Source organism: Streptomyces sp. NPDC046349 (assembly GCF_055587885.1).
In genome coordinates this window covers 226130-282819 of record NZ_JBVJFK010000004.1, presented here as the reverse complement: position 1 = coordinate 282819, position 56690 = coordinate 226130, and the positions used below count along the sequence as shown (strand labels likewise).

Genomic DNA, 56690 nt, shown 5'->3' with positions numbered 1-56690 from the left:
CGTGCGTCTTCACCGTGCCGATCCCGATGCCGAGCCGCCCGGCGATGTCCTGGTTCGACAACCCCTCGCCCAGCATCGAGAGGACTTCCCGCTCGCGTACGGTCAGCCGCGCGATCCGCTCGTCCGCGGGCGCGGGGCCGCAGCCGTCCCGTTCGCCGCCGCGCAGCATCCGGGCGATCACCGACCCGGTCACGCCCGGGGAGAGCACGCAGTCGCCGGCGGCGGCCGCCCGCACCGCGGCGATGAGCTCCTGCGGGCCCTCGTCCTTCAGGAGGAAGCCCGCGGCGCCCTCGCGCAGTGCCCGCAGGACGTTGTCGTCGTCGCCGAAGGTCGTCAGCACCACCACGCGCGGCGCCGGATCGAGGGCGAGCAGCGGTGCGATCGCCGCCAGGCCGTCGCACACCGGCATCCGGATGTCCACCAGCGCCACGTCGGGCCGGTGGGCGGCGGCCAGTTCGACGGCCTGCCGTCCGTCGGCGGCCTCGGCGACGACGTCGATGTCGCCCGCGTGCCTCAGGATCAGGCGGACGCCGTGCCGGATCATCGTCTCGTCGTCGGCGAGCAGCACACGGATGGGCCGGTCGGGCAGGGCGGGCCGGGCGGGCAGGACGGGCTCGGTCACGGGATCTCCCAGGGAGTGGCGTCCCGGACCGACGGGACGTCGAACCGGTCGATGGCGATCAGCCGCTGGGCGGCGTCGAAGCAGTAGCGGGCGATGAGCAGCCCGCCGGGGCGCCGCTCGGTGGCGCCGTTGAAGGGGTAGACGCAGCCGGCCGTACCGTCCGGGCGCGGCGGCTCATGGCCGGTGGCGGCGGCCCGTACCGCGCCGTTGTCCAGTACGCCGAGCGCCGCCACCTCCCCGTACGTCATGCCGACCCGGGGCAGCGGGGCCGGCCCGGAGCGGCCGGACGGCTGGGCCGCGTGCACGAAGGCGATCCCGACGACCATGAGCGCCGACAGCGCCGCCAGCCCGAAGGCGAGGGTCAGGGCTTCGGCGGTCCGGCGCCCGTCGTGCCCCGCGGCGGCCGGATCTGCGGCGGCCGGGGCCGGGCCGGACGGGTCCGCGCCGGCCGGCGGCCGCGCAGTGTCCGCCCCCGGGTCGGCGCGTCCGGTGGCGCGGTCGCCGTCGGGCTCGGCCGGCACGGCCGCGTCCACCCGGAACCCGCCGGACGGCAGCGTGGCCGCCTCGAACGACCCGCCGAGAAGTTCCACCCGCTCGCGCAGGCCGGTCAGGCCGCGCCCCGTCCCCGCTTCCTCCAGGGGGGCCGGCGGCCCGGGCCGCGCCCCGTTGCGTACGGTGACCCGCACCTGGGTGCCGTCGTGCACGACGCTCACGCCGACGTGCGCGTCCGGCGCGTACCGGTGCACGTTGGTCAGGGCCTCCCGTACGACGCGGTGCACCGCCCGGCGGACCGGTGCGGGGCGGGCGCCGAGGTCCGGTCCCGTCCAGTCGAGGCGTACCGCGATCCCGCCGTCGCGCGAGTGCGCGACCAGCGCCTCGATGTCGGCGCGGGTGCCGGTCGCGTCGGTGAGCGCGTCGGGCCCGGTGTCGCGGTCCAGCGGCCCGAGCACGCCGAGGGCCTGGCGCAGCTCGCGCATGGCGTCGCGGGTGGTGCGCCTGACCAGGACGGCCTCCTCGCGCAGTTCCGGCGCGGCGTGTGCCAGGGCCAGCTCCAGGCCTCCGGCGTGCAGCGAAACCAGGCTGAGCCGGTGGCCCACCAGATCGTGCATCTCGGCGGCGATGCGGGACCGCTCGTGGATCCGGGCTTCGCTGTCGGCCAGCCGACGGGCCCGCTCCGCCGCGTCACCGCGCTCACGCAGCGCCCGCATCAGGCGGCCCTGCTGCCCCTGCGCGGTGCCGATGAGGCCGGGGACGATCACGGCGGTCGGCGCGAGGGCCAGGCCGAGGGCCAGCCCGTAAGCCGCCGACCCGGGACCGAGCCGCGGTCCGGCCGCGGTCGCGCAGACCGCGAGGAGGAGCCCGGCGCCGGCCAGCAGCCGGGCCCGCAGGCGCGGCCGGGCCATCCGGCGGGCCACGGAGCAGGCGGCCGCCGCCGTGACGGGTCCGACGGCCGGTACGAGCCCGGTCAGCGCGGCGAGCACCAGGAGCACGGCCGCGGGAAGGCGGCGGCGCAGCGCGAGGAGCCCGGTGCCGGCGGCGAGGACGGCGAGCTGGAGGGCCGGGTACGGCAGGAAGCCGAGGTGGCCGACGGCCCCGTACACGCCCAGCCCGGCGAGGCCGGCGCCGACCGTCGCCGCGACCGGGCGGACGCGGGCGGGGCGGGGCGAAGGGCTGCTGGGGACCACGCTGACCAGTATCGATGCCGGGATCCGCGCCAGCATGGACCCTGCGGCCGATCCGTACCTCTGCCGAAAGACAGAGGGGGGATCGGGAAGTCAGAAGGGGAGGGAGTCGGCGGGCCCGACGATGCCGAACAGCGCGCCCTCGGGGTCCCGCAGGGTGACCTCGTGGGGTCCGGGCCCGGAGTCCGCCACGGAGACGGTGCTGCCGCCCAGACCCGTGGCGGCCTTCACCGCGGTCTCCAGGTCGGGTACCCGGAAGTGGACCTGCCAGCGCGGCCGCAGGTGCGGGTCGGGTGCCTGCGCGAGCGTCCCGCCGTGCAGGCGGGCCACCGTACGGCCCGCGTGGCGGAGCAGGATGCGGTTGTCCTCCTCCATGTACGCGACCTCGCAGCACCCGGCGTGCGCGCAGGCCCATTCCAGGACCTCGCCGTAGAAGATGGCGGCGTCGAAGGCGTTCCTGGTGCGTAGTTCGAGCCAGGCCGGCGCGGCCTCACCGCCCATGCCCCAGTCGGGGATCGCGTCGCCCTGCCAGATCCCGAAGACCGCGCCGTCGAGGTCGGAGGCGAGCGCCGCCCGTCCCGTACCGAAGGCGAGGGGGCCGACGGCGACGGTCCCGCTGCGTTCGAGGATGCGCGACGCGGTGACGTCGGCGTCGTCGACGGCGAAGTACGGGGTCCAGGCGACGGGGACCGTGACACCGGCGGGCATGGAACCGAGGCCGGCCACCGGGATGCCGTCGCTGAAGCCGACGGCGAAGCCCTCGCCGAGCCGGTCGCTGCCGAACCGCCAGCCGAGGACCGCGCTGTAGAAGGTCCGGGCGGCGCCGACGTCGCGGGCCATGAGGCTGACCCAGCAGGGTGCGCCGAATGTTTCGTGACTCGATGTCGACACGCCTGTCATCCCCATCGCCGGTGCGGCCCCGGATGCCCCTCCCACGGTACTCGCGGGAGCTCCCGGGAAGCGTCGGCCAACATCCTCCTGGGGCCACCGCCCGCCCCGACGCCGACACGGCGACCGGCACCCCGCCCGGCGGAACACATCCCGCCCGCCCCGGCGGGCCGTCCCTCGGCGAGACGCCCTGATCACAGGCTGGAGACCGCCGTGGCGGGGTGGGGCGGAGTGACACCAACGTGCCAGACCCCATGCTGCCAGCCGCATCCCTTGGGTCCGTCGCGGCTCCTCATGCAGGATCGACGCAAGGGGAAATCGGGCCGGAACACAAAATGATCCGGCCGGTTATCGGTACTGAAACACGGGGGAGCTCCACATGAAGTGTGTCAGGAATACGGTCGCCGCATTTGCCGCGCTCATCGCCGTCGCATACGGGGCGGCCGAATTCGGAGCCGGTGACCCGGCGGCCCGGGCGGTCGTCTCGGCGGCGGACGAGACCGCGCCCGAGGTGGCCGCCGCTCCGGCCGCCACCCGCAGCAGCCTCAACTGGGACTGATCCGGCACATCGCGAGAAGGACGTAGGGAGAAACAGATGAATGTCTTGGTGTGCCGATGGGACCGGGTCACGCTGGAGGCCGTGCTCGACCGGGGCGCGTCCGTGACCCTGGTCTTCGACGAGTGGGAAGCCGCCAACCGGGGCATCGACCAGGAGCTGCTGGACCGGGTCGACCGCCACTACGTGATCCGCAGTTTCGACGCCCTCGACGAGCTGGCGCAGCTGGCCGTGGACATCCGCTCCGACGGTGTGAAGATCGACCGGCTGCTCAGCCTCTCCGAGTTCAGCCAGTTCGGCGCCGCCTACCTGGCGCAGCTGCTCGGGCTGGCGCTGCCCGCAGTCGAGACCTCCGTGCTCATGCGGGACAAGCGCGCGATGAAGGACCGCGCCCAGCAGGCCGGGATCCGCTGCGCCCGATACGTCTCCCTGTCCACCCGCGACGTCGAGGGATCGGTCCGCCGGGTCGAGGAGGAGCTCGGATTCCCGGTCATCGTCAAGCCGGCAGCGGGCCTCGGCTCGGTGGACACCTTCAAGGCCGGGGACGCGGCGCAGCTCACGGCGGCGCTGCGCGGGGCGGCCGGTGACTCGACGGTCAAGTTCCTGATGGCCGAGCAGGTCCTGGACGGCGACGAGTACCACGTGGACGCGGTCTGGGCGGACGGGAAGGCGCGCGTCTTCGGCGTCAGCCGCTACCTGCGCCCGCGGATGACGGTCACGACCCCGGGCCACGACAACGGCTCGATCCTCCTGCCCCGCGACCGCGAGGCCGCGCTGTACGAGGAGATCGAGCAGCTGCACGAGCGCATCAACACCGCCTTCGGCATCACCGACGAGATCACCCACCTGGAGATCTTCCGGCGAGCCGACGGCGAGCTGTGGTTCTCCGAGATGGCCACCCGCTTCGCGGGCGGTGCCATCCCGGAGAGCTTCGGCCCGCAGGGCGCCGACCTGCGCGAGCTGTGGATCGCCGCGGCCCTGGGCGAGCCCGGCGAGGAGCTGCCGGCGAAGACGGCTCCGTACCCCTACATCGGGTGGATCAACCTCGCGCCGGCCGTGACCGGACGGATCCTGGAGGACCCGTCCGACGAGCTCGTCTCCCGCTTCCCGTACGTGCTCAAGACGGTCCGCAGCCGCCCGGTCGGCTCCGAGATCGGCGAGCTGCACCCCTCGGTCTGGTGCACGCTGCTGGTCCTCGGCGCGGACAGCGAGGCCGAGTTCCGCGAGCGGGCCGCGGAGCTGGAGGCAGCGCTGCTGCCGGCCTACGTGATGGGGGAGTGAGCCGGATGGGCGCGACGGGGCTCGGCTTCGGCCGGCACTTCACGCGGCACATGGCGCTCGCGCGGTGGACCCACGGGTCGGGCTGGTCCGGAGTGGAGCTGACCGGGCACGGTCCGCTGGCCCTGTCCCCCGCCGCCATGGCGCTGCACTACGGCCAGGCGATCTTCGAGGGGCTCAAGGCCTATCCGCAGCAGGACGGCTCGCTCGCCCTGTTCCGGCCCGGGGTCAACGCGGAGCGCTTCAACCGCAGTGCCGTCCGCCTGGCCATGCCCGAATTGCCCGAGGAGCTGTTCGTCGAGGCGTGCGGCGCGGTGGTCCGGGCGGACGCCGACGAGGTGCCGCGCGGGCCCGGGCAGAGCCTCTACCTGCGCCCGTTCATGATCGCGGTGGAGCCCTCGCTGGGAGTGCGGCCGGCGCTCGAGTACCTGTTCGCCGTCATCGCCTCCCCGGTCGACCACTTCTTCGCCGACGGCTACCAGGCCATCGACGTGTGGTGCGCGAGCGACCAGATCCGGGCCGCCCGCGGGGGCACGGGGGCCGCCAAGTGCGCCGGCAACTACGCGGGCAGCCTGGCCGCCAAGGCGCAGGCCCTGGCCCAGGGCTGCCACGAGGTGCTGTGGCTCGACGCCGAGGAGCGCCGCTGGGTGGAGGAACTCGGCGCGATGAACTTCTTCTGCGTGACCCAGGACGACGACGGGGCTCCGCTCCTGGTCACCCCCGAGCTCTCGGGAACGATCCTGGCCGGCAACACCCGGGACAGCCTGCTGCGCATCGCGCCGGACCTGGGTGTGCGGGTCGCAGAACGGCCGATCGCGCTGGAGGAGTTGACGGCCCCCGGCGGCAGGGTCACGGAGGCGTTCGCATGCGGCACCGCCGCCTCGGTGGTGCCCATCGGCGCGGTGACCACGGCGGACGGGCGGGTCCGGATCGGCGACGGCCGCCCGGGGAAGATCACCACGATGCTCCGCGACGAGCTGGCCGCCGTCCAGTACGGGACGCAGCCGGACTCCTACGGCTGGATGCACCCGGTCCGGGTACCCGTGGCCGCCGCGGCCCCGGCGCGCTGAAACCGGGGCGGGTCCGGTCGGCCCGGCTCCCCGGTACCGGGGAGCCGGCGCCGCCGTCGCCCAGAGCCGGCCGTTCACAGTCGGACGCTCGGACCCGGACGCTCAGAGGCGGCCGTTCACAGCCAGCCGCACTCCGCGGCGCGCACCCCGGCCTCGAAGCGGCTGCGCGCCTCCAGCCGGGTCATGAGGTCCGCCATGATCCGGCGGACGCTGCGCAGGGAGAGCCCCAGCCGCTTGCCCGCCGCCTCGTCGGTCATCCCGGAGGCCAGGATGCGCAGCAGCTCGCGCTCCTGGGCGGTGAGGCCCTTGTCGTCGCGCTGCCCCGAGGTGCCGAGCGGCAGGGCCGACTCCCACAGCCGCTCGAAGAGGGCGACCAGGGCGGCGATCACGCTGGCGTCGCGCATCAGCACGGCTCCGGCGCGGCTGTCCTTGAGGTCGATGGGCAGGATGGCCGTCTTACGGTCGATCACGATGATGCGCATCGGCAGGGTGGGCACCGTGCGGATCTCGCCGCCGAGACCGGTGAGCCAGACCGCGTACTGCTGGGTCGCGGGATGGTTGCGGACGCTGTCCAGGTACAGGGTGCGCAGGGACACCCCGCGGGCCAGCACCTCGCTGTCCAGTTTCTGGCTGGCCTCCAGGCTCTCGGGCGACAGGCCGGCCTTGGGGATGAGCGCGAGGATCTCCGACTGCACGTCCTTGGAGAGCTCGGCGATGCGGTGCCTGGTCGAGTCGAGGCTGCGCAGGTACTCGATCTCGCCGGTCTCCCGGGGACCCTGGGCGGCTTCCTGCTCCCGCATCAGGCTCAGCATCGCCGTGCGGGCCTGCTGCAGTTCGTGCTGCTCCTTCAGGAGCGCGGCCTCCCGCTCCGCGATGAGCGTGCCCAGCCCCAGGCTCGGCCGGATGGCGACCCACCGGCGCGGGTCCTCGTGGGACGGCCAGATCAGGCCGAGGTCCATCAGCTCGGCGAGGCTCGCCGCCACCGATTCCTCGGTGGTGCCGAGTGCCGCGGCCAGTTCGGGCGCGTCCCACTCCGGATTGCGGAGCATCAGTTGGTAGGTCGACTCCGCCGGCCGGGTCAGGCCGAGACAGTCGAGCACGGGTTCCGTCGAATCCGTCGAATCCGCCGTATCGCCCCCGAGGCGCTCCAAGATCATTTCGCATTCTCTTTCTTCAGCCCCGCATGTTCGCTTCGGGGCATCGCACCGCGAGGGACTGTAGCCCGCAGGTGCGCGCGCTGTCCAAGATCGTCACATAGCGTGATCGCCCCAGATCGGAGGGCGGGGGCCGGGGCGGGGTGACACCAAGGTGCCAGTCCGCAAGCTGCCCCGCGGATCGATTGAGTCGGCGATTGTCCCGGAACGACAATTTGTCCACGGAATTCATATCTGTGGGGGCGGGATATCGGAAGAGAAATCCGCATAATGCATCTCCCTGTCCGGGGCGGCATCGGCGGCTCCCGCCCACGGACGATTGCACGAGGTGTTTCATGCGTTTTCTGGTCTGCCGTTGGGAAGTGGGAGCCATCGAGGCCCTGCTGTCCCGCGGTGTGGACGTCGTCCTGCTCATCGACGCGTGGGAGGCCGAGCACCGCCATCTCGACCCCGTGATCACCGGCCGCCTGGAACGGTTGGTCCGGATCGACAGTTTCGAGGCGATGGACGAGCTGGCCCTGCTCGTCACCGGCCTCCAGGAGGAGGGCCTGGCCTTCGACCGGGTGGTGAGCGTCTGCGAGCGGGGACAGTTCGCCGCGGCCTATCTGGCCGCTCTGCTCGGCCTGGGCCGGCCCACCATCGTCCAGAGCGTCCGGGTCCGGGACAAGCGCGCCATGAAGAAGGCGGTCCGGCGGCTGGGCGTGCCCACCGCACGCTTCACCACGGTCCCGTCCGGCGACCCGGCCGCCGCCGCCCGGCACGTCGAGCGGGAGATCGGATTCCCGGCCGTGGTCAAGCCCGTCGCCGGTGCCGGCGTCGTCAGCACCGCCCGGGTCGGGACGGCTGCGGAGCTCGAGGCCTGGCTCGCCGGGAACGCCGCGGACGGCCGCTTCATGGCGGAGCAGATGATCGAAGGCGAGGAGTTCCACGTCGACGCGGTCTGGGTGGACGGCAGGGCCTGGGAGTTCGCCGTCAGCAAGTACCTGCGACCCCGGATCGAACTCGACGACCCCGGCCACCTCAACGGCGCGGTCCAATTGCCCGCCGAGAGGGAGCCCGAGCTGTACGCGGCCGTCGAGGACCTGCACGCCCGGGTCAACGAGGCGCTGGAGATCACCGACGGCATCACGCACACCGAGCTGTTCCGCTCCCCGGACGGCAGCCTCTGGTTCTCCGAGATCGCCACCCGTCCGGGCGGCGGCGGCACCACCCAGGCGTTCCGGGCCCGGGGGGCCGACCTGCGCGAGGTGTGGGCCGAGTCCCTGGTCGCCCCGGACCGGCAGCCGGACCCGCTGCCCGCGCCGCCCCACCCGTACGTCGGCTGGGTCATGCTGACCCCCCGTACGCCCGGCCGCATCACCGGCGAACCCTCGGACGCGGCGATCGCCGCGTTCCCGTACGTCCTCGACGTCGACCGGACCGCACGTGTCGGCGACGTCGTCTGGACGAACAGCCTGGCGCCCGGCCTGAGCCTCGTCATCGGCGCCGACAGCGAGGAGCAGTTCACCGAGCGGGCCCTCGCCCTCGAATCGGCCCTCGTCTTCGAGACGCGGCCCGCGGTGGAGGCCGCCGCATGAGCGTCGTCCAGGACTTCAGGGACCTGCCCGCGCCGGCGAAGCAGCTGCTGCTGGCCAGGGGGGTCACCTCCTTCGGATCCGGTCTGGTCCTCCCGCTGCTCGTCATCTACCTCGTCCAGGGGCGCGGTTTCGGGATCTCCGTCGCCACCGGTGCGATGGCCCTCACCTCCGTGACCGCCTTCGTCGGAGGCCTGGTGGCCGGCTGGGCGGCCGACCGCTTCGGCGGTGTGCGCGCGGCGTTCACCGCGCTGCTGCTCGCCGCGGTCGGCACCGGGATGTACGCCTGGGTGACGGCTCCCTGGCAGGCCCTGGCCGCCGCCGCGGTCTTCGGGCTCGGCGTGGGCGGCACCAGCGTCTGGTACGGGCTGCTCGCCGAGGCGGTGGAAGCAGAGCGGCACCCGGTCGTGTTCGGTTTCCACTTCGGTGTCGCCAACGCCGCGCTCGGCGTCGGCGGCATCCTCGCCGGCATCGCCGTCAGCGTCGAGCACCTGTGGACGTTCCAGGCCGTCTACCTGGCCGACGCCGTCACCTTCGTCCTCGCCGCGCTGATCACCGTCGTCGCGGGCCGCAGCCTGCCGGCTCCGGAGGACCAGCCGGAGGGGGGCGGCCGGAAGTCCTCCTACCTGCGGGTGCTGGCCAACGGGCCGCTGCTCGCGGTGCTCCTCATCGGGTTCCTGATGTTCTCCATCGGCTACTCGCAGCTGGAGTCGGGCATCCCCGCCGTCCTGGTCGCCGTCTCGGACGTGCGGACCTCGGACATCGCGCTGATGTGCCTGGCGGACACCGCGTTCGCCGTGATCGCGCAGATCGCCCTGATGCCGGTGGTCAAGCGCACCCCGCACCGGGTGTCGCTGGCGATCGCCGCCCTGACCTGGATGGTGTTCTGGGTCGTCCTGATCGGCGCGCTCCAGTCCGGTTCCCGGGTCGTGCTGCTCACCTCGATCTGTGCGGGTGTGGCGGTGGCCTCCGTGGGCGCCGCCTTCTACTCCATGGCGATGCCGACGCTCGTCAACGCCGCCGCGACCAGCGCCGACCGCGGTCGGGCGAACGCCCTCCTCGGGATCTCCACCTCGCTGGGGTTCACCGTCGGGCCGTTCGCCGCGGGTCTGTTCGCGGACCACGGCATGGCCCGCGTCTGGGTGTTCGTCGCGGCGGCGACCGCCGCGACCACCGCACTGCTGGCCCGGGTGCTCCGGCTGCCCGGCACGGCGCGGTCCGCGGAGCCCGAGCAGTCCGAGCAGTCCGACCGGTCCGACCGGTCCGAGGGGCCGGGGCAGTCCGGGCAGCCCGCGGACTCCGAGCGGTCCATGCAGCCCGCGCAGCCCGCGGAGCCGAGGCTGCAGTCCGAAGCGGTCTGAACCGGCGGCACGCACAGACACGGACGGGGCGCCCGCTGCACAGCGGGCGCCCCGTCCGTCCTGTTCCCCCTCTTCTCACCCCTGGACCTCACCCTTCGTTTCACCCCTCGGCCGCAGCCTCCACGGCCAGCTCCGCGAGCGCGGTGCGCACCGCACCGGCGAGTCGCCGCAGGCCCGTCACCCCGATCCGCGAGGAGTCCGAGGTGAACAGCAACTGCCTTGTCCCGCAGGGACGTTCGGATCGCAGGAGCTCCGCGGAGAGGTCGGTCGAGGGGGCGATGCCGGGCAGCCGCGCCGGCGCCAGCAGGGAAGCCCCCAGACGCAGGGCCCGGGCCGGGCCGCCCGGTTCCACCCGCAGGGTCGCCTGGAGCAGGGGCTCGGGCCTTCCCTCGTACCACCAGTGGTCGGCCGAGAACAGCAACTCCCGGTCGCAGCGCCGGACCAGTGAGACGAGCGGCTCACCCGGTACGGCGCGCACGCGTACGAGGAGGGTGAGCACCCGGCGGCCGAGTGCGGGCTCGGGCCACGGCTCCACCCGGCCCGACACCACCAGGCCGACCCGGAACTCCGGCTGCCCGGTGAACGCCGCCAGCCCTCGTGCGTAGGCGGTGAGCACCAGAGAGGTCAGGGACACGCCCAGGGTGCGGGTCGCCGCACGGAGCCGCCCCAGGAGTGCGCCGTCGACCGGTACGGCCCACTCGGCCACCTCGCCGCCGGCCGCACCGCTGCCCTCGGCTGCGTCATCGCCGCCGGCCGGAGCCCCGGCCGGCCAGACGATCGGGGGCAGCGCGGCCAGCCGCCGGTGCCACTCGGCCACAGCGGGCAGGGGCTCGGCGCCGGGCGCGGTCCGCGGGACGGCAGAGGCCGCCCGCCCGGACCCTTCGGGGTCCGATGGACGGGCGGCCGAGTACGCGCTCTCCAGCTCGCGTTCGAAGACGTCCAGCGACCAGGTGTCGAGCGCGCTGCGGTGCACGTGGACCGCCAGCATGCGCCCGCCGTTCCAGGTGTAGAGGGCGCAGCGCAGCAGAGGACCGCGGACGGTGTCGACCCCCTCCAGGGACCCGGCCGCGGCGAGGTCGCGGGCCTGCTGCAGGGCCTCCCAGCCGGCGTCCGGCACGGGTACGACATCGACGCCCAGCCGGTCCCAGTCCGGCAGGACCGCGGATCGGCGGGCGTCGTCCCCCGCCCCGGCGGGCAGGGTCCGCAGGGCGGGCTGCCGGGCGGCCACCGTCCTCAGCGCCGTGGTCAGGCGGCCCGGGTCGATCCCGACGTCCCCGGTGCCCGTATAGGTCAGGGACACGACGTCGGAGGGCCGCCCGGCCTCCGCTCCCCCGCGCGGGAGGTGCGGGCCGGGGACCCCGCCGGCCGCCCCCGGCCGACGGAGCCCGGCCGCTATACGGCCGGGCGTGCGTCCGGCGTAGATGTCCGCGACGGGAATGCGGACACCGAACTCCGCCTGCACGCAGGCGGCCAGGCGGATCGCCGCACTCGGTTCGAGCCCGGCCTCCGCCAGGTCGGTGTCGCACCCGATCGGGACCTCCAGCACCTCGAAGGACAATTCCGCGATCCTGGCGGCGAGTTCGGCCGCGCTCCAGGAAGGCGGTCGGGTCACGGCGTGAGCGCCACGCCGTTGAGGCGGGGAGCGAGCTGGAGCTCGCGGATGTCCTTGTGGTTGAGCACCCACATGAGCCAGCGCTCGACGCCGAGCCCGAAGCCCGAGGTGTGCATCGGCGTGCCCTGCTTCATCCGCACGTACCAGTCGTAGGACTCCTCCGGAACGTTGTGGTGGGCCAGGGCGGCGCGGGTCTGGGCACCGTCCACGTGGCGCTCGCCGCAGCCGACCGTCTCGCCGATGCCGAACAGCAGGTCGCCGTTGAGCGCGGTCCGCTGCTCCGTGTCGCCGTATGCCTGGTAGAAGGGCACCGACAGGTGGTCGAAGTGGGTGACCCACAGCACCGGGCTGATCTCCTGCATCAGGCGCCGCTCGCCGTGCCGGGTCAGGGTCCGCCAGCCGTCGTGCTGCTCCACCGCGTACGGGTCGTCGCCCAAGTGGGCCACGGCCTCGTCGAAGGTCAGGCGGGGGAAGGCGTCCAGGGCGAGCATCTGCTCGATGTGCGCGGTGGATCCGGCCAGTTCGCGGACCTCCTCGGACAGGTTCTCCATCACGCCGGCGGCCAGCGAGCGCACGTACGCGTCCACGACGTCCATGCAGTTCTCCAGGCCGCCCGGCAGCTCGGCCTCGCTGTGGAAGAACTGGTTCAGGTGGGACTCGTCCGCGTCCTCGCCCCGGAAGCTCGGCATCAGGTACCAGGCGCCGTTGCGGCTCAGGCGGCAGCCGTACTCCAGCATGAACTGCATCGAGTCGGCGAGGAAGGTGCGCTCGCCGAACAGGTCGATCTCCACCGGGAGGGAGTCGCTGCCCAGGCCCATCGGGCTGGAGATGCTGTTCGTGGTGATCGGCAGGTGCACGGACTTGACGCCGCGCTCGCTCCAGAAGGAAGTCGTCCGGGTGGTCACGAGGTCCTGGAGGTCGACCAGGGTCCGGTACAGCGGCTGGTCCACGATCTCGAGGAACCGGTCCGCCGAGGGACGCCATCCGCCGTGGGAGAACTCGTTCTTGAGGCTCATGTTTTCTTCCTGTTCGGTGGCAGACCGGCCGCCGGAGGATCTCGTGGGTTCTCCGGAGCCGTCTTGGCATACGTACTGATCGGGAGGAAGAGCCGCGCGCAGATGTCACGGACGGTCCCGTTGATCGAGACAGGATGATTCCCCCGCCGACCAATATGTCGGCACGGGTGGCGGCGGGCCAAGTGATGTGGTTGGCAGCTATGTTCGTGGCAGCTTGGTGCCTGCCCGGAGAACAATCCGTCGTTGATTGCCGCGCATCTCCGGGGATACATTCACGTCATCATCCTTCGGCATGGCCCCTTCGGCGGCCGATTCGCCGATTTTCCGTGCGTACTTCGATCCCGTGCCGCCGGGCCGTTCTTTTTCCGTGCCGCCTCGGGAATTCCACCCTCCGTGTCACGCGGTGGGCAGCGCCGGAGCCACGCATCGCAACGCATCGCGCAACAGATCACGCGACGCACCACGTTCAGAGGAGATCCCTTTCATGACCGAGAACCTGCTCGCAGACGTCCAGGACTACTTCTCCGTGAAGGCCGAGGCCTACGACGACGTCGACCTTCAGCCGTACTGGATGCTGTCCGACCGGCTGCTGGCCGCCGCGCTGAAGGACGAGGTGCTCTCCAAGCTCCCCGAGGGCTTCCGCTTCCTGGACGCCGGCTGCGGCACCGGCCGCTGGACCACCTTCTTCGCCGAGCAGGCGCCGACCAGCCGCGGCACGTCCTTCGACCTGACCGCCGAGATGCTGGCCGTCGCCGAGGAGAAGGCCCGGCGCCGCGGCTTCGCCGACCGCGTCTCCTTCGTCCGCGGCGACCTGGCCGACGTCTCCGAGACCCTGGCCGGCCAGACCTTCGACCTCGCCTTCAACTTCCACAACGTGCTCGGCTTCGTCGCCGACCCGGAGAAGGTCATCGCCGACATCGCCGGTCTGCTCAACCCGGGCGGCCTGCTGGTGTCGTTCCTGCCGAGCGTCTGGCACACCGCCTTCTTCAACATCGGCGTGGGCAACCTCGACGAGGCCGAGAAGGCCCTCGGCCGGCGCGGCCGCTTCACCACCCAGATGCCCGACATGCACCTGTTCGACCTCGAGCGCATCGAGAAGATGCACGCGGACGCCGGCCTGGAGCTGGCCGTGGTCTCCGGCTTCCCGAACCTGATCTACCCCGGCTACCAGGAGACCCAGCTGCACGGCTCCACGGAGAAGCTGGTGGACATCCTGGCCGGCGACAACGTCGAGCGCATCTTCGCGATGGAGAACGCGCTGCGCACCACCCCGGGCATCGCCGCGCGCGGCAACAACCTCTTCGTCGTCAGCCGCCGCCCGGCGTGACGGCCCGACACCGAGACGAGCTGAACTGATCATGCACGCAACACTGTCAGCGGGATCGCTGTCGCTGTTGTCGGAGGAGTTCGCCCGTTCCCCCCACCCCCACTACCGGCGCCTGCGCGAGCAGGCGCCGGTGTGGTGGGACGCCGAGACCGAATGCTGGTACGTCACCAGCTACCGCGAGGTCAACGCCCTGCTCCGGGACACCAGGCTGTCGGCGCGGATCGGGTCGGGCTTCTTCGGCGACCTCGACGCGGCCGCCCGTACCGGCATCCAGGACGTGGTGGACTTCTTCGACTCCTGGCCCATGTTCACCGATCCCCCCGCGCACACGCGGGTACGCTCCGCGGCCGGTCCGGGATACCGGCCCGCCGGTGTCGGCCCCCTGCGCGAGTGGATCGCGCGGGAGGCGCGGGAACTGCTGGCCGACTGCGATCCCCGGGAGACCGACCTGCTGGGACGGTTTGTCCACCCCCTCGCCGTGTCGGTGACCTGCCGACTGCTCGGCATCGACGACGAGCACCGCGAGTCGGTCCTCTCCTGGTCCTCCGACATCATCGACTTCATCGGCGTACCCCAGTGCGACCCGGACCGGGCGCCCGCCTCCCGCGCGGCGATCCTCGAACTCCAGGACTACCTGCGAACGGTGATCCTGCCCATGGCCCGGGCCGGGCAGGGGCCCCCGCAGATCCGGGCCTTCCTCGACCTGGACCCGCACCAGGGCGCCGCCCTGTACGCCCAGCTGCTGACCGGCGGCATCGAGCCGGTCGCCGCGAGCCTCGGCTCCGCGCTGGTCAGCCTGCTGGACGAGGCCGGGGACGTACTCGACCGGCTGCACCGGGGCGGTCTCGACGCGGGTCAGGTGGCCGAGGAGGCGCTCCGGTACGACGCCCCGTTCCACTTCGTGCCGCGCACCGCCACCGAGCCGATCGAGGTGGCCGGGGCGACCATCCGGCCCGGTGAGCGGGTGGCTCTCGTGGTGGCCGCGGCCAACCGGGACCCCGCCGTGTTCGCGGACCCGGAGCGCTTCCGGATCCCGGCGGAGGGGGACTGGGACCGTCCGCACCTGTCCTTCGGGGCCGGCCACCACTTCTGCCTGGGCGCGGGCATCGCCCGGGCGACCCTCACCGAGGCCATCGCGGCATTCGCCGAATGGACCGCGGGGCGGCCGGTCGGCCCGATCGCGGCCGACCGGTCCGCCGCGTTCTGCCGGACGGTCTGGGAACGGGTCGCCGTGGGGCTCTGACCTGCGTCGTCCGGCTCACCTCGGCCGGTGTGAGCGAGGGTTGCGGGTGGACCGCCGTCGTCATCGGCGGCCCACCCGCAACCCTCGCTCACGCATGTGCGGCCTCCGCGCGGGTGCGTGCGGGTGCGGGTGCGGTCGAGGGTGCCGGATCCGGTTCCGGCCGCGCCGCGAGACGGCAAGGGCCCTCCCACCCGTGGGTACGGGGGGGAGGGCCCCGTGCGCCGTGCGCCGGCCGGTCGCGGGCCGTCCGGCGCCTACGGGCCGTCCGTCATGCGCAAGCGCCCTCCAGCACCGTGTGGACGGCCGCCGCGGCCTCGGCCAGGGGAACGGTGATGTTGCCGCCCTGGGCGAACCGGGCGCTGCCACCGCCCCGGCCGCCGGTCACCGCCAGCACCCGTTCCAGCAGCTCCTTGGCCGTGCCCGGCCCGTCGGCCGGCACCCCCACACCGATGCGCAGGGCCCCCGCGCCGTCCGCCAGCAGGAACAGCACGGCGGCGTTCAGCTCCGCGCCGAGCCGGCCGGCCTCGTCGGCCATCTGCTTGGGGTCCAGGGGCGGATCGACGAGCAGGACGTAGCGCCGACCGGGCACCGGTTCACGGACCTCGGCGGCCAGGGACTGCGCGCTGATCAGGTTCTGCCGGGCGGGCTTGTGCTCCTTGGCGGTGAGCGCCTCGATCCGCGCGGGAAGCTGCTCCACCGACACCCGCAGCCGGCCCGCGACCTGCTTGAGGGTCCGGTCGCGGTCCAGCGTGTGGGCGAGTGCGGCCTCACCGGTGAGCGCCTCGATCCGGCGAACCCCTGCGCCCACACTGCCCTCGGCGATGATCCGGAAGAGCCCGATCTCGGCCGTGCCGTTCACGTGCGTACCGCCGCAGAGCTCGCTGCTGACGTCCCCGAACGAGACCACGCGGACGTCGTCGCCGTACTTGTCGCCGAAGAAGGCGATCGCCCCGTCGCGCACCGCGTCCTGGTACGGCTTCACCTGTACGTCGCGGCCCGCGTTCACCAGCACCCGGGCGTTGACCAGGCGTTCGACCTGATCGGTCTCCTCCTCGGTGAGGGCCTGGGGGTGCTCGAAGTCGAACCGGAGCCGGTCGGGTGCGACGAGCGAGCCTGCCTGCCGCACCTGGTCGCCGAGCACCTCGCGCAGTGCCGCGTGCAGCAGGTGGGTCGCGGAGTGGTTGCGCATCGTCGCCCGGCGGTGGGAGGCGTCCACGGCCAGTTCCAGGGTGTCGCCGGCCCGCAGGACGCCCTTCGTGACCCGGACGAGGTGCACGTGGCGGCCGTCGATCCGGCGGGTGTCCGTCACTTCGGCGGACAGCTCCGGTCCGGTGATCGTGCCGGTGTCGCCGACCTGGCCGCCGCCCTCGGGATAGAAGGGCGTGCGGTCGACGACCACCAGGCCCTGCTCGCCCTCGGCAAGGCTTTCGGCGGGGCCGTCCGGGCCGTCGGGGCCGGCCACGGCGAGGACCCGGGCCGCGGACTCCAGCCGTTCGTAGCCGAGGAACTCCGTGGCGGCCGGGCCGATGGCCGCGGTGAACGCGGGTGCGAGGGTCCGCACGGCGCCCTTGGGGGCACCGGCGTCCGCCTTGCCCTGACCGCCCCGCGACAGCTCGCGGTGGGCCGAGAACAGCTCCGCGAAGCGCGCCTCGTCCACCGAGCCGCCCTGCTCGGCGGCGAAGTCGCGGATGAGGTCCACCGGCATGCCCTGGGTGGCGTACAGGTTGAAGGCCTCCTCGCCGGAGATCCGGAACCCGGGGCCGGCGGCCAGCCCGGACAGCTGGTCCAGGCCGCGTCGTACGACCCGGCCGAAGTCCCGCTGCTCCCTGCCGAGCAGTTCCAGGGTGCGGTCCCGGTTGCGGCCCAGCTGGGGGTAGGCGCCCTTCAGCCGGTCGATGGCGACGTCCGCCAGCTCGGGCACGTCGATGTCCTGGAAGCCGCTGCGGGTCGCCACGGCGATCGCCTTGCGCAGCAGGCGCCGGGGAATGTAGCCGCGGCCGTCGTTGGAGGGCACGACGCCCTCGCTCAGCATGAAGGTCGAGGAGCGGATGTGGTCGGAGATGATCCGCACGTCGCGCTCGGAGGCCGAGGCTCCGCCCAGGCCCTCCCTGACCGCCCGGACGATCGGGGCGAACAGGTCGGTCTCGTAGGCCGAGTCGTGTCCCTGGAGCACCATCGCCATGCGCTCCAGCCCGGACCCGGTGTCCACGCTGGGGAAGCGCAGGCGCTCGAAGCGGCCGTCCGGCCGCTTGTCGAACTCCATGAAGACGCCGGCGTTCCAGATCTCGATGTACCGGCTCGTCGTGTCGAACTCCCCGCCCGGACGGTACTCCTCACCGTGCTCGGCGCCGGTGTCGTAGAAGACCTCGGTGCACGGGCCGCAGGGACCCGTGTCGCCGGTGGACCAGAAGTTGTCCTCGCCGAGGTAGACGATGTGGTCGCGGGCGATGCCGACCCGCTCCCAGGCGGCGGCCGAGACGTCGTCCGGCGGCAGGCCGAGGGCCGGGTCTCCCTGGTACACGGTGACGTACAGCTTGTCCGCGGGAAATCCGAAGCGATCGGTGAGCAGCTCGAAGGCCAGCTCGACGGCGCGTTCCTTGAAGTAGTTGTCGATGGACCAGCTGCCGAGCATTTCGAAGAACGTCAGGTGGTGGCGGTCGCCGACATCGGTGATGTCGTTGGTCCGCACGCACGGCTGGACGTTGCAGAGGTCGGGCGCGGGCGGCAGCACCTCGCCGAGGAAATAGCGTTTGAGCGGCGCCATGCCGGCATTGACGAAGAGCAGGGACGGGTCGTTCACGGGAATGACCGACGCCGAGTCGATCCTGGTGTGGTTCTTCTCGACGAAGAATTCCAGGAACGTGTCCCGTATCTCATCGCTGGTGAATGTTCGGATCATATGGAGTGCCTGATTCCTGGGGAATGATGCGTACGGGTGGGGGGCAGGCATGGCCCGGGACGGCTGTGGAAATCGGTGCTGCGGAAATCGGTACCGTACGGGCCCTGACAAAATTCGGGCAGGTGAATTCGACGAGTTCCGCGCAGGGGCCGCCGGGACGTCCCCGCCGATGCCGAGTCCCCGGACACCGGGCGGCGGACCGCCCTGCCCGCGCGGCTCATGATGGCACAAGCCCGGCGATGAAATGCCCGGATATTTGCGACTAATCCCCCTACTGTGGACGGCCGTTCCCGGGCACCAAGCTGCCAGGCGAGTAGGTGCCACAGCGGAGTGCTGTCAGCCGCGTTCCCGCTGGCGAATGCTGGAACGGCCGGGGGACCATCGATCCCGGCCCGTGCTCCGAGTCCCCGGGCGGCGGGCGCCGGCGGCAAGCGCTCTCTTCAGGGTGGACCACCGACCAAGGAAGACGAAGATGATTGACGTCGCCCCTCATCCGACGCTGACGACACCGTCGCAGACGCAACAGGCCATTCGGCAGCGGATGTTCGCCACGGCGTCCTCCGTGGGCGGGAGTCCGGCGACCCGGGGCGTGGCGACCGCGTTCCTGGACGCCCTCACGGAGCGCGGATACGAGCTGACCCCCGCGGCCCGGCTCACCGACGCGGACTCCTCGGTGACGTTCGTCAACGCGACCATCACCCCGCACAAGCAGGCCCTGGCCCGTGGCGGCCGCATCGGCTCCATCTGCCACTACCAGCCGTGCTTCCGGGCGCACGGCGAGCGCCCCTGGCTGTTCGCCTTCGGCATGGTCGGACTGCTCGCCGACGTAGAGGGCCCCGACGACCTCGACCGGATCGCCGAGGACACCCACCTGGCGACCCTCGCCGCGCTCGGCCACCCCCCGGTGGACCGGCTGCACATCCTCATCGACTCCCGGGACACCGACCTCCAGGACTCCGTCGGCAGGGCGGCCGCCCTCCACGGCGGCGTCCTGCACGTCCTGCCGGACTCCACCGTCGGTACGCGCTGGACGTACGGCAGCGACAGCCCGCTCACCGGACGCGGCATCACCTACTACTACCGGCGCCCGGACGTGGGCTGCGAACCGGAATGCCGGCCCGACTGCCGCTGCCCGCGCTGGCAGCCGCTGTCGAACCTGATCGTCGTCCACAACGGCGAACGCCGATACGCCGAGGTCGGATTCGGCACCGAGGTCACCGCCGCGATCCCCTACGGTCCGAACGCCTTCTCCCTGCCGGAGATCGCCGACCGGGTCTCCATGGCCACCGCTGCGGGTCTGGGGGACGAGGCCGCCGCCGACGCGGTGAACCTCTTCCGCGCCGTCACCATGCTGGTTGAGGACGGCGCCCGGCTCTCGGGCAAGGGCCCCGGGTCGGTGGTGCGCAAGTTCGTCCTGCGCCTTCTGGACCTGCTCGACGGCACACTCGGTGTGGAGGGCGGCGAGCGGCTGCTGGCCCGCTTCGGCGCCACCCGGCAGCTGTTCGACGTACTGACCGCCGAACGGCGGCGCAGGGAGGCCGCGATGGCCGACAACCTGCGCGCAGCGCTCTTCATGCTGGACCGCAACCCCCGCACCACCGACGCGGAACTCCGCTCCACCTACGGCGTGTCCGAGGGGCAGGCGCACCGGCTGAGGCAGACCCGGCTGCGTCCGCACCGGCTGAAGGCCGGGGACAAGGTCACCGTGGTGTCCCCGTCCTGGCGCGGCGGAGAGGTCTTCCCGCAGCGGGCAGCCCGCGGCGCCGCCGACCTCACGGCCCGGACCGGTCTGAGGGTGTCGATCTCGTCCGTGAAGCCCGGGCTCTGCCCGGAGTCCCGTACGGGACGCGCAGAGGAGTTCAACCGCGCCGTACAGGACCCCGACACCCAGGCCATCCTGTGGATGATCGGCGGACTGACCGCCTCCGAACTGCTGCCCCTCATCGACTACGAGGCGTTCGGGGCCCGCCCCAAGGTGCTGTGCGGCTACTCGGACGCGACGGTGCTCCACCACGCCCTGTACGCCAGGACCGGCGCCACCACCTTCTACGGCCCGGCGCTGCTCTCCCAGTTCGCCGAGAACGGCGGCACCCCCCAGCTCACCATGGACTCCTTCAGCGAGCTCGTCATGCGGGGCTGGGCGGGACGTTTCCCGACCGCGTCCGAGGTGATCGAGGAGTTCGTCGACTGGGCCGACGACAGCCGCTCGCGCAACGCCGTCCCCGCGCTCCCGCGCAAGGCGCTGCGTCCGGGTCTGGCCCAGGGGCCCCTGCTCGCCGGATGTGTCCCGAGCGCGCTCCAACTGCTGGGCACGCCCTGGCTGCCGGACTACCGGGGCCACGTTCTCGCCTTCGAGTTCACCGACGACAACGGCTACGGCCCGGGGCAGGCGGCCCGCGATCTGTGGCAGCTGCGCCACGCAGGCCTGCTCGACGGCGTCGAGGGCCTCGTCCTGGGCCGACCGCGCGGGTGGTCCGAGGCCCAGCGGGACCAGCTGGAGCGCGTCGTGCTCGATGTGTGCCACGGGACGACGTTCCCCATCGTCACCGAGTTCGAGTTCGGCCACACCGACCCGGTCCTGACCCTTCCCACCGGCGTCCCGGTCGAGCTCGACCACACGACCCTCACCCTGCTGGAGCCCTCGGTCCGCTGAGCCGGGGCAGCCCCGCGGCCACAGCCCCGGTCCGGCGGCTCGCCGGCGTGGAGCCTTGCGGCCGCGTCAGGTGTGCCGATACGAGGCACCTGAGCGTTCCCGGGCGCGGGCCGGATGGTCGTCGCCGAGACGATCGCCGAACGAGTCGTCCGTTGTCACCTGCACCACGCGTGGAGGGGCCCTGGTGCCGTACGGCACCAGGGCCCCGAAGGAACTGCTACACCATCTGCCGGCCCCAGTACTGCGCCGGCCTTCTGTTGCCGCATGCCCGGCCGAGACGCTGCCGGGGGTGCGGGGATCGCGGTTGCTCGACCGGAGACCACCTCGCTATCGATGTCCTGCGGTACCCGGGCTCCGACTTCCGCCCGGGCGATCCTGATGGCGCTCGGCTCCTCCGTTCTTCCCTCGGTGATCAACTGCTTACCCAACGGGGGACTTCGTACTGCTGATACCGCGTACTGCTGGGTACTGCTCTGGCCTGACACAGCGCCGTTCTTCGGCAGCCAGCCCCGTCGCCCATCCTGCATCTGCTCTGGCTTGGAACCCCACTGCCGAACTTCCCGGTGCGCGCGCCCGCAGCCGGCGCCTTCACCGAGGTGCTGCTCACTGACTTCACTGCCGGGTACTGCGTACTGCACTTACGGGTACTGCCACTGCGTCACTGCTCATGGCGGCCCCTGATCACTGCGAGCCGCCCGGTCCGGTCGTCAGTCCCGTCGCCTTCCTGCAAACCTGGCTTCGGAACTCCACCACCGCACCGTCCTGCGTACTGCAACTACGTGTGCTTCTGCCGGCAGTTCGTCTCTGCCAGGCCCTGCTGTCTTTCTGGGCTACGAGAGAAACCATAACCACGACACCCGTGAATGTCTACTTCGGCCGACGTAGATTTTCGTGTGTTCGACGGTGAGGTAATCGACCGGGATCGGCGAGGTGGCCAGGGCGCGGGGCCGGTGATGCGGCCGTGGCGAACCGCCGCGTGGCGGCCGGTACGCGGAAGGGCCCGACCGGCATGCGCCGGTCGGGCCCCTGCTGTGCGTGTGTCGGCTCGCGCCTGTCGGCCGGTCAGACGGCCACGGGAGTGCCCAGCATCGCGGCCGCCCGCTGGAGCGGGCTGAGGGCGCGCACGGGCGCGGCGGGCGCGGGAAGGCCCCGACAGGTGAAGCCGAGCTTGGCCATGGCGCGCAGGACCTCGTCGGCGCTGAAGTCGCGGCGGTCCTGGCGGGTGATGACCTGGCCGACCTGCTTGACGGGGTAGGTGCGGCGGCCGATGATCACGGACTCACCGGTGACGGGCTCGGGCTTGATGCCCGCCATGGACTCCAGGACGCCGCTCTTGGTCAGGTCGAACGGAAATCGGGCGATGACGCAACGCATGATGCCTCGCAGGGAGAGGAGGAGAACGGACCGGCCGCGGTGGGGACGGTTCAGCGGGCAAGGGCGAGGACGCCCAGAGCGCTGCCCTGTTCGTCGACGACGGGCAGTGCGTCGAGCCGGCGGTAGCGCATCGCGTGTTGGGCTTCGGCCATCGTGGTCGTGGGCGATGTGAACGGCCCGTGGCCGCCCAGGATCTCGCGCAGGCGCACCCGGTCCGTGTACGCGTCGCCGTCACGGACGGCGGCGAGCTGGGCCCGCGTGACCAGCCCGGTGCACACGCCGTCGTTGTCGCAGACGAGGAGATGCCCCTCGTCGGCACTGGTCATGACGGACAGGGCCACTTCGACCGTCATGTCGTCACAGACCTGCGGTCCGGCGGCCTTCATGGCATCGTGCACCGTCCGGTGTACGGGGTGGTCGCCCGCCGGGCGGGGCTGCATCTGGACCAGCGTCAAAAGGTGCCTCCTGCAGAGATGGGTGAGCTTCCTGATCACGTGGTTCTCAGGCCGCCGCATCGAAGGCGGACCGGGGCACGTTCGTGCGCCGGGCAGCAGCTGCGGGACTGCGTCGGCCGCGGGTGGTCGCGCCGCGCTTGGGCCGTTCGGAGGCCGGCGCGGTGATGGTGACGGGGACGCCGGAAGGGGCCTGGGCGCCGGTGATCCGGTTCAGGGCCTCGTCGCCGGAGCGGACCTGGGTGGTCCGGGGGACGATGCCGGCGGCGGCCATGAGGCGGGTCATGTCGCGGCGCTGGTTGGGGGTGACCAGGGTGACGACGCTGCCCGACTCGCCTGCGCGGGCGGTACGGCCGCCGCGGTGGAGGTAGTCCTTGGGGTCGGTCGGCGGGTCCACGTTGACGACGAGGTCGAGGTTGTCGACGTGGATGCCGCGCGCCGCGACGTTCGTGGCCACCAGGACGGTGACGTGCCCGGTCTTGAACCGGGTCAGGGTCCGGGTGCGCTGGGGCTGGGACTTCCCGCCGTGGAGGGCGGCCGCGCGTACCCCGCTGTCGAGGAGGTCCTGGGTGAGGCGGTCCACGGCGTGCTTGGTGTCGAGGAACATGATCACCCGGCCTTCGCGCGCCGCGATCTCCGTCGTCAGCCGGTGCTTGTCGGTGCCGTGGACGTGCAGCACGTGGTGCTCCATCGTCGTGACCGCCCCGGCGGACGGGTCCACGGAGTGCACGACGGGGTCGGTCAGGTAGCGACGCACCAGCCGGTCCACGTTGCGGTCCAGGGTCGCCGAGAACAGCATCCGCTGGCCCTCGGGACGTACCTGGTCGAGCAGGGCGGTGACCTGGGGCATGAAGCCCATGTCGGCCATCTGGTCGGCTTCGTCGAGGACGGTGACGCCGACCTGGTTCAGGCGGCAGTCACCGCGGTCGATGAGGTCCTTGAGGCGGCCCGGCGTGGCGACGACGACTTCGGCGCCCCCGCGCAGCGCACCCGCCTGCCTGCCGATGGGCATGCCGCCGACGACGGTCGCCAGGCGGAGCCTGACCGCTCGGGCGTACGGGGCGAGGGCATCGGTCACCTGCTGGGCCAGCTCGCGGGTGGGTACGAGGACGAGGGCGAGCGGCTGGCGGGGTTCGGCACGCTGTCCGGCGGTCCGGGCCAGGAGGGCCAGGCCGAAGGCCAGGGTCTTCCCGGAGCCGGTGCGGCCGCGGCCCAGGACGTCGCGGCCGGCGAGGGAGTTGGGCAGGGTCGCGCCCTGGATCGGGAACGGCACGCTCACACCCTGCGCGGCGAGGGCGGCCAGGAGCTCGGCGGGCATGTCGAGGTCCGCGAACGCCTCGACGGCGGGCAGCGCGGGAGTGATCGTCTTCGGCAGGGCGAACTCCCCCTGCACCACGGCGGGGCGGCGGCCATGGCCGCCCGAGCGGCTCGGAGCTCCGGAGCCGCTCCGCGCGGACGAGCCGAAGCGGCTGCCCCGACCCGAACCGGCGGAGTCGAAAGCGGGGCCGCCGGTGCGCTTACGGGTGTGAGAGGACCGGTTGTTCGTACGTGTGGGATTCATGGAGAACCTTCCTTGATACGCCGCGTATCAAGGAATGCCCGCAGCGGAAGAACAGTGCGGGGCATCGCGAGAACGGGGCCGAATGGAATGCGAAAGCGAACCTGGCCGACGGAATTCGTGCGGGCGTGGTCGCTGGAATGCGGAATGCCATGGGGGCGCGAAATACCAGTGCAAGTGCATGTGCATGTGCCTGGTTCGGCTCCGGGGGGCTGAATCTCTTCTGAAGGTCGGATCCAGCAGGTGAAACCGTGGCGGAAATGGGTGCAGCTGGGGCCCGCACCCCGAGGGATGCGGGCCCCAGCTACACAATGCGCGTCAGTGTCAGGCGGGGAGGATGTTCTCGGCCGTCGGCCCCTTCTGGCCCTGCGCGATGTCGAAGGTGACCTTCTGGCCTTCGAGCAGCTCGCGGAAGCCCTGGGCGGCGATGTTCGAGAAGTGGGCGAACACGTCGGGGCCGCCACCGTCCTGCTCGATGAAACCGAAACCCTTGGCCGCGTTGAACCACTTCACGGTGCCAGATGCCATGTCGAATCTCCTTTGGGGCAGTACAGCGGCGTCCGCACTGCACGGACGCCGTGTCGCCGCGATGATGCCCCGCCCGGAAAATGACCCGGAAATATAAAGCGCTCCCACGGGGCGCGGAGGCCGCATGCGGGCGCTTGAAGTTTGTGGGTACCAAAACTGCAACCAGGATCGACAGTAGCACGCCGCAGTGGTTTGCGGGCGTGAAATGATTCCACCGTGCGCGTTGCGGCAAAAACCCTCCCACCGGGGTCCGTGAAATCCTCAGACCGCGGGCACAGATATTGATTCGCCTCCGGGGGCGGCGTTTCGGAGGCGACGACATCGTGCTGCGGGGCTTGACGAGGGCCGATCCGAAGGGGCAGGCCCTCGGAGAAGGCGGCTGTGATCGGGCCCGGGCGTACCGCTCTCGGCTGCTGTCCACCGGGCCTCTCCGATGGGTCACTCGGGGCTGCCACCGCGACAGACCTACGGATGCGGAGTCGCCCTTGGCGGCCCTGGGAGGGTTCAATGCCCAGGTGGTGGACTGGACACGGATGCGCGACTGCTGGTTCGAGGTTGACCGCGTTCCCGAGCTCCTGCAGCGGGTGGAGCGCGAGGACGACCGTGAAGCGTGGAAGGAGCTGGGTTGGCGGCTCGTCCTCGAGCACGACCTGCTGTCTCCGGCCAGTTTCGCCGCCTTCCCGCGCCTGGTTCGCCTCGCGCCGCGCAGCGCGGAGGCGCGCGGGCTGGCCGGGAAGATCCTCGAGCGCGCGGCAGGGCGGCACGGCTGCGACGGCCTGCTGGCCGACTGCGCCGACGCGATCATGGAGTTCCGTGAGGTGCTGGACGCGCACCTGCGGTCGCGGCCGGCCGACTACCTCGTGTCCTTCCGTGCCCTGCTCGCGGTCGAAGAGGAGTACCACTGGGCGAACGCCCTGGAGGGCTTCACGGACGACATCATCGGCGTGGACTGTCCCCACTGCGGTCTGAAAGTGACGATCGTCGTCGGAGGCTTCGGATGCTACTCGGGGGTGCGCGAGGGGGATGAGGAGATCCGGCGGGACCTGCGTCCGGCGGCTGCTGGGCAACTCACCGGGACCGGCCGATGGATGCATGACATCACGGTCCGCGACGGGCAGGAGGCGCTCGCCGACGGCATTGCCCACCTGTTCGGTGGAGCGGAATGTCCGCGCTGCGCCAGCGTCTTCACCGTCGCGGACGAGTACACGGCCGCCAACCGTCCGGTCATGCGGTGAACCACGACCACGAGCGGAGCCACCGTCGGATCGAGCCGGTCGGTCGGCCGCCCCTGATCCCGCTGATCCCGCCGGTCCGGCAGTGCCGGGGGCGGTCCCTTCCTTCCCGGCCTCCATGTGCCGGATTCCCGCGTGGGTGAGGGTGGCCATTGCGGGGGTGTTGCCGGGTTCCCGGCCGGCGGTGACCAGTCCTTCGCCGGCCAGGTATGTGCATGCGGCGGCCAGGCCCTTTTCCGGCACGTGCAGGTCGCTCCGCAACTGCGATCCCGTAATGCGTCTCCGGGCCTGTGGCGGCTTCTCAGATCTCGTCGGAGTGTGCGCCGATGCCGGCGGGGCCCGGGCAAGCGCGGCATCAGGCGGCGTGCTGGGGCTGCCGCAGTTCGGCCTGGCCGAAGAGGAGTGCGTAGCCTGCGGGGAGTTGGCGCAGGATGCGGGAGAGGAGGTCGGGGCCGGCGAGGCGGGCGACGACGGCGAGGACGGCTCCGGTGTCCCAGCGGGCGATGGCGGGGGTGGTGGCGGATCGGGCGGCGATGTCCTTGACGAAGCCCCAGCCGGTGAGGGGGTCGGTGGCGGGGGTCTGGGCGGTCAGGGCGAGGGCGGCTTCGACGGGCAGGGCCTGGGCGAGGTCGACGCGTTCGTCTCCGGTGACCTGTCGGCCGAGGGCGGCCAGGACGGTGCGGACGGCTTCCTCGGCGCGTTCGCGCGTGGGGTGGGCGCCTTCGTAGCGCACGCGTTCCAGCATCTGGTCGTACGACATGGCGAGCTGTCCGGGGTTCGGTCGAGGCTGGTCGTACATGGTGCTGCGGTTGCCTTTCTCTTCGATGACGGCGGGCGGTCAGGTGGGCCGGGGGTGGCCGAAGAGGAGGTCGTAGCCGGGCGGGAGCTGGAGCAGGACCTCGCGTGTGAGGACGTCTCCCGCCGCTGCGGCCGCGGTGGACAGGACCGCCCCGATGTCCCACAGGGCGGTCTTCTCGGTGGCGCCTTCGATCCAGGCCGCGGTCGCGCGGACGAAGCGCTCGGGCGAGAGCGGCTCGGCTGCCTGCAGGGGGTTGAGGAGGATCAGGGCGTACGTCTCGGGCAGGCGGGCGGCGAGCTCGGCCCGCACGGTGCCGACCAGGTGCGCGCCCAGCAGGGCCAGCACGACGCGGGCAACGCGTTCGGCTTCTTCCCTGGTCCGGTACTCGCCGCGTTCGCGGACTTGGTCCAGGAAGGCTTCCCGGCGCATCGGCATCTCACGTCACCTCCGGGGAGGGGTGAAGGGGCGAGGGGGCGAAGGGGCGAGTGCGTGAAGGCGAGGGGGCTGGGTGCGGAGGGCGGGGTGCCGGAGGGGGATCGAGCCCCCGTCCTCCGCCGCCGGTGCGGGCTCGGTCAGCCGGAGATCTGCTTGCGGTCGGACTCGCCGCCGATGGCGATCTTGCGGGGCTTGGCGCGCTCGGCGATCGGGATCCGCAGGGTCAGGACACCGGCGTCGTAGTCGGCCTCGATGCGCTCGGTGTCCAGGGTGTCGGCCAGCATGATCTGGCGGGAGAAGACACCGAGGGGCCGCTCGGAGAGTTCCATCTGCACGCTGTCGGACTTGCCCGCGGGCCGGCGCTCGGCCTTGACGGTCAGCATGTTCCGCTCGACGTCGATGTCGATCGCGTCGGTGCTCACGCCGGGCAGGTCGAACGCGATCACGTACACGTCGCCCTCGCGGTAGGCGTCCATCGGCATCACGGACGGCTTCGACCACGTGCCCGAGGTGCCGGAAAGCTGCTGGACGATGCGGTCCATCTCGCGGAACGGGTCGGTGCGCATCAACATCGCGAAACACCTCCAGTTTGGTTCAGGCAGGAACTGCCCATGCGCTTCAACGTGCTTCCGTTGTAACATGTCATCGAAGCGATGACAAGCTGGACGTCATCAGGAGGATGACAGATTTCGGAGACTGCCATGAACGAGCCCGCAGAGCCGACCGGACCCGTTCCCTTCCTTGCCGCGGCTGCGGCACTGGAGACCATCAACCGGGCCGTCAAGGACGCACGGCACCCCTCCGCGGGAACGCCGTCCGCCACGGCGGCGCCCGCGGCGGACGCGGGCCCGCATCCGGCCCTGGCTGCCCTGCTGATGCTGCGCGAGGTCCGTGAGCAGCTCGCCGGCTGGGAGACCGGCCTGATCGAAACCGCCCGAGGGCAGGGAGCCAGCTGGGCCGACCTGGCGGGCCCCCTCGGGGTCGCCAGCCGCCAGGCCGCCGAGCGGCGCTACCTCCGGCTCCGCCCCGGCAAGGCCGGAAGCACCGGGGAAGAGCGCGTCCAGGCCACCCGCGACACCCGCGCCGCCGACCGCAACGTGAACGCCTGGGCCCGCGACAACGCGGCAGACCTGCGCCGCCTCGCAGGGCAGGTCACCGCCCTCACCAGCCTCCCGGCCGACGCCGTGGGCGCCATCGGCGAACTGAATCTGGCCCTCGCCGACAACGACGCCGCCCGCCTCCTGCGCCCCCTGACCGCCACCCGCACCCACCTGCGGCCCGAGGACGCGGAACTCGCCGAACGCATCGACGCCCTCACCCGCCACACCGACCGGCTCCGCCAGGACACCCACGACCAGCGCAATGCGTGACCTCTGGGGGTTCGTCGGCGGCCTCGGGACAGGCCCGGGCAATCAAGGAGGCCCGGGTCGCCGGCCTGACCTTCGCCGATCGCCCTGGCCCCCGCGGTACACATGGTTCCCTCGCTCTACCGGGCGCAGCGGTCGGACCTGCCTCGGGTGATCGGCCGACGATCCACACGGACGGAGTGCCGGAGCGCCGTGCTGTGGGGGTGTGCCTGCCCTCGCTGCTCGGGGACAGTGCCCCACGTTCACGTTGGCCGCCTCCAGGGGAGACGCCACGGTCATGCGTAGGCGCCGACAGGGCACCCTTCGGGCCACGTACCGGGCCGACACCGGCGGACCTCACAGGAGCTTCAGCGGCCGGACAGCCGCCGGACCGTCCGGCGGCGCGGCACTCCACCCGCCACCCGGCGTGCGGCCGTGGCCGACGATGGCGGCCGAGCGGGGAGTTCCCCGCCGAGCAGGGCCCCTGAATGCGCGTGGCCCGCCGAAGCCGCGGCGGGCGCCTCGCCTCAGGCTTTGGGCGGCGGCGGCGCGGCCGACTCGGCGGCCCGGCGGTATTCGGCGTTGATGCGCTGGGCTTCCTCGAGCTGGTCCTCGAGGATGATGATGCGGCAGGCGGCCTCGATGGGGGTGCCCTGGTCGACGAGTTCCCGGGCGCGGGCGGCGATGCGCAGCTGGTAGCGGGAGTAGCGGCGGTGGCCGCCGGCGGAGCGGAGCGGGGTGATCAGGCGGGCTTCTCCGATGGCGCGGAGGAAGCCCTGGGTGGTGCCGAGCATCTCGGCGGCCCGACCCATGGTGTAGGCGGGGTAGTCGTCGTCGTCGAGACGGCCGAACGAGTCGTCTGCTGTCATTGAACCTCTCTCATGGAACGCGTGGAGGGGCCCTGGCGCTGTACAGCACCAGGGCCCCGAAGGAACTACTACACCATCTGTCGGCCCTGATACGGCGCCGACCCTGTGTTTCCGCCGACCCGGCCCAGATGCTGCCGGGAGTGCGGGGATCGCGGATGCTTGACCGGAGACCACCTCACTATCGATGTCCTGCGGTACCCGGGCTCCGACTTCCGCCCGGGCGATCCTGATGGCGCTCGGCTCCTCCGTTCTTCCCTCGGTGATCAACTGCGTACTGCTGGGTACTGCTCTGGCCTGACACAGCGCCGTTCTTCGGCAGCCAGCCCCGTCGCCCATCCTGCATCTGCTCTGGCTTGGAACCCCACTGCCGAACTTCCCGGTGCGCGCGCCCGCAGCCGACGCCTTCACCGAGGTGCTGCTCACTGACTTCACTGCTGGGTACTGCACTTACAGGTACCGCCACCGCGTGGACTGCGGTACCTCCGACAGCGGCCCCTGATCACTGCGGGCCACCCGGTCCGGTCGCCAGTCCCGTCGCCGTCCTGCAACTTCCGTGGCTTCGGAACTCCACCACCGCACCGCCATGCGCACTGCAACTGCGAGTACTGCTGCCCGGCAGTTCGTCTCTGCCGGGCCCTGTTGTCTCTCTGGCTACGAGAAAAACCATAACCTTGGCGACGCCCAATGTCTACTCCGGCCGTCATAGATTTTCGCGTGTCCAGTGGTGAGGTAATCGACTCTGCCCGGCAGCGGGACCAGGAGCGAGGCCAGCAGGGGCCCGGAACGACGGCTGCGGGCTGCGGGATCGGGGGCTCCGGCGGAACCAAGACGTCGTCGCCACCGGCGGGCCACGAGATCGGCACGCTGGAGGCCGTGTACGTGGACACCGGCACCGACAAGCGAGCCGGCCACGGCCGCCGTCCGGGCAGGCTGCGCACACCGCGAGGGGCCTTGCCCCGCTGGACGGCGCGCTCGTCGGGCGGGGCCGCGTTGAGGTCGGTTACGACCGGGCCTGGTGCAAGCGGCGGCTCGCGTGTTTGTGCCCGGAAGAGCCAGGGCTCTGAGAACGTTGGCGTGGCCGGCGCCAGACCGCGACCGTGCGCCGCGTACCGTCCTCACCTTCGTCGAACGGGAGAGAAGGATGACCATCAAGGACATCGGGCCGGAACCGCAGAGCTTCGACCTCGAGAGGGCGACGCTCGAGAACACGAACCATCGCGCGGTCGCCTGGTCTGGGAAGTACCTGCAGCTGACTCTCATGTCGATCCCGGTGGGGGAGGACATCGGCTTGGAGGCGCACCCGGAGACCGACCAGTTCCTACGACTCGACGCGGGCCGGGGCCGCGTTCAGATGGGCCCTGCGAAGGATCGGCTCGACTTCGACCGGGAGGTCGAGGACGGCTGGGCGATCTTCGTACCCGCCGGCACGTGGCACAACGTCACCAACATCGGTGACGAGCCCCTGCAGCTCTACGCCGTGTACGCGCCGGTCCACCACGCGTCGGGCAAGATCCACGCGACAGCCGCCGACGCGGAGCGCGACGAGGACTCCGGAAACGACGAGCCGCCGAGCTGGTCGGTCCAGCCCGCCCAACCGCCGTTGGACGAGCACGCCTGACCGGCGAGGCCCTGTCACGACTGTGGTGCCTGCCGCCGGGGTGCGTGAGCAGCGGGCTGACGGCGCCGCGGCAGCAGACTCCCGACCCGGCTGAACCCGCCACGCGGGGGTGACGCATCGGGCGGCAGGCCCGCCGGGGCTGCCCATCAGCTCCGCGTGGCCGGCTGCCCCGAGTGCGAAGTCCCCGTCGCCCGTCGCCCCGGCACGGGCAAGGGCAAGGGCAAGGGCGCTGACGGTCGACGGCTTCCGCGGCAGCGACGGGATGGCGGTCCAGGCCGAGGGCGTCGACAAAGCTGTCCCCGCTTCCTGCGCATGGCCGCCGGCCGGAAGTCGCTGGACGAAGCGCTCGGCATCCGCCGGCTCGCCCTGGGCCGACTTCCCCGCCGGTGACTCGGCCGAGCGGGGAGTGCGGGCGGCGGCCCCCGGATCCCCATCTCTGCCGGTTGGACGGCGAGTTGCCGCACGAGGTGGCGCACACGATGATCAGGCTCGCCGGAGAGCGGCCGGTCCGAAGACGTCGCCGCCCTGGTGGCGTTCCCGGCGGGCCCCTCCGCGTCGTTCATCACTGGGCAATCCGTCCACGTCGACGGCGGCTGGCTGCTGCACTGAGACGCCGACAAGCAAGGAGACAGACCGACATGAAGGAACGAGTCCGCGCCGTCCTCGTCACCGCCGACGACACGATGCTGGTCATCCGCCGTACCAAGCGCGACGTTCCCGAGTACTGGGTCCTCCCCGGCGGCGGCGTCGAGCCCAGTGACGAGTCCCGGGAGGCCGCCCTCCACCGCGAGATCCACGAGGAGATCGCCGGGAAGGCCGACATCGTCCGGCTCCTCCACACCATGGAGTCCGACGACGAGCGCCAGCTCTTCTACCTCGCCCGTATCGCGACGTGGTCCTTCGAGGATCGCACCGGGCCCGAGTTCAGCGCCGAGGGCCGAGGTGAGTACGCGCTGGAGCAGATCCCGCTGACCGTGGAGGGGCTCGACGGCATCGACCTCAAGCCCGAGGAGATCGTCCACGTCCTGCGGGGCGCCATCAGCGCCGGAACCCTTGCCCCGTTCAGTCAGTGAACGACCTGGACGTGCTTCCGGGGCACGCATGCCCGCTTCGGGAGGGACATGGCCGCCGCTGGGGGTGGCGGCGGGCATCCGCCTGCCGCCCGATTCGACGAGCGCGTGTGGCGGGTCGCGGACTCATCCCCGGCTGCGATCCGCCCTCGGTCGCTGACTGGCGGACCGGTGCCCCTGGCCCCGGTCCGCCCGGCCACCCCAGGGGCGGCACCGGCCGAGACGCGCTTCCCCGACGGGTGGGAGCGTCTTGGTCGACAACTTGCTCCGTCTGGAACGAGGTGAGCGGTTCCGGCTGCCGTCGGTCGTTGACGACGAGGGTGTGCTGATCCACCAGCGCCGGCCCGCCGCATCGTAGGTGCCTGCAGGCCGTGGCCAGTGCGGCCGCGTCGCGGGGGCCGGGGGCAAGGTCATGCCCGCGCTCCCGCCGCAGCTTCCCGGCCGGGCGGCCCGTACGAGGTGACCCGCTTCAATCTGACGCCCCATTAGGGGAGTTGTGGCACGCGAATGGCACACGGCCCCAGATGGGTCTAGACAACAAACAAGCCCCAGGTCGCTGACCTGGGGCTTTGCCGTGGAGCGGATGACGGGAATCGAACCCGCGCTATAAGCTTGGGAAGCTCATGTTCTACCATTAAACTACATCCGCGCAGTGGGCCAGTTGCCTGGATCCCTACCGTTGCACACTCTACCTCATGATCGACCCCCGGTGCATTCACCGCGGGGTCGTCGTTGTCTGTGGTGTGCACCGAGGCGTGTGCGTGCGGGAGTTGGGGCGTACCGTGGGGTGCGGAGCGGCGGCTGGAGCAGGTGCCGATCATCCCCTAATGTGGCGATTCGTCGCAGTACGGCTCGTTGGGGAAAGGGACTCGATGGAGCACACCGTCGTCCGTTGTGCCGAAGGGCACGTTTTCAGTACCGCCTCCTTCCCGCTGCAGCATCTCGGTCCCGGCCGGATCGGGCCCGGGCGGCTGCTGCGGTGTCCGCGGTGCGCGCGCCTGCGGCAGGCCGTCCCCGTCGGTGGTGCGCCCAAGCGCTGAGCGCTCGGCGAGACTCACGGCCGTCGGGACGTACGGCCGGGCGCGCGGGTGGTCCCTCTCGATTGGGGGTGGCCCGCGCGCTCTGCGTATCCTCGGGGCGTGCTTCTCTCTGACAAAGACATCCGGGCCGAGATCGACAGCGGACGGATTCGCATCGACCCGTTCGACGAGGCGATGGTGCAGCCCTCCAGCATCGATGTGCGTCTCGACCGGTTCTTCCGGGTGTTCGAGAATCACCGCTACGCCCACATCGATCCCGCGGTCGAGCAGCCGGACCTGACCCGGATGGTCGAGCCCGAGGGGGACGAGGCGTTCATCCTGCACCCCGGTGAGTTCGTCCTCGCGTCGACCTACGAGGTCATCACACTGCCCGACGACATCGCCTCCCGGCTGGAGGGGAAGTCCAGCCTGGGCCGCCTCGGCCTCGTGACGCACTCGACCGCCGGGTTCATCGACCCCGGATTCTCCGGTCACGTGACTCTCGAGCTGTCGAACCTGGCCACGCTGCCGATCAAGCTCTGGCCGGGCATGAAGATCGGCCAGCTGTGCCTGTTCCGGCTCAGCTCGCCCGCGGAGTTCCCGTACGGCAGCGAACGGTACGGCTCCCGGTACCAGGGGCAGCGCGGGCCGACCGCCTCGCGTTCCTTCCAGAACTTCCACCGTACCCAGGTGAGGCACGAGGCATGAGCAGCGCAGTACGCGAGAACCTGACCTACGAGGGATTCGGCGCCGCCGTGCGCGAGCTGGCGCAGACGATCGCCGACGACGGCTACGAGCCCGACATCATCCTGAGCATCGCCCGCGGCGGCGTGTTCGTCGCCGGCGGTCTGGCGTACGCCCTGGACTGCAAGAACATCCACCTGGTCAACGTGGAGTTCTACACCGGCGTCGGCACCACGCTGGAGATGCCGGTCATGCTGGCGCCCGTGCCCGAGGCGATCGACTTCACCGACAAGAAGGTCCTCATCGCCGACGACGTCGCCGACACCGGCAAGACGCTGAAGCTGGTGCACGACTTCTGTCTGGGGCACGTCGCCGAGGTGCGCTCCGCCGTCATCTACGAGAAGTCCCACTCCCTCGTGAAGTGCGAGTACGTGTGGAAGAAGACCGACGAGTGGATCAACTTCCCGTGGTCGGTCGAGCCGCCGGTCGTCAAGCGCGAGGGCCAGGTCCTCGACGCCTGATCGGTTCTCGTCCCCGTATATGCGCGAGGGGCCCCCGGCCGTAGCCGGGGGCCCCTCGCGCGTCCGCGTACGCGCTAGATGGTGCCCAGCTTGATGATCGACAGCAGGGCGATCAGCTGGATCGCGGAGGCGCCCAGCGCCTTCGGCCACGGCAGGTCGTGCGACTTGCTGATCAGCGAGGTGAAGAGCGCGCCCGCGGCGACCCAGGTGGCCCAGCCCAGCACCTGGACGATCATGTTGTCGCCGCCGAGGAACACGGCGAAGAGCAGGCGCGGAGCGTCCGTGATGGACATGACCAGCATCGACAGGCCCACGGTGGGCTGCCAGCTGCCGTCGCCGCCCATCTGGCGGGCCAGGGTGTGCGTGACGGCGCCCAGGAGCAGCCCGCAGATGACGAAGGCCACGCCGGCGGACAGCACGATCGGGACGGCCTGCGACAGCGTCGCGTTGATCACGTCCTTGCGGGCGTCGTCGAGGCCGAAGACCGCGAGAAGGCCGTAGAGGAAGGTCACGGTCAGCGCCGGACCCCAGACGGGGTAGTCGCGCATCTGCAGGAAGGTCTGGCCGGGCCGCGTCACGATGCCGCGGAGCAGCTCCTTCCACGGCAGTCGCGGACCGGACGGCGCCGCCGCGGCAGCACCCGCCTGGTAGGTCGCGCCCTGGCCGTACGGGTCCTCGCCGACGGCGAAGACCTGCGTGTGTCCGGGGTTGTCGTTCGTGTAGTTGCCGCCGCCTCCGTGCCCGTACGGAGGCTGCTGCCCGTAGGGGGGCTGCTGCGCGTGCGGCTGCTGCTGCCCGTACGGGTCGAAGTACTCCGGTTCGCCGTGGCCCCCGGCGTTCGGCTGCGGCCACTGCTGCTGCGGTGGCGGCCCGCCGACGGGAGGGTAGGGCGGCTGGCCGTACGGCGGCGGTTGCTGCTGACCGTACGACTGCTGCTGCTGCGGGGGGTGTTGCGGACGGCGGTTGTCGTTACGGCCGCGTCCGATCCTGAATCCAGCCACGTGATCGAACGTACCTGGTCCGGCGGGCTCCGGTGGCCGGGCAGCCGGAAACACGCACCCTTTGCGGCTGACCTGTGACATCCCTTAGGGGATCCCCGGGGGGTTCTCCCCACCCTCGGATCGTCGCCACTGCCTGACCGGTTCGAGTGGTTACGTAGCGTTCTGATGGTCTTCGTCACGTTCCCGGCGGGATACCCGCATACCGGACCCGTAGTTTCTTGTCCGCCGCCTCCCGGTCGGGCCCGCCTTCGCGGTCTCCCCGACCGTGTCCGGGCCGGAGGTGCTGCCCCGCATCGAGCGGCCGTCTGTCGAGCCGCCCGGTGGACCCGAAGCACGGGCCGGTGCCTGCTGTCCGTGCCTTCGTCGCCGCCGTGAAGCTGGCGGACGGATCCGTCGCCGCGGTCCACAAGATCGGCAGGAGTCACTTCGAGGCCGGCATCCTCGCGGGCTCCACCAGGCTGGACACCCTGGTCAGCCGGGGCGGGGCCGCGTCGTACGGGCAGAGCAACGGCCTGCACGTCGTGCTCCACCCGAACGGCACCGTGACGTCGTGGCCGGACGGGGCGCCGAGGCCGAGCCCCGGCCGAAGCCTGGTGCGAAGAAGCACGGCGAGGTGGAGAGCTCGGTGCGGGTCGCGGTGGCGGACGGGCGGATGCCAAGCGGGTGGACGGTCCGCGCGGCAGGTACGTCGTGAGGCTGATCGAGAGGTACACGGTCGACGCGACCGCCGCCGAAGAAGGACCACGTCCGGGTCGTTCCGAGCAGTGGCGGCATGGCCGCCGCGACGGGTCCCGCCGGGCTCGGCCTCGCCGAGATGCCGGCCCGGGGCTGACCGGGAACGCCGGAACGGCCGGCCCCGAGCGGGGACCGGCCGTTCCGTGTGTTGCCCGAGTGCTCAGGCGTCTACCTGGCGTCCTCGGCCTTGGGCTCGGCCTTGGGCTGGGCCTTGGGCTCGGCTGCCGTCTCCGGCGCCGCCGCGGCTTCCGCCTCGGCGTCGGCCGCCTCCGCCGCGTCGGCCTGCTCGACCTCCGCTTCGGTCGCGTCGGCCTCAGCCTCGGCCTCTGCCTTGGCCTTCGCTTCGGCCTCTGCCGTCGCCTCAGCCGCAGCTGCCGCCTCGGCCTCTGCCGTCGCCTCGGCCTCTGCCTTGGCCTCAGCCTCGGCCTCTGCCTTCGCCTCGGCCTCTGCCTTGGCCTTCGCCTCCTCGGCTGCCTTCGCCTTGGCTGCGGCCTCCGCCTCCGCCGCAGCGGCTGCCGCAGCGGCCTCCGCCTCGGCCTCGGCCGCCAGGGCGGCCAGTTCCTCCTCGGTCGGCCCCGGAGCCTTGACCGACTCCAGCAGCAACTGGGCCACGTCCACGACCTGGACGGACTCCTTCGCCTGGCCCTCGTTCTTCTTGCCGTTGACCGAGTCGGTCAGCATGACCAGGCAGAACGGGCAGGCGGTGGAGACGATGTCGGGGTTCAGGGACAGGGCCTCGTCGACGCGCTCGTTGTTGATGCGCTTGCCGATCCGCTCCTCCATCCACATCCGCGCGCCACCCGCGCCGCAGCAGAAGCCGCGCTCCTTGTGGCGGTGCATCTCCTGCTGCCGCAGGCCCGGCACGGCCGACATGATCTCGCGCGGCGGCGTGTAGACCTTGTTGTGCCGGCCCAGGTAGCACGGGTCGTGGTACGTGATCAGACCGTCGACCGGCGTCACCGGCGTCAGCCGGCCCTCGTCGATCAGGTGCTGGAGCAGCTGCGTGTGGTGGATGACCTCGTACTCGCCGCCCAGCTGCGGGTACTCGTTCGCGATGGTGTTGAAGCAGTGCGGGCAGGTCGAGACGATCCGCTTCGCCGACTTCGGCTTCTTCGTCGACGGGTCCTCGTCGTCCTCGCCGAACGCCATGTTCAGCATGGCCACGTTCTCCTGGCCCAGCTGCTGGAACAGCGGCTCGTTGCCCAGGCGGCGCGGCGAGTCACCGGTGCACTTCTCGTCCCCGCCCATGATCGCGAACTTGACGCCCGCGATGTTCAGCAGCTCCGCGAAGGCCTTCGTGGTCTTCTTGGCCCGGTCCTCCAGGGCGCCGGCGCAGCCGACCCAGTAGAGGTAGTCGAACTCGGAGAGGTCCTCCGCGTCCTTGCCGATGATCGGGACCTCGAAGTCGACCTCCTTCGTCCACTCGACGCGCTGCTTCTTCGCCAGGCCCCAGGGGTTGCCCTTCTTCTCCAGGTTCTTGAGCATCGTGCCCGCCTCGGACGGGAACGCCGACTCGATCATCACCTGGTAGCGGCGCATGTCGACGATGTGGTCGATGTGCTCGATGTCGACCGGGCACTGCTCCACGCACGCACCGCAGGTCGTGCAGGACCACAGCACGTCCGGGTCGATGACGCCGTTCTCCTCGACCGTGCCGATCAGCGGGCGCTCGGCCTCGGCCAGCGCCGTGGCGGGAACGTCGGCGAGCTGCTCCGCGGTGGCCTTCTCGTTGCCCTCCATGTCCTTGCCGCCGCCGGCCAGCAGGTACGGGGCCTTGGCGTGCGCGTGGTCGCGCAGCGACATGATCAGGAGCTTCGGGGAGAGGGGCTTGCCCGTGTTCCAGGCGGGGCACTGCGACTGGCAGCGGCCGCACTCGGTGCACGTGGAGAAGTCGAGGATGCCCTTCCAGGAGAACTGCTCGACCTGCGAGACGCCGAAGTTGTCGTCCTCGCCCGGGTCCTCGAAGTCGATCTCCTTGCCGCCGCTGGTCATCGGCTGGAGCGCGCCCAGCGCACTCGCCCCGTCGGCGTTCCGCTTGAACCAGATGTTCGGGAATCCGAGGAAGCGGTGCCACGCGACACCCATGTTGGTGTTCAGGGAGACCACGATCATCCAGATCAGCGAGGTGCCGATCTTGATCATCGCGGTGAAGTAGATGGCGTTCTGCAGCGCGCTCGGTGACAGCCCCTCGAAGGCCATCACCAGGGGGTACGAGACGAAGTACGCCGGCTCCCAGCCGTCCACGTGGTGGATGGCGCCCTCGAGGCCGCGCAGGCAGAGGATCGCGAGGCCGATGGTGAGGATGATGTATTCGACGAAGTACGCCTGCCAGGCCTTCGAGCCGGCGAAGCGCGACTTGCGGCCGGCCCGCGAGGGCAGGCTGAGCAGGCGGATCGCGATCAGGACCAGGATCCCGACGACCGTCATCAGGCCGATGAACTCGATGTACATCTCGAACGGCAGGAAGCCGCCCAGGACGGGCAGCGTCCAGTCGGCCTGGAAGAGCTGGCCGTAGGCCTGCGCCAGGGTCGGCGGCAGCGTCAGGAAGCCGATCGCGACGAACCAGTGCGCGAAGCCGACGATGCCCCAGCGGTTCATCCGGCTGTGGCCGAGGAACTCCCGGACGAGGGTCAGCGTTCGGGCCTTCGGGTCGTCCGTGCGGCTGCCGGCCGGTACGGGCTGTCCGATCTTCACGAAGCGGTAGATCTGCGCCACGGCTCGTGCGAGCAGCGCGACGCCGACCACCGTCAGGACCAGCGACACGATGATCGCGGCGAGTTGCATGGGAGGGCTCCTCGGGCGGCACTTACTAAGCGGTAACTTATGAAGTCAAGGCTTGAGGTTACCCATTCCCGACGCCGCAATGTAGCTGAGCGTGCGGTGATCTGTGTCGCTCAGGCGAGCCTTTGTCGATAGGCCGCCCGCGGGGTCTGGGCAAGGATCGCGAGGTCCATCCCGAGCCAGTGGTTCTCCACATAATGCCGGTCGAGCAGTGCCATCTCCTCCCAGGGTAGGTCGGAGCGTGCGCTCACCTGCCACAACCCGGTCATTCCGGGGCGTACGAGCAGTCGGTCGGGGCAGTCCGTGCGGGCCTCCGGGCGCGGGCCGACCAGTGACATCTCCCCGCGGACCACGTTGAGCAGCTGGGGGAGTCCCTCCATCGCGCAGCGTTCCAGGAGGGCGCCCGTCCGCCCCGGCCCGGCCGTGTCGAAGCGCCAGGTCCGGAAGGGCCGCCCGGCCAGGCCGGCCGCGGGCTGCCGTGCGAAGGGCCGCCCGCCCCGGGTCGCGTACAGCAGTGCGGTGACGGCCGCGAGCGGCAGCGCGAGCGCGGCGAGCAGGAGCACCGCCCCGACGAGGTCGAGCACCCGCTTCGCCGGCGGGGCTGCGGGTACGCGCAGCCGGGGGGCGGTGAGTGTGAGGGGCATGCCAGCACGCTGCCGCACGCGTGTCGCGGCCCCGGCGCGCCGCGCGGCGCGGGTCCCTCGTCCGGCCGCCCCGCCCGCCGAAAACCCAAGGTTGCGCGTAAGCGGCAGCTAAAGGTTGAGCCGACCCGACTCAGTTCTGTTGACGCATGCGCGGCGATGCGGCATGGTTGAGTCTGTTCCACTCAAGTCAGCTGGAGGAATCGAAATGGCACGTGCGGTCGGCATCGACCTGGGCACCACTAACTCCGTCGTCAGCGTTCTGGAAGGCGGCGAGCCCACCGTCATCACCAACGCCGAGGGCGCCAGGACCACGCCGTCCGTCGTCGCCTTCGCCAAGAACGGCGAGGTCCTCGTCGGCGAGGTGGCCAAGCGCCAGGCGGTCACCAACGTTGACCGGACCATCCGCTCCGTCAAGCGCCACATGGGCACTGACTGGAAGATCAACCTGGATGGCAAGGACTTCAACCCGCAGCAGATGAGCGCCTTCATCCTGCAGAAGCTGAAGCGCGACGCCGAGGCCTACCTGGGTGAGAAGGTCACGGACGCGGTCATCACCGTCCCGGCCTACTTCAACGACTCCGAGCGCCAGGCGACGAAGGAGGCCGGCGAGATCGCGGGCCTGAACGTCCTGCGCATCGTCAACGAGCCGACGGCCGCCGCCCTGGCCTACGGTCTCGACAAGGACGACCAGACCATCCTCGTCTTCGACCTCGGCGGCGGCACCTTCGACGTGTCGCTCCTGGAGATCGGCGACGGTGTCGTCGAGGTCAAGGCCACCAACGGTGACAACCACCTCGGTGGTGACGACTGGGACCAGCGCGTCGTCGACTACCTGGTGAAGCAGTTCGCCAACGGCCACGGCGTCGACCTGTCCAAGGACAAGATGGCCCTGCAGCGTCTGCGCGAGGCCGCCGAGAAGGCGAAGATCGAGCTGTCCTCCTCCACGGAGACCACGATCAACCTGCCGTACATCACGGCGTCCGCCGAGGGCCCGCTGCACCTGGACGAGAAGCTCACGCGCTCGCAGTTCCAGCAGCTCACCGCGGACCTGCTCGACCGCTGCAAGACCCCGTTCCACAACGTCATCAAGGACGCCGGCATCCAGCTGTCCGAGATCGACCACGTGGTCCTGGTCGGCGGCTCCACCCGCATGCCGGCCGTCGCCGAGCTCGTCAAGGAGCTGACCGGCGGTCAGGACGCCAACAAGGGCGTCAACCCGGACGAGGTCGTCGCCATCGGCGCCACCCTCCAGGCCGGTGTCCTCAAGGGCGAGGTCAAGGACGTCCTGCTCCTCGACGTGACCCCGCTGTCCCTCGGCATCGAGACCAAGGGCGGCATCATGACCAAGCTCATCGAGCGCAACACCACGATCCCGACCAAGCGGTCCGAGATCTTCACGACGGCCGAGGACAACCAGCCGTCCGTGCAGATCCAGGTCTACCAGGGCGAGCGCGAGATCGCGGCGTACAACAAGAAGCTCGGCATGTTCGAGCTGACCGGCCTGCCGCCGGCCCCGCGCGGTGTCCCGCAGATCGAGGTCTCCTTCGACATCGACGCGAACGGCATCATGCACGTGACCGCGAAGGACCTCGGCACGGGCAAGGAGCAGAAGATGACCGTCACCGGCGGCTCTTCGCTCGGCAAGGACGAGGTCGACCGCATGCGCCAGGAGGCCGAGCAGTACGCGGAGGAGGACCTGCGCCGCAAGGAGGCCGCCGAGTCCCGCAACCAGGGCGAGCAGCTCGTCTACCAGACGGAGAAGTTCCTCAAGGACAACGAGGACAAGGTCCCGGCCGAGGTCAAGACCGAGGTCGAGTCCGCCGTCGCCGAGCTGAAGGAGAAGCTCAAGGGCGAGGACACCGGCGAGATCCGCAGCGCGACGGAGAAGCTCGCCGCGGTCAGCCAGAAGCTCGGCCAGGCGATCTACGCCGACGCCCAGGCCGCCCAGGGCGCCGCGGGCGGCGCCGGTGACGCGGGCCAGGCCAAGGCCGACGACGACGTCGTCGACGCCGAGATCGTCGACGACGAGAAGCCGAAGGGTGGCGCTGCCTGATGTCGGAGGAGACCCCGGGCTTCGACGAGAAGCCCGAAGTCCCCGCCGACGCCGCTCAGGACGACGCCGAGCCGAAGGCAGCCGACTCCGCCGAAACGGCGGAGGGGGCGGCCCCGGCCGGGGACAGCGCACAGGACGTGGCCCTGCTGGCGCAGCTGGACCAGGCCCGTACCGCGCTCGGTGAGCGCACCGCGGACCTCCAGCGGCTCCAGGCGGAGTACCAGAACTACCGCCGCCGGGTGGAGCGGGACCGGATCACCGTCAAGGAGATCGCGGTCGCGTCCCTCCTGACGGAGCTCCTGCCGACGCTCGACGACATCGGCCGGGCGCGGGAGCACGGCGAGCTGGTCGGCGGCTTCAAGTCGGTGGCCGAGTCGCTGGAGACGGTCGCCGCCAAGATGGGCCTGCAGCAGTTCGGCAAGGAGGGCGAGCCCTTCGACCCGACGGTCCACGAGGCCCTGATGCACTCGTACGCGCCGGACGTCACCGAGACGACCTGCGTGGCGATCCTGCAGCCGGGGTACCGGATCGGCGAGCGTACGATCCGTCCCGCACGGGTCGCGGTGGCCGAGCCCCAGCCGGGCGCGGCCCCCAAGTCCGAGTCCGCGGAGGGCGACAAGCCGTCCGGCGAGGACGCGGATGCAGCCGACCAGGGCTGACGCAGTACACGTAGCGGCACGGGAGGAGGGACACCGGGGATGAGCACGAAGGACTTCGTCGAGAAGGACTACTACAAGGTCCTCGGTGTCCCGAAGGACGCCACCGAGGCCGAGATCAAGAAGGCGTACCGGAAGCTCGCGCGCGAGTTCCACCCGGACGCCAACAAGGGCGACCTCTCCGCCGAGGCGCGCTTCAAGGAGATCTCCGAGGCGAACGACATCCTCGGGGACGCCAAGAAGCGCAAGGAGTACGACGAGGCGCGCGCCCTGTTCGGCAACGGCGGCTTCCGCCCCGGGCCGGGCGGCGGCTCGTTCAACTTCGACCTGGGCGACCTCTTCGGCGGCACCCAGCAGGGCGGCCAGGCCGGCGGCTTCGGCGGCGGCCTGGGCGACGTCTTCGGCGGCCTCTTCAACCGCGGCGCCGGCCCGGGTGCGGGCACCCGCACCCAGCCGCGCCGCGGCCAGGACATCGAGTCGGAGGTCACCCTCTCCTTCACGGAGGCGGTGGACGGGGCCACGGTCCCGCTCCGGATGTCCTCGCAGGCGCCCTGCAAGGCCTGCTCGGGCACCGGCGACAAGAACGGCACGCCCCGGGTGTGCCCGACCTGCGTCGGCACCGGCCAGGTCTCGCGCGGCAGCGGCGGCGGCTTCTCGCTGACCGACCCCTGCGCGGACTGCAAGGGCCGCGGCCTGATCGCGGAGACCCCCTGCGACGTCTGCAAGGGCAGCGGCCGGGCCCGCAGCTCCCGCACCATGCAGGTCCGGATCCCGGCGGGCGTCTCCGACGGCCAGCGGATCCGGCTGCGCGGGAAGGGCGCCCCGGGCGAGCGCGGCGGCCCCGCCGGCGACCTCTACGTGGTGGTGCACGTCGGGACCCACCCGGTGTTCGGCCGCAAGGACGACAACCTCACGGTGACCGTTCCGGTGACGTTCGCGGAGGCGGCTCTGGGCGCCGACATCAAGGTCCCGACCCTCAACGGACCGTCGGTCACGCTGAAACTGCCCCCGGGCACCCCGAACGGGCGTACGATGCGGGCCCGCGGCAAGGGGGCGGTCCGCAAGGACGGCACCCGCGGGGACCTCCTCGTCACCGTGGAGGTCGCGGTTCCGACCGAGCTGTCCGACAAGGCACGCGAGGCGCTGGAGATGTACCGCGAGGCGACGGAGTCGCAGGACCCGCGCTCCGCGCTGTTCGAGTCCGCGAAGGGAGCATGACATGGACGGCCGCCGACGACAGTCTTCCCGTCTGGGAAGCGGTTACCAACTCACCGACGAGACCCCGGTCTACGTGATCTCGGTCGCCGCCCAGCTCTCGGGCCTGCACCCGCAGACCCTCCGCCAGTACGACCGCCTCGGCCTGGTCTCCCCGGACCGTACGGCCGGCCGCGGCCGGCGCTACTCGGCCCGGGACATCGAACTGCTCCGCACGGTGCAGACGCTGTCCCAGGACGAGGGCATCAACCTGGCGGGCATCAAGCGCATCATCGAACTGGAGAACCAGGTGGCCGCGCTCCAGCAGCGCGTCGCCGAGCTCTCCGCCGCGGTGGACGGCGCGGCCGCCACCCTGCGGGCCCGCGAGGCCCAGGTGCACGCCTCGTACCGCCGCGACCTGGTCCCGTATCAGCCCCCGCAGCCGGGCAGCGCCCTGGTCGTCTGGCGCCCGAGCCCGAAGCGCCCGCTGGACTGAGCTGAGCCCCTCTGGGCCGGAGGACGCCTTCAGGCCCCGCCCCTTCCAGGGCGGGGCCTGAAGGCTTTCCAGAGGCCTTCTAGAGGACTTCCGGCTCCTGGTGCCGGGCCCGGTTCGGATCGGCGTCCTCGCACTCCTGCGGCGCGGAGGGGCGGCCCAGGATGCCCGACTGCGCGATGAGGTAGCCGAGCTGGGCCCGGCTGCCGCTGCCGAGGGTGGTGGCGAGCTTGGCGATGTGGGCGCGGCAGGTGCGTACGTTCATCCCCAGGCGCCGGGCGATGGCCTCGTCCACATGCCCCTCGATGAGGAGCTGGGCGATGGTGCGCTGCACGCCGGTGATGCCGCCGGGGGTGCTGCGGTACGTCACCTCCTCCGTCAGGGGCACGGCGCGGTGCCACAGCTGCTCGAAGACCTTGATGAGGTAGTCGACGAGGCCGGGATGGCGCAGTTCCAGGGCCACCCGGCGGTCGTCGCTCACGGGGATGAAGGCGACCGTGCGGTCGAAGATGATGAGGCGCTCTATCAGCTCTTCGAGCGTGCGGATCTCGACCTTGCCCATGGAGATGCGGTCCACGTAGGCGAGCGTGCCCTGGCTGTGCCGCGCGGTGTGCTGGTAGAGGGTCCGTATGCTGACCCCGCGGTCGATCAGCGGCTGGTCGCGCTCCAGGGCCTGTGTGAGAGCCTCGGAGGGGCGTGCTCCGCCCGGCTGGACCGTCAGCACCTCGGTGTGGCATTCGGCCGTGGCGAGGTTCAGCGCGGCGTTGATCCTTTCGAAACCCTCCAGCACCGTGATGGCGTGGGTGTCGGCCGGACTCTGTGCACTGATGGCGAGGAAAGGCTCGAAAGTGTCGGTGAGATCTACAGCGCTGCGTCGGCGGTCCTGGATCTCGCGTTCAATCGGATGCAGCCGTTGAGCCAAAGCCACGGACGGGGGAACCGGGCGGAGTTGGTTCGCGTCATCCGGGTCGGGCTGCAGTAGGGCGAGTTCCAGCAGGCAGGGGGCGTTCTGGATCTCTTGCCGGGCGATCCGGCCGGTGCTCAGGGCAGCCGCGTAGAGCCGCGTCCCCTCGGCGCACATGGACGTGACGGGGTGGGGATGTGTCGCCATTGTCGGTTTTTGCGTCAAATCTCCACCCCCCAGGGTCCTGAACATGCAAGAACATGATGCATCGTCCCTGTGGCATTGACGTGCCTGAATGAGCCATCGTCTGACACGCGGGGGAGAGGATTCCATCAAGTGAGGACGAAGCCGACCATGTACAAGAGAATGCTTCGCTCGGTGCTTGCCATAGGTTTCTCCGCCGTTGCGGTTTTTGGGGCAGTCAGCGCCGTCGAAAGTGACGCGGGGAGCGCTAGGGACGGTCAGGGCACGAGCCTGACGAGCACGGAGTTCGACACCGGCTGGACCACGGCGCCCGTGGGCAAGTACGCGGACACCGGCTGGACCGCCGCGGAGCTGGGCGGTAAGGACGACACCGGCTGGACCGAGGCTCCTGCGACGGTGTCCGCATGACCCCCGACGACCGCGGCTTCCGCCGCGAGATGGCGTCGGCATACCGCTCGGGCTGGCAGTTCATCGACCTCGCCACGGCCATCCCCCACCCCGGCGACTCGTTGATGGTCACCCTGTTCGGCCAGCCGATCGTCATCGTGCGCGAGGAGGACGAGGACGTACGTGCCTACCGGTGCCTGCGCCGCCCGCGCGGCGCGCCGCAGCCCGTCCGCTGCGAGGTGCGCTACGGAATGGTCTTCGTCAATCTCGATCAGCGGGACCACCAGCTCTTCGAGCCCGACATCACCACCGCCACCCCCCGCAGTGCCTGAAGCGATTCCCCCGTCGTTGCAGATCGCTCAGGCGCTACCCCCACACAACGGCGCCATCGTGGACCTGACCACGATGGCGCCGTTGTGATGCCGCCGTCCAGTGCGTTATTCGGACAAGGTGAAGGATCAACAACCGGACAGGGCGAGGGATCGACGGCTCACGCGCGTCCCATGGCCCGGTCCAGGGTGATCTCCACGACCACGCGGTCGGGATTGGGCGAGGGCGTCCGCCCGTACCGTTGCGCGTAGCGCGCCACGGCGTCGGCGACCGACGCCTCGTCCGTGCGGACCACCGCACGGCCCTCGAGAGTCGCCCAGCGGCGCCCTTCCATCTGGCAGACCGCCACCCGCGCCCCGCCCTCCTGTGCGGCCTGCGCGGCCAGGACGTTGCGGACCTTCTTGCTGTGCTTGTTGCTGATCACCCGGGCCATGCCGGCCTCGGGGTCGTACGTCACGCCCACCGGCACCACGTGCGGGGTCCCGTCGGGGCGCGGGGTGGTCAGCGTGCAGACGTGCCGCTCCCGCCAGAAGGCGAGGTACTCGGGCGTCGGGTTGAGTACGTCATGGGACATGGCCCGAAGGGTACGGGCAAGCGGTCCCCTCAACTGCCTTGAGTGGAATAGACTCAACTTTGCATACGCTGACTCTGTCAGACCCTTTGCATCCCTCGGAGAGGAGAAGACGCAGTGGACGCCGAGCTGACCAACAAGAGCCGGGACGCGCTGAACGCGGCCACCAGCAGGGCCGTCAAGGAAGGCCACGCCGATCTGACCCCCGCGCACCTGCTGCTGGCGCTGCTCGCCGGCGAAGAGAACGAGAACGTGACCGACCTGCTGATCGCCACGGACGCCGACCAGGCCGCCGTGCGCAGCGGCGCCGAACGCCTCCTCGCGGCGCTGCCCAGCGTCACCGGCTCCACGGTCGCGCCGCCGCAGCCCACCCGCGACCTGCTCGCCGTGCTCGCCGAGGCCGACAGCGAGGCGGGCAAGCTCGGCGACGAGTACCTCTCCACCGAACACCTGCTCATCGCCATCGCGGCCAAGGGCGGCGCGGCCGGTGAGGTCCTTTCCACGCAGGGCGCGACGGCGAAGAAGCTGCTGGACGCCTTCCAGAACGCACGAGGAGCACGGCGGGTGACCACCCCCGACCCCGAGGGCCAGTACAAGGCCCTGGAGAAGTTCGGCACCGACTTCACGGCGGCCGCCCGCGACGGCAAGCTCGACCCGGTCATCGGCCGCGACCACGAGATCCGGCGCGTCGTGCAGGTGCTCTCGCGCCGTACGAAGAACAACCCGGTGCTCATCGGCGAGCCCGGCGTCGGCAAGACGGCCGTCGTCGAGGGCCTGGCCCAGCGCATCGTCAAGGGCGACGTGCCGGAGTCCCTGAAGCACAAGCGGCTCGTCGCCCTCGACCTCGGCGCCATGGTCGCCGGCGCCAAGTACCGCGGCGAGTTCGAGGAGCGGCTCAAGACCGTCCTCGCGGAGATCAAGTCCAGCGAGGGCCAGATCATCACCTTCATCGACGAGCTGCACACGGTCGTGGGCGCGGGCGCCGGCGGCGACTCCGCGATGGACGCCGGCAACATGCTCAAGCCCATGCTGGCCCGCGGCGAACTCCGCATGGTCGGCGCGACCACCCTCGACGAGTACCGCGAGCGCATCGAGAAGGACCCGGCGCTGGAGCGGCGCTTCCAGCAGGTGCTGGTCGCCGAGCCGTCCGTCGAGGACACCATCGCGATCCTGCGCGGCCTCAAGGGCCGCTACGAGGCCCACCACAAGGTGGTCATCAACGACAGCGCGCTGGTCGCCGCCGCGACCCTCTCCGACCGGTACATCACCTCCCGCTTCCTGCCCGACAAGGCCATCGACCTCGTCGACGAGGCCGCGTCCCGGCTGCGCATGGAGATCGACTCCTCGCCCGTCGAGATCGACGAGCTCCAGCGCTCGGTGGACCGCCTGCGGATGGAGGAGCTGGCGCTGAACAACGAGTCCGACCCGGCCTCCCGCGAGCGCCTCGACAAGATCCGCAAGGACCTGGCCGACCGGGAGGAGGAGCTGCGCGGCCTGACGGCCCGCTGGGAGAAGGAGAAGCAGTCCCTCAACCGGGTCGGCGAGCTCAAGGAGCGCCTGGACGACCTGCGCGGCCAGGCCGAGCGGGCCCAGCGCGACGGCGACTTCGACGCCGCCTCCAAGCTGCTCTACGGCGAGATCCCGGCCCTGGAGCGCGAGCTCGCCGAGGCCACCGAGGAGGAGGCCGAGGCATCCAAGGCCGGCGCGTCGAAGAACACGATGGTCAAGGACGAGGTCGGCCCGGACGACATCGCCGACGTCGTGGGCGCCTGGACCGGCATCCCCGCGGGCCGCCTGCTGGAGGGCGAGACCCAGAAGCTGCTCCGTATGGAGGACGAGCTGGGCCGCCGCCTGATCGGCCAGACCGAGGCCGTACGGGCCGTCTCCGACGCCGTGCGCCGCACCCGCGCCGGCATCGCCGACCCGGACCGGCCGACCGGCTCCTTCCTCTTCCTCGGCCCGACGGGCGTGGGCAAGACGGAGCTGGCCAAGGCACTCGCCGACTTCCTCTTCGACGACGAGCGGGCCATGGTCCGCATCGACATGTCGGAGTACTCCGAGAAGCACAGCGTGGCCCGGCTCGTCGGCGCCCCGCCCGGCTACGTCGGCTACGAGGAGGGCGGCCAGCTCACCGAGGCCGTCCGCCGCCGACCGTACAGCGTGGTGCTCCTCGACGAGGTGGAGAAGGCCCACCCCGAGGTCTTCGACATCCTGCTCCAGGTCCTGGACGACGGCCGGCTCACGGACGGGCAGGGTCGCACCGTCGACTTCCGCAACACCATCCTGATCCTGACCTCCAACCTGGGCAGCCAGTTCCTGATGGACCCGGCCACCTCGGCCGAGCAGAAGAAGCAGCAGGTCCTGGACATGGTCCGGGCGAGCTTCAAGCCGGAGTTCCTCAACCGCCTGGACGACCTGGTGGTCTTCTCCGCGCTGAGCCGGGACGAGCTGGCCCACATCGCCGAGCTCCAGATCCGCCGCCTGGCCAAGCGCCTGGCCGACCGGCGCCTCACCCTGGACGTCACCCCCGAGGCCCTGGCCTGGGTGGCGGACAAGGGCAACGACCCCGCGTACGGCGCCCGGCCGCTGCGCCGCCTGATCCAGACGGCGATCGGCGACCGCCTGGCGAAGGAGATCCTCTCCGGCGAGGTGCGTGACGGCGACACCGTACGGGTCGACGTGGCGGGCGAGGGACTGCTGGTGGGCAAGGCACTCTGACCGGCGTCCGACCGGTTCGCACCACCGGGCACCCCGCGTACAGGAACGTGCGCGGGGTGCACTCCTGTCCGCCCGCAGCGGATCCGTGACCGTCGGGCTGGACATGAGGTGGGCGGGATGGGGGAGGATGCAAGTATCCGCACGAAGGGAAGTACACGGTGAGCATCGACCCGGCCTCGATTCCGAACTTCGGAGGGCAGCAGCCCGATCCGCAGGCCACAGGACCGGCGGGCCCCGTCGTCCCCGACCAGGATCTGGTCAAGCAGCTGCTGGAGCAGATGGAGCTCAAGTACGTCGTCGACGACGAGGGTGACCTCGCGGCGCCGTGGGAGGAGTTCCGTACGTACTTCATGTTCCGCGGCGAAGCGGAGCAGCAGGTCTTCTCGGTGCGGACCTTCTACGACCGTCCGCACAAGATCGACGAGAAGCCGCAGCTCCTCGAGTCGATCGACGACTGGAACCGTCGCACCCTGTGGCCGAAGGTCTACAGCCACACGCACGACGACGGCTCCGTCCGCCTGATCGGCGAGGCGCAGATGCTGATCGGCACCGGCGTCAACCTGGAGCACTTCGTGTCCTCCACGGTCAGCTGGGTCCGCGCGTCCATCGAGTTCGACAAGTGGCTCACGGAGCAGCTCGGACTGGAGAAGGACATCGACTCCGCCGACGGCGAGGGCGAGGACGGCGGGGACAACTGACCCCACGCCGTCACAGGGGCATCTTGGCGAACACCAGGAGGTAGACCCCGTAGCCGTAACCGAGCCCGGCCAGCCCCGCGGTCACCACGACCGCGGAGCGCGGCCGGGCTCGTGCCATCACGGCGGCCAGCGGCAGCAGCAGCGGGAAAGCCGGCAGCAGGAACCGCGGCTTCGACTCGAAGTAGCCCGCCCCGCCCACGGCGATCACCAGCAGGACCGCGCTGTAGACGAGCAGCGGCAGCGGCGGCCGGTCGACGCACAGCAGCACCGCCAGCAGCAGGGCCGCGCCCAGCAGGAGCGCGGACACGGCGGTGGCGAGGGCCACGGGTCCGCCGGCGAGCACCTCCCAGACCTTGGACAGGGTGGCCCCGCCCCCGTCGAAGCGGGAGCCCCACTGCCGCTGGACGGCGAAGTACCCGGCCACGTCGTCCCTGGCCGCCCCGACGGCCGCCACGTACGCCAGCCAGCCCGCCGGCGCCAGCAGCCCGGCCGCCCACACACCGGGCGCCCGGGATCTTCGCACGAGCAGGGCGTGCAGGGCCGTGACGGACACGGCAGCGGCGACGGCGATCCCCGTGGGCCGGGTCAGCCCCGCGACCAGCGCCAGCGACGCGGCGAGCAGCCAGCGCTCGCGCAGCAGCGCGTACAGCGACCAGGCGGCGAGCGCGACCAGCAGCGGCTCGGTGTAGGCGAGGGTGAGCACCACCGCGTGCGGGACCACCGCCCACAGCGCGACCAGCAGCAGCGCGACACGCCGCCCGGCCACCAGCTCGCCGACCCGGTAGACGCCGACGGCGGCCACCGCGGCAGCGGTCCAGGAGACGAGAAGTCCGCCCCATTCGCCGCCGCCGGCCAGCCGCACCAGCGCCGGATACAGCGGGAAGAAGGCGTAGTCGCTCTGCACCAGCCCGGTGACGGGCCAGATCTGGGTGCGGCCGTAGCCGTGCCGGGCGATGGCGAGGTACCAGACGGAGTCCCACGAGTGGCCCAGCACCCGTACGGGGCTGCGTCCGGCCCACCAGGCGGCGAGGGCCAGCACGGCGGCCCCGGTCACGCGGATCGCGGCGAACACGCCGAGCGCGAGCGCGGCCGTGGGCACACCGACGGCCCTGACGTCCCGCGGCCGCACGAAAACAGACGTACTGCCCGTCGCCGTCATCTACCCCGACTTCCTGCGCTGTGTGCGTGAGGACGCCCATCCGGACGAGGAGGAGCCTCGGGCACACTAAGCGGCCCCCGCCCCGCGCCGGGCGGGAATGGCTGCGAAGCTCCGGTGAGATCGGGCACTGCGCGGGTGCGGCCCGCCGCGGCGCGGCGGCGGGCGGCCTGGAGCCGCCGCAGCCGATCCGCGGCCTCTTCGGGGACCTCGGTCCTCTTGCAGAACGCCGAGACATGACGACCTGGTTCGGTCGAGGTGAGCGGGTGAGCCCGAAGAAGGGCCGTGTCAGCGTCCCACCCCCGAGCGGGTGGAATGTGGTCTTCGGGACCACGGAGGCGGTGACAGCTGAGAGGAACGGTGCCGCGCGGCGCGGGCCTGTGACCACCGATGCCCGGAGGCGCTGCGCACCGACCCGCTGTCGCGTGACAACTGGAATCGCCGACACCGGCTCCGCGGAAACTGCCACGAAGGAAGGGAAGGGATCCGCGCGGGGGCAGTGGGAGTTCGAGGTCACGAGCGGTGGCCGGGTGCGCTACCCGGTCGTTCCCGTCGCGGGACGGGGTCCGGCTGCGATGCCGGACCCTGCACCCACACGTTCACCTGGCCGCTCTCAGCGAGCCAGCCGACCGAGGCGGTCCACCGCCTCCTGCAATACAGCCGTTCGCTTGCAGAACGCCCAGCGGACCTGTGTGGCGCCGGCGGCCTTGTCGTCGTAGAAGACCTGGTTCGGGATGGCGACGACCCCGCAGCGCTCGGGCAGGGCACGGCAGAAGGCCAGGCCGTCCTTCTCGCCGAGGGGGGTGATGTCGGTGGTGATGAAGTAGGTGCCGCGCGGGCGGAAGACCTGGAAGCCGGCCGCCTCGAGGCCGTCGGCGAGGATGTCGCGCTTGGCGGCGAGGTCGGCGCGCAAGACGTCGTAGTAGTCGTCCGGCAGGCGCAGCGCCTCGGCGATCGCGTACTGGAAGGGGCCCGAGGAGACGTAGGTGAGGAACTGCTTGGCCGAGCGGACCGCCGAGACGAGTTCCGGCGGGGCGGTGATCCAGCCCACCTTCCAGCCCGTGAACGAGTACGTCTTGCCCGCGCTGCTGATGGTGACCGTGCGCTCGCGCATGCCGGGGAAGCCCGCCAGGGGGATGTGGGAGCCCTCGAAGACCAGGTGCTCGTACACCTCGTCGGTGACGACCAGCAGGTCGCGCTCGACCGCCAGTGCGGCGATCGCCGCGAGCTCGTCCGGGGTGAGGACGGTGCCCGTCGGGTTGTGCGGGGTGTTCAGCAGCAGCAGCCGGGTGCGCGGGGTGACCGCGGCGCGCAGTTCGTCCAGGTCCAGGGCGAAGGCCCCGCCGTGCGGGCGCAGGGTGACGGGGACGCGGACGGCGCCGGCCATCGCGATGCAGGCCGCGTACGAGTCGTAGAACGGCTCCAGGGCGATGACCTCGTCACCGGGCTCCAGGAGGGCGAGGAGGGAGGCGGCGATGGCCTCGGTGGCGCCCGCGGTGACCAGGACCTCGGTGTCGGGGTCGTAGCCGAGGCCGTAGAAGCGCTGCTGGTGCGAGGCGATCGCGCTGCGCAGCTCCGGGACGCCGGGACCCGGCGGGTACTGGTTGCCCAGGCCCGTGAGGACCGCCCGGGAGGCCGCCTCGGCGATCTGCGCCGGACCGTCGGTGTCGGGGAATCCCTGGCCGAGGTTGATCGATCCGGTGCGTGCGGCCAGCGCCGACATCTCCGCGAAGATCGTCGTGCCGAAGGCCGCCAGCCGGCGGTTCAGGAAGGGGCGGTCGCTGCCCACGGGTGCGCTCATGGGCGCCATCCTGGGCGCAAGCTCTGGACTTGCTCAAGTGTGCTTTGGGCCGCGCGGGCGGGGGGCATCCCTCCACCACGCGGGACGCGGGGATCCCGCTCCCCGGGAGGACCGGGGCGTGAGAGAGGGGCGGACATGGAGTTCGTCTTGATAGTGCTCGTGATCTGTGCGCTGTTCGTGTTCCTCATGAGCCGGCTCGTCCGGAGGCTTGCGGGGCCCGGCTCCCGCCCGCGCCGCACGCGCCGCGGCAGGAGCAGCCGGTGGGCCGGCGACGCCGGCACGTCGGGCTGCGGTTCGTCGTCCTCGTGCGGTTCGTCGTCCTCCTGCGGGGGCGGGGGGTGCGGCGGCGGCAGCTGACACCAGGTCGCCGACGCCGTCCTGACGTGGGCGTCCGAGGGGCCGTTTCCCCTCGGGCGCCCCGCGCGTTGTCCATGCATCCCGACGCGCGGGACGCAACCTGTTGAACACGTGAACTGCCGAGCCCCCGGGGGGATGTAAACCCCGTCAAGTTGGGTAAAAACGCTGTGAGTGCCGTGCCTTTCATGATTCCCTCGGTTGAGTAGACCAGTCCTCGGACCTCCCTGGACTTCCTGTGGACCCGTGCCGGTGTCCCCCCACCCGTGCTTGCTACCGCTGGCGGGCCCCGGCCCATCTCCCTCGCGCGTTTGCGGAGCCGACTCATGCTCACGACCCTCCAGACCTCCTACACCGACACGCGTGCCGCCGATCTCGCCTGGGCCCTGGGTCGGGACCGGCTGCCCGCCCTGGCCGTGCTGAACCTCGAACTTTCGGGTGCGAAGGTCGAGTTGCGCCTGCTCGGCGCCTCCCATCAGGTTCTGCTGGAGGAGCGGGACGTGCTCTGTTCGGAGACGGTCGCCTGCATGCCCGGGAGCAGTACGCCGCTGCCGCTCGGCGTGGCGAAGCGGGTGGGCGACTGGGAGTACGAGTTCGCCGCGCGGGTCGAGAACCTGTCCCGGGGGTCCTTCGCGGGGCGGGCGCAGGAGTTGCTCGCGCTGGTGGCCGATCACCCGAACGGGCTGGCGGGGACGTTCCCGGGGAGCCCGCACGCCTTCACCGCCATGCTCGCCCAGCGGTACGAGGGCCAGGTGCGGTGGCGCACCTGGCACGCGTACCCGCAGGAGGGGCAGTTGGTGGCCACCCGCACGCGGATCGGGGTGCGCACGGGCGCCGCGACTCCCGCCCTGGAAACACCGGCGCTGCTGTAGGGCCCTTCTTCCGGACAAGGCCGGATCATGCCGGATCAGGGACCGGAGGCCGCGAGACCGGCAGGACCGGGAAGAGGACCTGAGCCGTGCGGGGGACGCAGGTTCGGACGGTACGCGGCCGGACGGCGCCCCACGGCGGGGGGCGTGCGGTGTGGTTACGCCAACTGGCCGAATCAGTGCGCCACTTGCACCCATGTGGGTGACCGGATGCGAGTGGGCCGTAACGTACGGTTCGCTTCATGATCGACCGTTCCGTCCCGCGCCGGGTCCTCCCGGCTCCGGAGCCGCGGGGCGCCGCGACCGTCCCGGCCGCCCTGCCCGTACGGCCCCGGACGGGCCGACTCCTGGTCCTGGCCACCGTGTTCGTCTGCGCGGCCTGCGGGCTCGTATATGAGCTGGAGCTCCTCGCCCTGGGCACCTACCTCATCGGCGACTCCGTCACCCAGGCGTCGGTCGTGCTGTCCGTCATGGTCTTCGCCATGGGCATCGGCTCCCTGCTCGCCAAACGCCTTCGGCACCGCCCCGCCCTCGGCTTCGCGGCCATCGAGGCCGGGCTCGCCCTCCTCGGCGGCCTCTCCGCCATGGCGCTGTACGCGAGTTTCGCCTGGCTCGGGGAGTCCCGCCCGGCGCTCGTCGCGTTCTCCTTCGCCATCGGCATGCTCATCGGCGCGGAGATCCCGCTGCTGATGGTCCTCATCCAGCGCATCCGCCGACAGGACGCGGGCGGCGCCGTCGCCGACCTGTTCGCCGCCGACTACGTGGGCGCCCTGGTCGGCGGCCTCGCCTTCCCGTTCCTGCTGCTGCCGATGCTCGGCCAGCTCACCGGCGCCATGCTCACCGGCACCGTCAACGCCGTCGTCGGCGGCGGGCTGGTCCTGTGGCTCTTCCGCCACGACCTGAGCCGGCGCGGCCGCTGGCTGCTCATCACCGCGAACGTGACCGTCCTCGTCGTGCTGGCCTCCGCGACCGTCCTCGCCGACGACTTCGAGCGGCTCGCCCGGCGCGCCGTCTACGGCTCCGAGGTGCGGGTCGCCGTCCAGACCGGGGTGCAGGAACTGGTGCTCACCGGCCCCGCGACCGGCTCCCCGCGCTCCCTCGACCTGTACCTGGACGGACGGCTGCGGGTCAGCGGCTACGACGAGTACCGCTACCACGAGGCCCTGGTCCACCCCGCCATGACCGGCAGCCACGCCCGCGTCCTCGTCCTCGGCGGCGGCGACGGGCTCGCCGCCCGCGAGGTGCTCCGCTACCGGGACGTCACCTCCGTCACCGTCGTCGAGCTCGACCCCGGCGTGGTCCGCCTCGCCCGCACCGACCCCATGCTCTCCGCGCTCAACGCGGGGGTGTACTCCGATCCCCGCCTGGCCGTCGTCAACCAGGACGCTTTCCGCTGGCTGCGCGGGCCCGCCGCGAACGACCGCTTCGACGTGATCCTCTCCGACCTCCCCGATCCCGGCATCACTCCCAGCACGAAGCTGTACTCGCAGGAGTTCTACGGACTGGCCGCGCGGGCCCTGGCCCCCGGCGGCCGGATGGCCGTGCACGCCGGGCCGCTTGCCACGCGCCCCCGCACGTACTGGACCGTCGACTCCACGCTCCGCGCGGCGGGCCTGCGGACCGCCCCCTACAGTGCGGGCGGCCGCCTCACGGGCTTCGCCGCCGGCCCCGACCGCACCCCTCTCGGGGGTGCCGGCGCGCCGCCGCAGGACTGGGGGTTCGTCCTGGCCGCCCGCGACCAGGAGCCTGCGCTGCGCGTGGACCGTGAGACGCCCGCACTGCACTCGCTGTCGACCGGCTCCCTCCAGGACGCGGCGCGCGACGCCGAACGCACCCGGGTGAGCGGACTCCCGCCTTCGACGCTGCCGCATCCGCGGTATTCGTGACCCGGTGCGGTCCAGGCCGTAGGCTCGACCGCATGGAGCATCAGGTGTTCGTCCCGGTCCCGGCAGACGACCTCCGCGCCGTGCTGCGCGACCCCGCCCGGGTGGCCCGGTGCGTGCCGGGACTCCAGCAGGACGCCGACACGGGCGTCGGCCCGCTCTCCGGGAGGCTCAGGGTGCGCGCCGGCGGGAGCACCGTGACCTATCGGGGTTCCGCGGCCGTCATCGAGCAGGATCCCGACCACTTCACCTTTGAAGGTGAGGGCACGGAAGTGCGGGGCAGCGGCACCGTGAAGTTCTCCCTCGGGCTGCGCCTGACTCCGGTCCCGGGCGGGACCCGCCTGGACTTCGACGCCCGCGCCACCGCCGACGGGCGCGCCGCCTCCTTCGCGCCCGATGCCGCGGCCACGGCCCTGCGCAGGCTGCTCGACCGGGCCGCCGGCCAGCTGGCCGCCGGATCCGCGATCAGCGATCCCGTCGCCGAGGCCGAGGCCGAGGTTGAGGACGCCGACGGCCCGGCGGGGCCGGAGGACGAGGTCACCGAGGTCAGTGCCTCGGTCTTCGAGACCGAGGTGCCGCCCCCCTCCCTGGACCCCGCCCTGGACCCGTTCCTGGCCGGCGGGTTCGAGGACCTGGACGCGGCCGGAGCCCCGCGACCCCCGGCCGAGGCCGCCCACGCCCGCCGCACCATGATCGGCCGCAGTGCCGAGGAGGTCGACCACGCGCCTCCGCGCGGCCGGTACGCCCCGGTGCCCGCGCCGGCCGCCACCGCGACCGGTGACAGCCTGCGCTGGATCGCCCCGGCCGCGGCGCTCGCG

The 56690-nt window shown here is 71.4% G+C and carries 47 protein-coding genes, 1 tRNA gene and 1 pseudogene (2 of these 49 running past the window's edge); 26 read left to right on the top strand and 23 right to left on the bottom strand.

Going from position 1 to position 56690, the window contains the following annotated elements; translation table 11 throughout:
- The 3 genes from ACZ6JS_RS11275 to ACZ6JS_RS11265 all read right to left on the bottom strand — a co-directional run.
- Positions 1–544, bottom strand: partial view of a response regulator gene (locus tag ACZ6JS_RS11275; protein ID WP_469297660.1) — the 5' portion only. Its footprint begins 83 nt before the window's first position; only the first 544 of its 627 coding nucleotides appear in the window; its start codon is at positions 542–544; its stop codon lies beyond the left edge, outside the window.
- Positions 545–618: 74 nt separating this feature from the next.
- Positions 619–2343 (bottom strand): sensor histidine kinase, encoded by a 1725-nt coding sequence (locus ACZ6JS_RS11270; protein WP_469297387.1) that lies wholly within the window; start codon positions 2341–2343, stop codon positions 619–621.
- A gap of 54 nt (positions 2344–2397) precedes the next feature.
- Positions 2398–3144 (bottom strand): VOC family protein, encoded by a 747-nt coding sequence (locus tag ACZ6JS_RS11265; RefSeq protein WP_469297386.1) that lies wholly within the window; start codon positions 3142–3144, stop codon positions 2398–2400.
- A gap of 427 nt (positions 3145–3571) precedes the next feature.
- On the opposite strand from ACZ6JS_RS11265, the gene ACZ6JS_RS11260 reads away from it, so the two are divergent.
- Genes ACZ6JS_RS11260 through ACZ6JS_RS11250 form a run of 3 tightly spaced genes read left to right on the top strand, consistent with a single transcriptional unit; the run spans position 3572 to position 6096 of the window.
- Positions 3572–3751 carry a hypothetical protein gene (locus ACZ6JS_RS11260; RefSeq protein ID WP_469297385.1) on the top strand — a complete coding sequence of 60 codons (180 nt, stop codon included), beginning with the start codon at positions 3572–3574 and terminating at the stop codon, positions 3749–3751.
- Positions 3752–3787: 36 nt separating this feature from the next.
- Positions 3788–5029: an ATP-grasp domain-containing protein gene (locus tag ACZ6JS_RS11255; protein ID WP_469297384.1), complete on the top strand. Its 1242-nt coding sequence runs from the start codon at positions 3788–3790 to the stop codon at positions 5027–5029.
- A gap of 5 nt (positions 5030–5034) precedes the next feature.
- Positions 5035–6096, top strand: a complete 1062-nt coding sequence (locus ACZ6JS_RS11250) for a branched-chain amino acid aminotransferase (RefSeq protein WP_469297383.1) — start codon at positions 5035–5037, stop codon at positions 6094–6096.
- A gap of 116 nt (positions 6097–6212) precedes the next feature.
- Here the strand turns inward: ACZ6JS_RS11250 and ACZ6JS_RS11245 are convergent, their stop codons facing one another.
- Positions 6213–7253, bottom strand: a complete 1041-nt coding sequence (locus tag ACZ6JS_RS11245; RefSeq protein ID WP_469297382.1) for a LuxR C-terminal-related transcriptional regulator — start codon at positions 7251–7253, stop codon at positions 6213–6215.
- A gap of 332 nt (positions 7254–7585) precedes the next feature.
- On the opposite strand from ACZ6JS_RS11245, the gene ACZ6JS_RS11240 reads away from it, so the two are divergent.
- Together ACZ6JS_RS11240 and ACZ6JS_RS11235 are read left to right on the top strand one after the other, a co-directional pair.
- Positions 7586–8827, top strand: coding sequence for an ATP-grasp domain-containing protein (locus ACZ6JS_RS11240; protein WP_469297381.1), 1242 nt, complete (start codon positions 7586–7588; stop codon positions 8825–8827).
- Positions 8824–10185 (top strand): MFS transporter, encoded by a 1362-nt coding sequence (locus ACZ6JS_RS11235; protein ID WP_469297380.1) that lies wholly within the window; start codon positions 8824–8826, stop codon positions 10183–10185. Before ACZ6JS_RS11240 ends, ACZ6JS_RS11235 begins: the two co-directional genes overlap by 4 nt.
- Positions 10186–10285: 100 nt before the next feature.
- Here the strand turns inward: ACZ6JS_RS11235 and ACZ6JS_RS11230 are convergent, their stop codons facing one another.
- Together ACZ6JS_RS11230 and ACZ6JS_RS11225 are read right to left on the bottom strand one after the other, a co-directional pair.
- The gene (locus ACZ6JS_RS11230) at positions 10286–11797 is read right to left on the bottom strand and encodes a phosphopantetheine-binding protein (protein WP_469297379.1); all 1512 of its coding nucleotides are present in this window, start codon (positions 11795–11797) and stop codon (positions 10286–10288) included.
- The gene (locus ACZ6JS_RS11225; RefSeq protein ID WP_469297378.1) at positions 11794–12813 is read right to left on the bottom strand and encodes an amino acid--tRNA ligase-related protein; all 1020 of its coding nucleotides are present in this window, start codon (positions 12811–12813) and stop codon (positions 11794–11796) included. Before ACZ6JS_RS11225 ends, ACZ6JS_RS11230 begins: the two co-directional genes overlap by 4 nt.
- 484 nt (positions 12814–13297) lie before the next feature.
- Here ACZ6JS_RS11225 and ACZ6JS_RS11220 point away from each other — a divergent pair, with 484 nt between their 5' ends.
- Positions 13298–14140 (top strand): class I SAM-dependent methyltransferase, encoded by an 843-nt coding sequence (locus ACZ6JS_RS11220; protein ID WP_469297377.1) that lies wholly within the window; start codon positions 13298–13300, stop codon positions 14138–14140.
- 31 nt (positions 14141–14171) lie between these two features.
- A complete protein-coding gene (locus ACZ6JS_RS11215; RefSeq protein ID WP_469297376.1) occupies positions 14172–15383 on the top strand; it encodes a cytochrome P450 in 1212 nt (403 codons plus the stop codon).
- A 268-nt stretch (positions 15384–15651) separates the two neighbouring features.
- On the opposite strand, the gene alaS is transcribed toward ACZ6JS_RS11215, so the two are convergent.
- Complete coding sequence (alaS, locus tag ACZ6JS_RS11210) at positions 15652–18282, bottom strand: alanine--tRNA ligase (RefSeq protein WP_469297375.1); 2631 nt, start codon at positions 18280–18282, stop codon at positions 15652–15654.
- A gap of 472 nt (positions 18283–18754) precedes the next feature.
- Between alaS and ACZ6JS_RS11205 the strand changes: the two genes are divergently transcribed.
- On the top strand, positions 18755–20935 hold the full coding sequence (locus tag ACZ6JS_RS11205; protein ID WP_469297374.1) for an LD-carboxypeptidase: 2181 nt from the start codon (positions 18755–18757) through the stop codon (positions 20933–20935).
- A gap of 1062 nt (positions 20936–21997) precedes the next feature.
- Here the strand turns inward: ACZ6JS_RS11205 and ACZ6JS_RS11200 are convergent.
- The 4 genes from ACZ6JS_RS11200 to ACZ6JS_RS11185 all read right to left on the bottom strand — a co-directional run bounded on the left by ACZ6JS_RS11200 (position 21998) and on the right by ACZ6JS_RS11185 (position 24847).
- Positions 21998–22309 carry an SCO5918 family protein gene (locus tag ACZ6JS_RS11200; protein ID WP_469297373.1) on the bottom strand — a complete coding sequence of 104 codons (312 nt, stop codon included), beginning with the start codon at positions 22307–22309 and terminating at the stop codon, positions 21998–22000.
- Between the two features lie 50 nt (positions 22310–22359).
- Positions 22360–22764, bottom strand: a complete 405-nt coding sequence (locus ACZ6JS_RS11195) for a CBS domain-containing protein (protein ID WP_469297372.1) — start codon at positions 22762–22764, stop codon at positions 22360–22362.
- A 46-nt stretch (positions 22765–22810) separates the two neighbouring features.
- Positions 22811–24322, bottom strand: a complete 1512-nt coding sequence (locus ACZ6JS_RS11190) for a DEAD/DEAH box helicase (RefSeq protein ID WP_469297371.1) — start codon at positions 24320–24322, stop codon at positions 22811–22813.
- Positions 24323–24643: 321 nt separating this feature from the next.
- A complete protein-coding gene (locus ACZ6JS_RS11185; protein WP_469297370.1) occupies positions 24644–24847 on the bottom strand; it encodes a cold-shock protein in 204 nt (67 codons plus the stop codon).
- 515 nt (positions 24848–25362) lie between these two features.
- Here ACZ6JS_RS11185 and ACZ6JS_RS11180 point away from each other — a divergent pair.
- Positions 25363–26082, top strand: coding sequence for a hypothetical protein (locus ACZ6JS_RS11180; RefSeq protein ID WP_469297369.1), 720 nt, complete (start codon positions 25363–25365; stop codon positions 26080–26082).
- Between the two features lie 352 nt (positions 26083–26434).
- On the opposite strand, the gene ACZ6JS_RS11175 is transcribed toward ACZ6JS_RS11180, so the two are convergent.
- The 3 genes from ACZ6JS_RS11175 to ACZ6JS_RS11165 all read right to left on the bottom strand — a co-directional run bounded on the left by ACZ6JS_RS11175 (position 26435) and on the right by ACZ6JS_RS11165 (position 27885).
- A complete protein-coding gene (locus ACZ6JS_RS11175) occupies positions 26435–26878 on the bottom strand; it encodes a DUF2267 domain-containing protein (RefSeq protein ID WP_469297368.1) in 444 nt (147 codons plus the stop codon).
- 39 nt (positions 26879–26917) lie between these two features.
- Positions 26918–27313, bottom strand: a complete 396-nt coding sequence (locus tag ACZ6JS_RS11170) for a DUF2267 domain-containing protein (protein WP_469297367.1) — start codon at positions 27311–27313, stop codon at positions 26918–26920.
- A 137-nt stretch (positions 27314–27450) separates the two neighbouring features.
- Positions 27451–27885, bottom strand: a complete 435-nt coding sequence (locus ACZ6JS_RS11165; protein WP_469297366.1) for an Hsp20/alpha crystallin family protein — start codon at positions 27883–27885, stop codon at positions 27451–27453.
- Between the two features lie 129 nt (positions 27886–28014).
- Here ACZ6JS_RS11165 and ACZ6JS_RS11160 point away from each other — a divergent pair, with 129 nt between their 5' ends.
- Positions 28015–28683, top strand: a complete 669-nt coding sequence (locus ACZ6JS_RS11160) for an HSP18 transcriptional regulator (protein WP_469297365.1) — start codon at positions 28015–28017, stop codon at positions 28681–28683.
- Between the two features lie 503 nt (positions 28684–29186).
- Here the strand turns inward: ACZ6JS_RS11160 and ACZ6JS_RS11155 are convergent.
- The gene (locus ACZ6JS_RS11155; RefSeq protein ID WP_469297364.1) at positions 29187–29528 is read right to left on the bottom strand and encodes a MerR family transcriptional regulator; all 342 of its coding nucleotides are present in this window, start codon (positions 29526–29528) and stop codon (positions 29187–29189) included.
- A 1141-nt stretch (positions 29529–30669) separates the two neighbouring features.
- Between ACZ6JS_RS11155 and ACZ6JS_RS11150 the strand changes: the two genes are divergently transcribed.
- From ACZ6JS_RS11150 to ACZ6JS_RS11140, 3 genes are all read left to right on the top strand, one after another.
- Positions 30670–31146, top strand: coding sequence for a cupin domain-containing protein (locus ACZ6JS_RS11150; RefSeq protein WP_469297363.1), 477 nt, complete (start codon positions 30670–30672; stop codon positions 31144–31146).
- 528 nt (positions 31147–31674) lie between these two features.
- The gene (locus ACZ6JS_RS11145) at positions 31675–31755 is read left to right on the top strand and encodes a hypothetical protein (protein WP_469297659.1); all 81 of its coding nucleotides are present in this window, start codon (positions 31675–31677) and stop codon (positions 31753–31755) included.
- A 29-nt stretch (positions 31756–31784) separates the two neighbouring features.
- A complete protein-coding gene (locus ACZ6JS_RS11140) occupies positions 31785–32219 on the top strand; it encodes an NUDIX hydrolase (protein WP_469297362.1) in 435 nt (144 codons plus the stop codon).
- Between the two features lie 572 nt (positions 32220–32791).
- On the opposite strand, the gene ACZ6JS_RS11135 is transcribed toward ACZ6JS_RS11140, so the two are convergent.
- Positions 32792–32865 (bottom strand) — tRNA-Gly (locus tag ACZ6JS_RS11135).
- Between the two features lie 490 nt (positions 32866–33355).
- On the opposite strand from ACZ6JS_RS11135, the gene dcd reads away from it, so the two are divergent.
- A complete protein-coding gene (gene dcd, locus ACZ6JS_RS11130; RefSeq protein WP_469297361.1) occupies positions 33356–33943 on the top strand; it encodes a dCTP deaminase in 588 nt (195 codons plus the stop codon).
- Positions 33940–34440, top strand: a complete 501-nt coding sequence (locus ACZ6JS_RS11125) for a phosphoribosyltransferase (RefSeq protein WP_469297360.1) — start codon at positions 33940–33942, stop codon at positions 34438–34440. The genes dcd and ACZ6JS_RS11125 overlap by 4 nt, the downstream gene beginning before the upstream one ends.
- A gap of 74 nt (positions 34441–34514) precedes the next feature.
- On the opposite strand, the gene ACZ6JS_RS11120 is transcribed toward ACZ6JS_RS11125, so the two are convergent.
- The 3 genes and pseudogenes from ACZ6JS_RS11120 to ACZ6JS_RS11110 form a co-directional block, all read right to left on the bottom strand.
- Positions 34515–35441: a Yip1 family protein gene (locus tag ACZ6JS_RS11120; RefSeq protein WP_469297359.1), complete on the bottom strand. Its 927-nt coding sequence runs from the start codon at positions 35439–35441 to the stop codon at positions 34515–34517.
- 1296 nt (positions 35442–36737) lie between these two features.
- Positions 36738–38960: pseudogene (locus tag ACZ6JS_RS11115) on the bottom strand ((Fe-S)-binding protein); the annotation flags it as partial.
- A 110-nt stretch (positions 38961–39070) separates the two neighbouring features.
- Positions 39071–39601: a sugar transferase gene (locus tag ACZ6JS_RS11110; protein WP_469297358.1), complete on the bottom strand. Its 531-nt coding sequence runs from the start codon at positions 39599–39601 to the stop codon at positions 39071–39073.
- A gap of 205 nt (positions 39602–39806) precedes the next feature.
- On the opposite strand from ACZ6JS_RS11110, the gene dnaK reads away from it, so the two are divergent.
- The 4 genes from dnaK to ACZ6JS_RS11090 are packed head-to-tail and all read left to right on the top strand — an operon-like array spanning position 39807 to position 44000.
- Entirely contained in the window at positions 39807–41654 is a 1848-nt protein-coding gene (dnaK, locus tag ACZ6JS_RS11105; RefSeq protein WP_469297357.1) for a molecular chaperone DnaK, read from the top strand.
- Entirely contained in the window at positions 41654–42313 is a 660-nt protein-coding gene (gene grpE / locus ACZ6JS_RS11100; RefSeq protein ID WP_469297356.1) for a nucleotide exchange factor GrpE, read from the top strand. Before dnaK ends, grpE begins: the two co-directional genes overlap by 1 nt.
- Positions 42314–42352: 39 nt before the next feature.
- Positions 42353–43528: a molecular chaperone DnaJ gene (gene dnaJ / locus ACZ6JS_RS11095; RefSeq protein ID WP_469297355.1), complete on the top strand. Its 1176-nt coding sequence runs from the start codon at positions 42353–42355 to the stop codon at positions 43526–43528.
- Position 43529: 1 nt separating this feature from the next.
- Positions 43530–44000 (top strand): heat shock protein transcriptional repressor HspR, encoded by a 471-nt coding sequence (locus ACZ6JS_RS11090; protein ID WP_136230966.1) that lies wholly within the window; start codon positions 43530–43532, stop codon positions 43998–44000.
- Between the two features lie 79 nt (positions 44001–44079).
- On the opposite strand, the gene ACZ6JS_RS11085 is transcribed toward ACZ6JS_RS11090, so the two are convergent.
- The gene (locus ACZ6JS_RS11085) at positions 44080–45153 is read right to left on the bottom strand and encodes a helix-turn-helix transcriptional regulator (RefSeq protein WP_469297354.1); all 1074 of its coding nucleotides are present in this window, start codon (positions 45151–45153) and stop codon (positions 44080–44082) included.
- 84 nt (positions 45154–45237) lie between these two features.
- On the opposite strand from ACZ6JS_RS11085, the gene ACZ6JS_RS11080 reads away from it, so the two are divergent.
- Both ACZ6JS_RS11080 and ACZ6JS_RS11075 read left to right on the top strand, forming a co-directional pair.
- Positions 45238–45513: a hypothetical protein gene (locus tag ACZ6JS_RS11080; protein WP_030026719.1), complete on the top strand. Its 276-nt coding sequence runs from the start codon at positions 45238–45240 to the stop codon at positions 45511–45513.
- Positions 45510–45824, top strand: coding sequence for a Rieske (2Fe-2S) protein (locus tag ACZ6JS_RS11075; RefSeq protein ID WP_030026718.1), 315 nt, complete (start codon positions 45510–45512; stop codon positions 45822–45824). Before ACZ6JS_RS11080 ends, ACZ6JS_RS11075 begins: the two co-directional genes overlap by 4 nt.
- Before the next feature lie 158 nt (positions 45825–45982).
- Here ACZ6JS_RS11075 and ACZ6JS_RS11070 read toward each other — a convergent pair whose 3' ends face one another.
- Positions 45983–46396 (bottom strand): pyridoxamine 5'-phosphate oxidase family protein, encoded by a 414-nt coding sequence (locus ACZ6JS_RS11070; protein WP_469297353.1) that lies wholly within the window; start codon positions 46394–46396, stop codon positions 45983–45985.
- A gap of 114 nt (positions 46397–46510) precedes the next feature.
- Between ACZ6JS_RS11070 and clpB the strand changes: the two genes are divergently transcribed.
- Positions 46511–49111, top strand: coding sequence for an ATP-dependent chaperone ClpB (gene clpB, locus ACZ6JS_RS11065; protein ID WP_469297352.1), 2601 nt, complete (start codon positions 46511–46513; stop codon positions 49109–49111).
- Positions 49112–49269: 158 nt separating this feature from the next.
- A complete protein-coding gene (locus tag ACZ6JS_RS11060) occupies positions 49270–49809 on the top strand; it encodes a YbjN domain-containing protein (RefSeq protein WP_469297351.1) in 540 nt (179 codons plus the stop codon).
- Positions 49810–49819: 10 nt separating this feature from the next.
- Here the strand turns inward: ACZ6JS_RS11060 and ACZ6JS_RS11055 are convergent, their stop codons facing one another.
- Positions 49820–50968, bottom strand: coding sequence for a hypothetical protein (locus ACZ6JS_RS11055; protein ID WP_469297350.1), 1149 nt, complete (start codon positions 50966–50968; stop codon positions 49820–49822).
- 610 nt (positions 50969–51578) lie between these two features.
- Complete coding sequence (locus tag ACZ6JS_RS11050; RefSeq protein ID WP_469297349.1) at positions 51579–52775, bottom strand: pyridoxal phosphate-dependent aminotransferase; 1197 nt, start codon at positions 52773–52775, stop codon at positions 51579–51581.
- Between the two features lie 671 nt (positions 52776–53446).
- Here ACZ6JS_RS11050 and ACZ6JS_RS11045 point away from each other — a divergent pair.
- From ACZ6JS_RS11045 to ACZ6JS_RS11035, 3 genes are all read left to right on the top strand, one after another.
- The gene (locus ACZ6JS_RS11045; RefSeq protein ID WP_469297348.1) at positions 53447–53992 is read left to right on the top strand and encodes a DUF2617 family protein; all 546 of its coding nucleotides are present in this window, start codon (positions 53447–53449) and stop codon (positions 53990–53992) included.
- A 239-nt stretch (positions 53993–54231) separates the two neighbouring features.
- Positions 54232–55875 carry a polyamine aminopropyltransferase gene (locus ACZ6JS_RS11040; protein WP_469297347.1) on the top strand — a complete coding sequence of 548 codons (1644 nt, stop codon included), beginning with the start codon at positions 54232–54234 and terminating at the stop codon, positions 55873–55875.
- Between the two features lie 32 nt (positions 55876–55907).
- Positions 55908–56690, top strand: the 5' portion of a protein-coding gene (locus ACZ6JS_RS11035) for an SRPBCC family protein (protein ID WP_469297346.1). The gene runs 48 nt beyond the window's last position; only the first 783 of its 831 coding nucleotides appear in the window; the start codon lies at positions 55908–55910; its stop codon lies off the right edge, out of view.

Excerpts from the sequence above, each read along its gene's own strand:
- ACZ6JS_RS11225 (WP_469297378.1), bottom strand. The coding sequence starts at position 12,813 with ATGAGCCTCAAGAACGAGTTCTCCCACGGCGGATGGCGTCCCTCGGCG.
- ACZ6JS_RS11265 (WP_469297386.1), bottom strand. The coding sequence starts at position 3,144 with ATGGCCCGCGACGTCGGCGCCGCCCGGACCTTCTACAGCGCGGTCCTC.
- alaS (WP_469297375.1), bottom strand. The coding sequence starts at position 18,282 with ATGATCCGAACATTCACCAGCGATGAGATACGGGACACGTTCCTGGAA.
- ACZ6JS_RS11110 (WP_469297358.1), bottom strand. The coding sequence starts at position 39,601 with ATGCCCCTCACACTCACCGCCCCCCGGCTGCGCGTACCCGCAGCCCCG.
- ACZ6JS_RS11070 (WP_469297353.1), bottom strand. The coding sequence starts at position 46,396 with ATGTCCCATGACGTACTCAACCCGACGCCCGAGTACCTCGCCTTCTGG.
- ACZ6JS_RS11050 (WP_469297349.1), bottom strand. The coding sequence starts at position 52,775 with ATGGCGCCCATGAGCGCACCCGTGGGCAGCGACCGCCCCTTCCTGAAC.
- ACZ6JS_RS11040 (WP_469297347.1), top strand. The coding sequence starts at position 54,232 with ATGATCGACCGTTCCGTCCCGCGCCGGGTCCTCCCGGCTCCGGAGCCG.
- ACZ6JS_RS11235 (WP_469297380.1), top strand. The coding sequence starts at position 8,824 with ATGAGCGTCGTCCAGGACTTCAGGGACCTGCCCGCGCCGGCGAAGCAG.
- ACZ6JS_RS11140 (WP_469297362.1), top strand. The coding sequence starts at position 31,785 with ATGAAGGAACGAGTCCGCGCCGTCCTCGTCACCGCCGACGACACGATG.
- ACZ6JS_RS11125 (WP_469297360.1), top strand. The coding sequence starts at position 33,940 with ATGAGCAGCGCAGTACGCGAGAACCTGACCTACGAGGGATTCGGCGCC.
- ACZ6JS_RS11055 (WP_469297350.1), bottom strand. The coding sequence starts at position 50,968 with ATGACGGCGACGGGCAGTACGTCTGTTTTCGTGCGGCCGCGGGACGTC.
- ACZ6JS_RS11155 (WP_469297364.1), bottom strand. The coding sequence starts at position 29,528 with ATGACAGCAGACGACTCGTTCGGCCGTCTCGACGACGACGACTACCCC.
- ACZ6JS_RS11160 (WP_469297365.1), top strand. The coding sequence starts at position 28,015 with ATGAACGAGCCCGCAGAGCCGACCGGACCCGTTCCCTTCCTTGCCGCG.
- ACZ6JS_RS11185 (WP_469297370.1), bottom strand. The coding sequence starts at position 24,847 with ATGGCATCTGGCACCGTGAAGTGGTTCAACGCGGCCAAGGGTTTCGGT.
- ACZ6JS_RS11240 (WP_469297381.1), top strand. The coding sequence starts at position 7,586 with ATGCGTTTTCTGGTCTGCCGTTGGGAAGTGGGAGCCATCGAGGCCCTG.
- dnaJ (WP_469297355.1), top strand. The coding sequence starts at position 42,353 with ATGAGCACGAAGGACTTCGTCGAGAAGGACTACTACAAGGTCCTCGGT.
- ACZ6JS_RS11190 (WP_469297371.1), bottom strand. The coding sequence starts at position 24,322 with ATGAATCCCACACGTACGAACAACCGGTCCTCTCACACCCGTAAGCGC.
- ACZ6JS_RS11220 (WP_469297377.1), top strand. The coding sequence starts at position 13,298 with ATGACCGAGAACCTGCTCGCAGACGTCCAGGACTACTTCTCCGTGAAG.
- ACZ6JS_RS11075 (WP_030026718.1), top strand. The coding sequence starts at position 45,510 with ATGACCCCCGACGACCGCGGCTTCCGCCGCGAGATGGCGTCGGCATAC.
- ACZ6JS_RS11200 (WP_469297373.1), bottom strand. The coding sequence starts at position 22,309 with ATGCGTTGCGTCATCGCCCGATTTCCGTTCGACCTGACCAAGAGCGGC.
- ACZ6JS_RS11090 (WP_136230966.1), top strand. The coding sequence starts at position 43,530 with ATGGACGGCCGCCGACGACAGTCTTCCCGTCTGGGAAGCGGTTACCAA.
- ACZ6JS_RS11255 (WP_469297384.1), top strand. The coding sequence starts at position 3,788 with ATGAATGTCTTGGTGTGCCGATGGGACCGGGTCACGCTGGAGGCCGTG.
- ACZ6JS_RS11165 (WP_469297366.1), bottom strand. The coding sequence starts at position 27,885 with ATGTTGATGCGCACCGACCCGTTCCGCGAGATGGACCGCATCGTCCAG.
- ACZ6JS_RS11175 (WP_469297368.1), bottom strand. The coding sequence starts at position 26,878 with ATGTACGACCAGCCTCGACCGAACCCCGGACAGCTCGCCATGTCGTAC.
- ACZ6JS_RS11250 (WP_469297383.1), top strand. The coding sequence starts at position 5,035 with ATGGGCGCGACGGGGCTCGGCTTCGGCCGGCACTTCACGCGGCACATG.
- ACZ6JS_RS11205 (WP_469297374.1), top strand. The coding sequence starts at position 18,755 with ATGATTGACGTCGCCCCTCATCCGACGCTGACGACACCGTCGCAGACG.
- ACZ6JS_RS11260 (WP_469297385.1), top strand. The coding sequence starts at position 3,572 with ATGAAGTGTGTCAGGAATACGGTCGCCGCATTTGCCGCGCTCATCGCC.
- grpE (WP_469297356.1), top strand. The coding sequence starts at position 41,654 with ATGTCGGAGGAGACCCCGGGCTTCGACGAGAAGCCCGAAGTCCCCGCC.
- ACZ6JS_RS11170 (WP_469297367.1), bottom strand. The coding sequence starts at position 27,313 with ATGCCGATGCGCCGGGAAGCCTTCCTGGACCAAGTCCGCGAACGCGGC.
- ACZ6JS_RS11150 (WP_469297363.1), top strand. The coding sequence starts at position 30,670 with ATGACCATCAAGGACATCGGGCCGGAACCGCAGAGCTTCGACCTCGAG.
- ACZ6JS_RS11085 (WP_469297354.1), bottom strand. The coding sequence starts at position 45,153 with ATGTTCAGGACCCTGGGGGGTGGAGATTTGACGCAAAAACCGACAATG.
- ACZ6JS_RS11215 (WP_469297376.1), top strand. The coding sequence starts at position 14,172 with ATGCACGCAACACTGTCAGCGGGATCGCTGTCGCTGTTGTCGGAGGAG.
- ACZ6JS_RS11045 (WP_469297348.1), top strand. The coding sequence starts at position 53,447 with ATGCTCACGACCCTCCAGACCTCCTACACCGACACGCGTGCCGCCGAT.
- ACZ6JS_RS11245 (WP_469297382.1), bottom strand. The coding sequence starts at position 7,253 with ATGATCTTGGAGCGCCTCGGGGGCGATACGGCGGATTCGACGGATTCG.
- ACZ6JS_RS11270 (WP_469297387.1), bottom strand. The coding sequence starts at position 2,343 with ATGCTGGCGCGGATCCCGGCATCGATACTGGTCAGCGTGGTCCCCAGC.
- dnaK (WP_469297357.1), top strand. The coding sequence starts at position 39,807 with ATGGCACGTGCGGTCGGCATCGACCTGGGCACCACTAACTCCGTCGTC.